This window comes from Kroppenstedtia sanguinis (assembly GCF_050433445.1).
Classification (GTDB): domain Bacteria; phylum Bacillota; class Bacilli; order Thermoactinomycetales; family DSM-45169; genus Kroppenstedtia; species Kroppenstedtia sanguinis.
This window is the reverse complement of the sequence record NZ_JBNPXF010000006.1, coordinates 1-57,671: the sequence shown is the minus strand read 5'-3', so window position 1 is coordinate 57,671 and position 57,671 is coordinate 1. Positions and strand designations below refer to the sequence as shown.

The 57,671-nt window shown below is 49.7% G+C and carries 58 protein-coding genes, 2 pseudogenes and 1 riboswitch (1 of these 61 running past the window's edge); of the genes and pseudogenes, 28 read left to right on the top strand and 32 right to left on the bottom strand.

Annotated features, from left to right (window positions below):
* A protein-coding gene (gene metE, locus JOD24_RS05330; protein ID WP_429246462.1) for a 5-methyltetrahydropteroyltriglutamate--homocysteine S-methyltransferase crosses the window boundary here: on the bottom strand, positions 1-180 show its start. Its footprint begins 2,133 nt before the window's first position; the window shows 180 of its 2,313 coding nt (coding positions 1-180); it begins with the start codon at positions 178-180; its stop codon lies off the left edge, out of view.
* 118 nt (positions 181-298) lie between these two features.
* A riboswitch (cobalamin riboswitch) is annotated at positions 299-491 on the bottom strand.
* A 428-nt stretch (positions 492-919) separates the two neighbouring features.
* Positions 920-1,930: a stage II sporulation protein M gene (locus JOD24_RS05325; RefSeq protein ID WP_380163162.1), complete on the bottom strand. Its 1,011-nt coding sequence runs from the start codon at positions 1,928-1,930 to the stop codon at positions 920-922.
* 63 nt (positions 1,931-1,993) lie between these two features.
* Between JOD24_RS05325 and JOD24_RS05320 the strand changes: the two genes are divergently transcribed.
* The 8 genes from JOD24_RS05320 (at position 1,994) to JOD24_RS05285 (ending at position 10,279) form a co-directional block, all read left to right on the top strand.
* Positions 1,994-2,767, top strand: a complete 774-nt coding sequence (locus JOD24_RS05320) for an RDD family protein (RefSeq protein ID WP_380163161.1) — start codon at positions 1,994-1,996, stop codon at positions 2,765-2,767.
* 190 nt (positions 2,768-2,957) lie between these two features.
* The gene (locus JOD24_RS05315; RefSeq protein ID WP_429246461.1) at positions 2,958-3,119 is read left to right on the top strand and encodes a hypothetical protein; all 162 of its coding nucleotides are present in this window, start codon (positions 2,958-2,960) and stop codon (positions 3,117-3,119) included.
* A gap of 482 nt (positions 3,120-3,601) precedes the next feature.
* Positions 3,602-4,594 carry a zinc-binding dehydrogenase gene (locus JOD24_RS05310; protein ID WP_429246460.1) on the top strand — a complete coding sequence of 331 codons (993 nt, stop codon included), beginning with the start codon at positions 3,602-3,604 and terminating at the stop codon, positions 4,592-4,594.
* A gap of 154 nt (positions 4,595-4,748) precedes the next feature.
* Complete coding sequence (locus JOD24_RS05305) at positions 4,749-5,669, top strand: NAD-dependent epimerase/dehydratase family protein (protein ID WP_380163158.1); 921 nt, start codon at positions 4,749-4,751, stop codon at positions 5,667-5,669.
* 117 nt (positions 5,670-5,786) lie between these two features.
* Positions 5,787-6,335, top strand: coding sequence for a carbonic anhydrase (locus JOD24_RS05300; RefSeq protein WP_429246459.1), 549 nt, complete (start codon positions 5,787-5,789; stop codon positions 6,333-6,335).
* A gap of 1,015 nt (positions 6,336-7,350) precedes the next feature.
* Positions 7,351-8,037 carry an IspD/TarI family cytidylyltransferase gene (locus JOD24_RS05295; RefSeq protein WP_380163156.1) on the top strand — a complete coding sequence of 229 codons (687 nt, stop codon included), beginning with the start codon at positions 7,351-7,353 and terminating at the stop codon, positions 8,035-8,037.
* Between the two features lie 2 nt (positions 8,038-8,039).
* A complete protein-coding gene (locus JOD24_RS05290) occupies positions 8,040-8,795 on the top strand; it encodes an SDR family oxidoreductase (RefSeq protein WP_380163155.1) in 756 nt (251 codons plus the stop codon).
* A gap of 137 nt (positions 8,796-8,932) precedes the next feature.
* A complete protein-coding gene (locus JOD24_RS05285) occupies positions 8,933-10,279 on the top strand; it encodes a CDP-glycerol glycerophosphotransferase family protein (RefSeq protein ID WP_380163154.1) in 1,347 nt (448 codons plus the stop codon).
* A gap of 43 nt (positions 10,280-10,322) precedes the next feature.
* On the opposite strand, the gene JOD24_RS05280 is transcribed toward JOD24_RS05285, so the two are convergent.
* A complete protein-coding gene (locus JOD24_RS05280) occupies positions 10,323-11,177 on the bottom strand; it encodes a MurR/RpiR family transcriptional regulator (protein ID WP_380163153.1) in 855 nt (284 codons plus the stop codon).
* Between the two features lie 143 nt (positions 11,178-11,320).
* Between JOD24_RS05280 and gnd the strand changes: the two genes are divergently transcribed.
* Genes gnd through gntK form a run of 3 tightly spaced genes read left to right on the top strand, consistent with a single transcriptional unit; the run spans position 11,321 to position 15,146 of the window.
* Positions 11,321-12,223: a phosphogluconate dehydrogenase (NAD(+)-dependent, decarboxylating) gene (gene gnd / locus JOD24_RS05275; RefSeq protein WP_380163152.1), complete on the top strand. Its 903-nt coding sequence runs from the start codon at positions 11,321-11,323 to the stop codon at positions 12,221-12,223.
* Between the two features lie 24 nt (positions 12,224-12,247).
* On the top strand, positions 12,248-13,591 hold the full coding sequence (locus JOD24_RS05270; protein WP_429246458.1) for a GntT/GntP/DsdX family permease: 1,344 nt from the start codon (positions 12,248-12,250) through the stop codon (positions 13,589-13,591).
* A gap of 19 nt (positions 13,592-13,610) precedes the next feature.
* The gene (gene gntK, locus JOD24_RS05265) at positions 13,611-15,146 is read left to right on the top strand and encodes a gluconokinase (protein ID WP_380163150.1); all 1,536 of its coding nucleotides are present in this window, start codon (positions 13,611-13,613) and stop codon (positions 15,144-15,146) included.
* 210 nt (positions 15,147-15,356) lie between these two features.
* Here gntK and JOD24_RS05260 read toward each other — a convergent pair whose 3' ends face one another.
* The 3 genes from JOD24_RS05260 to JOD24_RS05250 all read right to left on the bottom strand — a co-directional run bounded on the left by JOD24_RS05260 (position 15,357) and on the right by JOD24_RS05250 (position 18,903).
* Positions 15,357-16,316 (bottom strand): site-specific integrase, encoded by a 960-nt coding sequence (locus JOD24_RS05260; protein ID WP_380163149.1) that lies wholly within the window; start codon positions 16,314-16,316, stop codon positions 15,357-15,359.
* Positions 16,317-16,781: 465 nt separating this feature from the next.
* A complete protein-coding gene (locus tag JOD24_RS05255) occupies positions 16,782-17,162 on the bottom strand; it encodes a VOC family protein (protein ID WP_380163148.1) in 381 nt (126 codons plus the stop codon).
* 109 nt (positions 17,163-17,271) lie between these two features.
* Complete coding sequence (locus tag JOD24_RS05250) at positions 17,272-18,903, bottom strand: FAD-dependent monooxygenase (protein WP_429246457.1); 1,632 nt, start codon at positions 18,901-18,903, stop codon at positions 17,272-17,274.
* A 334-nt stretch (positions 18,904-19,237) separates the two neighbouring features.
* On the opposite strand from JOD24_RS05250, the gene JOD24_RS05245 reads away from it, so the two are divergent.
* The 7 genes from JOD24_RS05245 (at position 19,238) to JOD24_RS05215 (ending at position 25,367) form a co-directional block, all read left to right on the top strand.
* Entirely contained in the window at positions 19,238-19,372 is a 135-nt protein-coding gene (locus JOD24_RS05245) for a hypothetical protein (protein ID WP_380163146.1), read from the top strand.
* 560 nt (positions 19,373-19,932) lie between these two features.
* Positions 19,933-20,925, top strand: coding sequence for a tyrosine-type recombinase/integrase (locus JOD24_RS05240; protein WP_488168468.1), 993 nt, complete (start codon positions 19,933-19,935; stop codon positions 20,923-20,925).
* Between the two features lie 32 nt (positions 20,926-20,957).
* Positions 20,958-21,230, top strand: coding sequence for an acylphosphatase (locus tag JOD24_RS05235; protein ID WP_380163144.1), 273 nt, complete (start codon positions 20,958-20,960; stop codon positions 21,228-21,230).
* Positions 21,231-21,393: 163 nt separating this feature from the next.
* Complete coding sequence (gene hemE, locus JOD24_RS05230) at positions 21,394-22,434, top strand: uroporphyrinogen decarboxylase (RefSeq protein ID WP_380163143.1); 1,041 nt, start codon at positions 21,394-21,396, stop codon at positions 22,432-22,434.
* A 10-nt stretch (positions 22,435-22,444) separates the two neighbouring features.
* Complete coding sequence (hemH, locus tag JOD24_RS05225; protein ID WP_429246456.1) at positions 22,445-23,395, top strand: ferrochelatase; 951 nt, start codon at positions 22,445-22,447, stop codon at positions 23,393-23,395.
* Positions 23,392-24,798 carry a protoporphyrinogen oxidase gene (gene hemY, locus JOD24_RS05220; protein ID WP_380163141.1) on the top strand — a complete coding sequence of 469 codons (1,407 nt, stop codon included), beginning with the start codon at positions 23,392-23,394 and terminating at the stop codon, positions 24,796-24,798. Before hemH ends, hemY begins: the two co-directional genes overlap by 4 nt.
* A 107-nt stretch (positions 24,799-24,905) precedes the next feature.
* The gene (locus JOD24_RS05215; RefSeq protein ID WP_380163140.1) at positions 24,906-25,367 is read left to right on the top strand and encodes a hypothetical protein; all 462 of its coding nucleotides are present in this window, start codon (positions 24,906-24,908) and stop codon (positions 25,365-25,367) included.
* A 21-nt stretch (positions 25,368-25,388) separates the two neighbouring features.
* On the opposite strand, the gene JOD24_RS05210 is transcribed toward JOD24_RS05215, so the two are convergent.
* Entirely contained in the window at positions 25,389-25,685 is a 297-nt protein-coding gene (locus JOD24_RS05210) for a LysM peptidoglycan-binding domain-containing protein (RefSeq protein WP_429246455.1), read from the bottom strand.
* Between the two features lie 178 nt (positions 25,686-25,863).
* Between JOD24_RS05210 and lexA the strand changes: the two genes are divergently transcribed.
* A complete protein-coding gene (gene lexA / locus JOD24_RS05205; protein ID WP_380163138.1) occupies positions 25,864-26,487 on the top strand; it encodes a transcriptional repressor LexA in 624 nt (207 codons plus the stop codon).
* A gap of 60 nt (positions 26,488-26,547) precedes the next feature.
* Here the strand turns inward: lexA and JOD24_RS05200 are convergent, their stop codons facing one another.
* Positions 26,548-27,786 (bottom strand): dicarboxylate/amino acid:cation symporter, encoded by a 1,239-nt coding sequence (locus tag JOD24_RS05200; RefSeq protein WP_429246454.1) that lies wholly within the window; start codon positions 27,784-27,786, stop codon positions 26,548-26,550.
* A gap of 199 nt (positions 27,787-27,985) precedes the next feature.
* On the opposite strand from JOD24_RS05200, the gene JOD24_RS05195 reads away from it, so the two are divergent.
* Positions 27,986-28,864: a polysaccharide deacetylase family protein gene (locus tag JOD24_RS05195; RefSeq protein ID WP_380163136.1), complete on the top strand. Its 879-nt coding sequence runs from the start codon at positions 27,986-27,988 to the stop codon at positions 28,862-28,864.
* 42 nt (positions 28,865-28,906) lie between these two features.
* On the opposite strand, the gene wrbA is transcribed toward JOD24_RS05195, so the two are convergent.
* From wrbA to JOD24_RS05170, 5 genes are all read right to left on the bottom strand, one after another.
* A complete protein-coding gene (gene wrbA / locus JOD24_RS05190; RefSeq protein ID WP_380163135.1) occupies positions 28,907-29,521 on the bottom strand; it encodes an NAD(P)H:quinone oxidoreductase in 615 nt (204 codons plus the stop codon).
* A gap of 336 nt (positions 29,522-29,857) precedes the next feature.
* Positions 29,858-31,036, bottom strand: coding sequence for a pyridoxal phosphate-dependent aminotransferase (locus tag JOD24_RS05185; RefSeq protein WP_380163134.1), 1,179 nt, complete (start codon positions 31,034-31,036; stop codon positions 29,858-29,860).
* A gap of 322 nt (positions 31,037-31,358) precedes the next feature.
* Entirely contained in the window at positions 31,359-32,873 is a 1,515-nt protein-coding gene (locus tag JOD24_RS05180; RefSeq protein WP_429246453.1) for an AAA family ATPase, read from the bottom strand.
* The gene (locus tag JOD24_RS05175; protein ID WP_429246452.1) at positions 32,866-33,396 is read right to left on the bottom strand and encodes a hypothetical protein; all 531 of its coding nucleotides are present in this window, start codon (positions 33,394-33,396) and stop codon (positions 32,866-32,868) included. The genes JOD24_RS05180 and JOD24_RS05175 overlap by 8 nt, the downstream gene beginning before the upstream one ends.
* A gap of 121 nt (positions 33,397-33,517) precedes the next feature.
* A complete protein-coding gene (locus JOD24_RS05170; protein ID WP_380163131.1) occupies positions 33,518-34,162 on the bottom strand; it encodes a hypothetical protein in 645 nt (214 codons plus the stop codon).
* A gap of 253 nt (positions 34,163-34,415) precedes the next feature.
* Here JOD24_RS05170 and JOD24_RS05165 point away from each other — a divergent pair, with 253 nt between their 5' ends.
* Positions 34,416-34,613 (top strand): hypothetical protein, encoded by a 198-nt coding sequence (locus JOD24_RS05165; protein WP_429246451.1) that lies wholly within the window; start codon positions 34,416-34,418, stop codon positions 34,611-34,613.
* 79 nt (positions 34,614-34,692) lie between these two features.
* Here JOD24_RS05165 and JOD24_RS05160 read toward each other — a convergent pair whose 3' ends face one another.
* Both JOD24_RS05160 and ligD (JOD24_RS05155) read right to left on the bottom strand, forming a co-directional pair.
* Positions 34,693-35,988, bottom strand: a complete 1,296-nt coding sequence (locus JOD24_RS05160; RefSeq protein ID WP_429246450.1) for an amidohydrolase — start codon at positions 35,986-35,988, stop codon at positions 34,693-34,695.
* A gap of 125 nt (positions 35,989-36,113) precedes the next feature.
* Positions 36,114-37,016: a non-homologous end-joining DNA ligase gene (gene ligD / locus JOD24_RS05155; RefSeq protein WP_429246449.1), complete on the bottom strand. Its 903-nt coding sequence runs from the start codon at positions 37,014-37,016 to the stop codon at positions 36,114-36,116.
* A 111-nt stretch (positions 37,017-37,127) separates the two neighbouring features.
* Between ligD (JOD24_RS05155) and JOD24_RS05150 the strand changes: the two genes are divergently transcribed.
* Entirely contained in the window at positions 37,128-37,397 is a 270-nt protein-coding gene (locus JOD24_RS05150; protein ID WP_380163127.1) for a hypothetical protein, read from the top strand.
* Between the two features lie 34 nt (positions 37,398-37,431).
* Here JOD24_RS05150 and ligD (JOD24_RS05145) read toward each other — a convergent pair whose 3' ends face one another.
* On the bottom strand, positions 37,432-38,343 hold the full coding sequence (gene ligD, locus JOD24_RS05145) for a non-homologous end-joining DNA ligase (protein ID WP_429246448.1): 912 nt from the start codon (positions 38,341-38,343) through the stop codon (positions 37,432-37,434).
* Positions 38,344-38,432: 89 nt separating this feature from the next.
* On the opposite strand from ligD (JOD24_RS05145), the gene JOD24_RS05140 reads away from it, so the two are divergent.
* Positions 38,433-38,594 (top strand): hypothetical protein, encoded by a 162-nt coding sequence (locus tag JOD24_RS05140; RefSeq protein ID WP_429246447.1) that lies wholly within the window; start codon positions 38,433-38,435, stop codon positions 38,592-38,594.
* Between the two features lie 86 nt (positions 38,595-38,680).
* Complete coding sequence (locus JOD24_RS05135) at positions 38,681-39,001, top strand: hypothetical protein (protein ID WP_429246446.1); 321 nt, start codon at positions 38,681-38,683, stop codon at positions 38,999-39,001.
* Between the two features lie 9 nt (positions 39,002-39,010).
* On the opposite strand, the gene ku is transcribed toward JOD24_RS05135, so the two are convergent.
* Entirely contained in the window at positions 39,011-39,820 is an 810-nt protein-coding gene (gene ku / locus JOD24_RS05130) for a non-homologous end joining protein Ku (protein WP_429246445.1), read from the bottom strand.
* 14 nt (positions 39,821-39,834) lie between these two features.
* Positions 39,835-41,229: a tetratricopeptide repeat protein gene (locus tag JOD24_RS05125; RefSeq protein WP_429246444.1), complete on the bottom strand. Its 1,395-nt coding sequence runs from the start codon at positions 41,227-41,229 to the stop codon at positions 39,835-39,837.
* A gap of 182 nt (positions 41,230-41,411) precedes the next feature.
* On the opposite strand from JOD24_RS05125, the gene JOD24_RS05120 reads away from it, so the two are divergent.
* The gene (locus JOD24_RS05120; RefSeq protein ID WP_429246443.1) at positions 41,412-41,768 is read left to right on the top strand and encodes a hypothetical protein; all 357 of its coding nucleotides are present in this window, start codon (positions 41,412-41,414) and stop codon (positions 41,766-41,768) included.
* A gap of 105 nt (positions 41,769-41,873) precedes the next feature.
* On the opposite strand, the gene panD is transcribed toward JOD24_RS05120, so the two are convergent.
* The 8 genes from panD to mgsA form a co-directional block, all read right to left on the bottom strand.
* Positions 41,874-42,257, bottom strand: a complete 384-nt coding sequence (gene panD, locus JOD24_RS05115) for an aspartate 1-decarboxylase (RefSeq protein WP_429246442.1) — start codon at positions 42,255-42,257, stop codon at positions 41,874-41,876.
* On the bottom strand, positions 42,208-43,113 hold the full coding sequence (gene panC, locus JOD24_RS05110; RefSeq protein WP_380163119.1) for a pantoate--beta-alanine ligase: 906 nt from the start codon (positions 43,111-43,113) through the stop codon (positions 42,208-42,210). Before panC ends, panD begins: the two co-directional genes overlap by 50 nt.
* Entirely contained in the window at positions 43,101-43,970 is an 870-nt protein-coding gene (gene panB / locus JOD24_RS05105) for a 3-methyl-2-oxobutanoate hydroxymethyltransferase (protein ID WP_380163118.1), read from the bottom strand. Before panB ends, panC begins: the two co-directional genes overlap by 13 nt.
* Positions 43,971-44,210: 240 nt before the next feature.
* Positions 44,211-45,185, bottom strand: coding sequence for a biotin--[acetyl-CoA-carboxylase] ligase (locus tag JOD24_RS05100; protein WP_380163117.1), 975 nt, complete (start codon positions 45,183-45,185; stop codon positions 44,211-44,213).
* Entirely contained in the window at positions 45,166-46,401 is a 1,236-nt protein-coding gene (locus JOD24_RS05095) for a CCA tRNA nucleotidyltransferase (RefSeq protein WP_380163116.1), read from the bottom strand. The genes JOD24_RS05100 and JOD24_RS05095 overlap by 20 nt, the downstream gene beginning before the upstream one ends.
* Positions 46,398-47,516, bottom strand: a complete 1,119-nt coding sequence (gene bshA / locus JOD24_RS05090) for an N-acetyl-alpha-D-glucosaminyl L-malate synthase BshA (RefSeq protein WP_380163115.1) — start codon at positions 47,514-47,516, stop codon at positions 46,398-46,400. The genes JOD24_RS05095 and bshA overlap by 4 nt, the downstream gene beginning before the upstream one ends.
* 15 nt (positions 47,517-47,531) lie before the next feature.
* Positions 47,532-48,242 (bottom strand): bacillithiol biosynthesis deacetylase BshB1, encoded by a 711-nt coding sequence (bshB1, locus tag JOD24_RS05085; protein WP_380163114.1) that lies wholly within the window; start codon positions 48,240-48,242, stop codon positions 47,532-47,534.
* Positions 48,229-48,666 carry a methylglyoxal synthase gene (gene mgsA / locus JOD24_RS05080; protein WP_380163113.1) on the bottom strand — a complete coding sequence of 146 codons (438 nt, stop codon included), beginning with the start codon at positions 48,664-48,666 and terminating at the stop codon, positions 48,229-48,231. Before mgsA ends, bshB1 begins: the two co-directional genes overlap by 14 nt.
* Before the next feature lie 576 nt (positions 48,667-49,242).
* On the opposite strand from mgsA, the gene JOD24_RS05075 reads away from it, so the two are divergent.
* Positions 49,243-50,328, top strand: coding sequence for an L-dopachrome tautomerase-related protein (locus JOD24_RS05075; protein ID WP_429246441.1), 1,086 nt, complete (start codon positions 49,243-49,245; stop codon positions 50,326-50,328).
* Positions 50,329-50,518: 190 nt separating this feature from the next.
* Entirely contained in the window at positions 50,519-51,289 is a 771-nt protein-coding gene (locus JOD24_RS05070) for an SDR family NAD(P)-dependent oxidoreductase (protein ID WP_380163111.1), read from the top strand.
* A gap of 82 nt (positions 51,290-51,371) precedes the next feature.
* On the opposite strand, the pseudogene JOD24_RS05065 reads toward JOD24_RS05070, so the two are convergent.
* The 4 genes and pseudogenes from JOD24_RS05065 to JOD24_RS05050 form a co-directional block, all read right to left on the bottom strand.
* Positions 51,372-51,830: pseudogene (locus JOD24_RS05065) on the bottom strand (NUDIX domain-containing protein).
* Between the two features lie 38 nt (positions 51,831-51,868).
* Positions 51,869-52,340, bottom strand: a pseudogene (locus JOD24_RS05060) (HIT family protein).
* 45 nt (positions 52,341-52,385) lie between these two features.
* Positions 52,386-53,189 carry a 4-hydroxy-tetrahydrodipicolinate reductase gene (dapB, locus tag JOD24_RS05055; protein WP_380163109.1) on the bottom strand — a complete coding sequence of 268 codons (804 nt, stop codon included), beginning with the start codon at positions 53,187-53,189 and terminating at the stop codon, positions 52,386-52,388.
* A 57-nt stretch (positions 53,190-53,246) separates the two neighbouring features.
* Positions 53,247-53,576 carry a nucleotide pyrophosphohydrolase gene (locus tag JOD24_RS05050; protein ID WP_380163108.1) on the bottom strand — a complete coding sequence of 110 codons (330 nt, stop codon included), beginning with the start codon at positions 53,574-53,576 and terminating at the stop codon, positions 53,247-53,249.
* A gap of 456 nt (positions 53,577-54,032) precedes the next feature.
* On the opposite strand from JOD24_RS05050, the gene JOD24_RS05045 reads away from it, so the two are divergent.
* On the top strand, positions 54,033-54,842 hold the full coding sequence (locus JOD24_RS05045; protein ID WP_380163329.1) for a YitT family protein: 810 nt from the start codon (positions 54,033-54,035) through the stop codon (positions 54,840-54,842).
* Here the strand turns inward: JOD24_RS05045 and JOD24_RS05040 are convergent.
* Positions 54,823-55,629, bottom strand: a complete 807-nt coding sequence (locus JOD24_RS05040; RefSeq protein WP_380163107.1) for a sporulation protein YpjB — start codon at positions 55,627-55,629, stop codon at positions 54,823-54,825. The genes JOD24_RS05045 and JOD24_RS05040 overlap by 20 nt on opposite strands.
* 1,106 nt (positions 55,630-56,735) lie before the next feature.
* Positions 56,736-57,227: a lactoylglutathione lyase family protein gene (locus JOD24_RS05035; protein WP_380163328.1), complete on the bottom strand. Its 492-nt coding sequence runs from the start codon at positions 57,225-57,227 to the stop codon at positions 56,736-56,738.
* Between the last annotated feature and the right edge of the window lie 444 nt (positions 57,228-57,671).

Here is a 57,671-nt window from a genome sequence, read left to right as displayed (position 1 = left end):
TGAAAGTCCAGCTTCTTGTTGTTGGCGCCAGCTTTCTAAACGGAGCTGTTTCATCTCTGCGATCAGATCGTTTTCTTCCAATTTTCCTGCCCAGTGGTTCTCCAAAGCTTTTTTCCATTCCCGCTGGGCTCCGATGCGAGGGAAACCTAAATTGCTGCTCTCGATGTTCAATGCGGCCACGCCTCCTTATAGCAATAAAAAAAGCATTCCACGACATCCAGACAAGTGGAAATGCTTAGCCAGGCCGCATGTTTCTCCGGCGGTACATTCCAACACCTCCCTATCTCCCGTAGGTCGAACAGTGTTTTCGGAACAGGCAGGTCTCCTGGCTCCGGGATCCATGCCCCATCTGCCTTCCCGATCGCCAATGGATCAGTGGCTTGTCAGATGGGACTCTTCCGTTACAGTGGCGGGACCGCGCCGGATTTTCACCGGCTTCCCTTTTCAACCCTCTCCCTTCGGAAAAGGGTACCTGTTCCCATGTAATTCATTTTGGTGAAAGAGTCCATGCTTTCAGACTTGGGGATACATTCTCATGAATAAGTATGAAAGTCAAGATCAAAAATCCGTGGGTCGAAGGGAATCATGCATCGTTTCGACACTTCTAAATAAACCCTTGCGACAAGCGGAAGCTTATGGATACATAAAGCTTAATCTCCAATAAGAAAAACCAGTTTGTAATACAAACTAACATAACATCCATTATTAGATAAAAATCACTTCCGAAGAATAGAGAAAGGAAAACAATAGAGGGTCATCAAAGTATAAACCCACCATACTTTAGCAGCGTTGAAGAGGGACGACAATCGGTTTTTTTATGCAAAAACGGAGACGTATTGAATATGACTGTCACAAAGAAAAACAACCGGATTTCAACACCGGTTGTTTTTCTTTGTTTTCACTGTTTTCCCCCTGGATTTCAGGTACAATTGAAAGGAGCTGCTTCATTGGTGGCGGAAGCCTGCGGTTGCTGACGGTGCAAAAGCCAGGCGGGACGGCCAAAGTAAATGAACAGAATTAGCAAGGTGATGAGAGCCACCAGGTACTTACTCCAATGTGGCCACGGAGCAGGGGTGATAAACCCTTCGATCAGGGCAGCCACGATAAACATCGGGATCACACCCAGGATCAGTTGGACCGTCACTTTCCCCTCTCCTTTGAAAGCCTCCATACGGGTTCGTTCCCCAGGGACCCAGAAGGCATAGGCGAGAGACATTCCCGCAGCACCAGCGATGAAAATAGCGGTCAGCTCAATCACCCCGTGGGGCCAGATAAAAGCCCAAAAGGCGTAGGCTTCCCCGGCCCGATGGAAGAGGGCGGCGATCGCTCCGATCAGGAGTCCGTTTGAAAACAACACCCATAGAGTACCCACACCCAAAAGGGCTCCCAATGCAAAGCAAAGGAAAGCCACTTGAATGTTATTGGTCATAATCGTGCTGGAGGCGATGGCATGATTCCATTGTTCGCTGGATTGCAAGGCATGGGGGTTGATATCCACCCCCTGCGGGAGAAAAGCCGCCGCATACGCGGGATTTAGCCAGGTAAAGCCAAAGGCGAGCCCAGCGCCTGCCACAAACAGCAGGAGTGCGACCAAGAAAAAGGGGATCCGCTCATGAAACAATGCTGGAAAGCGACGGGTGAAAAAACGAAGCCCCTCTCTTAAATCCCCTTTTCCTTGGGTGGCATAGATCGCTTCGTGAGCTTGTGCCGCCAATCCATTCAGATAATCTGTCACAGTATGGTCGGGGAAATAGGTCTGCGCATAAGCGAGATGTGAGGTGACTCGGCGGTATGTATGTCCCAATTCATTCAATTCTTTGCGACGAGCCTGACGGGAGCGAAATATTCGGATCAGTTCTTCCAAACGATCCCAGTCTGGCTGATGTTTACGTATAAAATAGGGCAGACGGTAAGCGGATGACCTTGACATTGCGATGTAATCACCTCCATGAATGAATTGTATCACGAAGTTTGTTGGAAAGGAGAGAGGTCGATGGAAAACCGGGTCACCGTGACAACTCCTGAACATGTGAAGCTGGAGTTTACAACAGCGGGGCTGGGGAGTCGGGCACTCTCCCTATTGCTGGACTGGCTGATCCTTGGGTTTGTTCAATCCATCCTCGCTTTCTTTGGAGTCTTGTTTTTTGTCGCCTCGGCCAATCTGAATAGTCCCTTTTGGGCTTCGGTGATGATGGCAATTTTTCTGTTTCTGCTCTTTTTCATTCCCTTGTGTTACTATGTCCTCACGGAATATTTCATGAATGGACAAACAGTAGGGAAACGGGTTGTCGGATTACGGGTGGTGACAGATCGCGGGGTGGCTCCGGGGTTCTTGGCAATATTTCTGCGGAATCTGTTGCGAGTGGTGGACAGTCTGCCCTTTTCCTACTTGGCCGGTGGAATCAGCATCTTTATTAACCGTCGGGAAAAACGGATAGGAGATTTGGTTGCCGGGACGATGGTCGTACAGATGGAAAAGCGAGAGGCTCCTCGTGTCCAACCGTTGTTTTCCCACCAGGAGCCGGTCCTGACCCTGGCGGAATTGACGGGGGTATCGGATCGGCAGTGGATCCTATTGGGTCGTTTCTTGACCCGACGAGAGGCGATATTCCCCGAGGCGAGGAAGAATTTGGCGCAAAGACTGGCTTGCTTACTGTTACCCCCTGCAAAGGCGATCCCCGGTCAGGAGGAATTTTATCTGGAAGCGGCCTATTTTCAGTTGCGCAATCAACAGATGAACTGGGAGGGGGATTTCCGTGGAAGGTGACATCGCTTGGGGCTCCGAAGCAGGATGCTGATTGGGGATCGAGCTTGCCCTTTACCGAGCACTGGCCGGGAGGGAAATCACGTCTGGTTTACCTGTCTTCCCGGAATGGATGGAGATGAGGCCGGAAGGCTGGCAGAGGAGTTACAGTCTTTCGGTATACAAGCGCGCTTTTTAGTCATCAATCTGGGAGATGGCGCATCAACATTTGAAGGGGGAAGTGGAGCGGGGGCTACCCCGGATTCTGATCAACAATGTCGCCCATTTCGAATGGGATCTCACCTTTGAGGAACTGGACGTAGCCCGCCTGGTTGCCTTAAAAGAAGCAGGCCGGATCACGAGACAGGTGATCTGATTTTCACAGTAAAACATCCCGGAAGTCTTGATAAATCAAGGTTTCCGGGATGTTTTACGGCAATTGAACCGAAAATTCAGATCTGGGTGAACGAAGGATAAGGCAAAAAACCGGATCGTCAATGTCGGTCGCCCGGAGAGTCTGTTTGAATTATCCTGATTCCGCAGGCGAAATGGTGGATGTGAGAGTATTCCTCTTGGCTATGGTGTTCTCTCCCCTGAAAAAGACGCTTTTCACTCCGGCCATTGCTTAAAGGTTCCAGGCTTTTTTTGCAATTTGCATGATCCTGTTCACGCTTATAACAGGCCATGTTCAGGCCGACTGAATTTTCAGCGGGAAGTGGGTCTGCTATGATAAGGGGTACAGTTTGGTCGAAAGGAAGGAGATGTCGAGAGGTTGAGAGAGAAAAGCTTCTTTATCGGATGAGATCCCCCCGTAGAGATCAAGAGGGATTGAACAGGGATATGAAGGAGGTATGTTTCGTGAAGGCTGTCGTCCACCATACACCCTCGGGGTTTGAGGGTCTGAAAGTGACGGAGATGAAGGAAGCGGTCCCCGGAAGAGGAGAAGTGAAGATTCGTTTGAAAACTGCGGGCCTCAATCGTCGGGATCTCCGGGTTTTGCAGTTGGAACGAGATACTGATGATCCAGTGATTCTCGGTTCCGACGGAGCAGGGGTTGTAGAAAGGGTCGGAGATGGGGTGTCTGGAGTTAAAGAAGGGGACGAAGTGGTGGTCAATCCCAGTCTGAATTGGCCTCACCGAAGCGTTGCCCCCCCTGAAGGTTTTGATATTCTGGGAGTGCCAACTCGAGGTACCTTCGCCCGTAGCATTGTCATTTCTGCTGACAATGTGGAACCCAAACCCGCACACCTTACCTGGGAGGAAGCGGGAGTCTTTCCTCTGGCATCTCTGACCGGTTATCGGGCCTTGTTTAGTCGTGGCGATCTGAAGGCTGGAGAGCATGTGCTAATTGTCGGGATCGGTAGCGGGGTGTCCACCTTTATGTTGCGGATGGCTAAGGCGGCGGGAGCACAGGTGACTGTCACTTCCCGCAGCGAAGAAAAACGGAGTCGCGCTCTGGAGTTGGGAGCGGATGCTGCCATCGACAGCAATGGAGACTGGCAAGAACAGATGAAGGGAGAGAAAGTCCAGCTGGTAATCGACAGTGTTGGTCCGGCCACCTTCGAAAAATCTCTGGGACAACTCCAGCCCGGTGGCCGTCTGGTCACATTTGGGGAGACCAGTGGTCCCCGTGTAGAGATTCCCTTGCGTCCTTTTTTCTTTGGCCAATTCACCCTGATGGGTTCGACGATGGGGAGTTCAGAAGAGTTTCGGGAGATGCTTGATTTTGTATCCGCTCATCAAATCCACCCCGTTTTGGATCGGACTTACCCCCTGTCAGAAGCCCCGGCTGCTTTCCTCCGGATGAAGGAAGGAAAGCAATTTGGGAAAATCGGATTTACGATTTCATAAGAAAGAGCCTGCCGAAAAAGGCAGGCTCTTTTCCGTTCCCTTAATGGCAGGGACTTTTTATTCACGTCGAATGCGGTATTGATAATTGACTGTAACATATATGAAATGGTATTGTAATTCTATCGTAATAATCAAGTGGAGGAGGGAGAATGGATTGAAAATATTAGTTACCGGTGGTGCGGGATTTATCGGTTCTCATATCGTGGATGCCTATATCCGAGAGGGTCACGAAGTAGTCGTGGTGGATCACCTGGGTTCAGGACAACGGGAGAATCTCAATGGTCAGGCGGTCTTTTATGAGATGGACATTTTGTCAGAGAAGTTTGCGCAGGTGGTGGAGAGGGAACAACCGGATGTGATCAACCACCATGTGGCGCAAAAGTCTGTGCCGGATTCGGTACGGAATCCACGATATGATGCAAAGATCAATATCCTGGGGTTGCTCCAAGTACTTGAAGCGTCTGTTACATATGGGGTGAAGAAGATCATCTATGCATCCACAGGAGCCTTGGCCAGCGAGCAAATTCCTGCCCGAGAGGATCAGGAGCCCCAACTTCTCTCGCCCTATGCCATTTCCAAATACACAGGGGAGAAGTATCTTCGCTTTTATGCCAGCCATTATGGACTGAAGTTTGTTGCGTTGCGTTATGCCAATGTCTACGGAACGCGCCAGGTTGCTGACGGAGAGTGCGGTGTGATTCCGATTTTTTTCAATAACTTTTTGGCTCATCAACCTTCGGTTTTGATGGCTTATCCGGATCAACCTCAGGGAACTACCCGAGATTATGTCCATGTACGTGATGTGGCCATGGCCAACCAGCTTGCACTGGAACAGGGGCAAAATGAAATTCTTCATATCTCCTCGGGAACGGAGGTCCATATTGCAGAAGTGTATCAGCTGATGAAAGAGATTTTGGGACACGATCTTCCTCTGATCCGAAAGGGACCGCGCCCTGGGGATTTAAAACGGTGTTGTCTGGATCCGACTCGGGCCAAGGAAGTTCTGGGGTGGGAACCTCGAATTTCCTTGCGGGAAGGGATCGAGGAGCTATGTTCTCAGATCATGCATGTATAAAAAAAGAGCCTCGCATAGGCTCTTTTTTTATAGGGAACTAACTCATTTTCAATGGATATTGACGGATGAAGGATGAAAATGAATAATGAATATCGAACAACGGGAAGGAGTCTGACCATGACAGAAAAATTGATCCGTGGAAATCAAGAATTTGTCGAGAGAATGCTCCAGGAAGATCCCGATTACTTCAATCATCTGAAGCAGGGTCAGAGTCCAGAAATCTTTCTGCTGGCTTGTTGTGATTCCCGAGTCAGTCCGTCGATCATTACCGGGATGCCCCCGGGAAATCTATTTGTTCATCGGAATATTGCCAATCAGGCGCTGGAGACGGATTCCTCCTTTACCGCCAGTCTTTATTTCGCCTTGAAGAATCTGCAAGTGAAGCAGATTCTTGTGAAGGGTCACACTGGATGTGGCGGGATCGCCGCTGCCCGACAAGAGCGGGTGGATCCGGAGATGGAAAGGTGGATTCAGGAAGTCCGCAGCAGTTTGCCGGATCCCGAAGAGCAATCGGATCTGACTCTAGATGAACTTTCCAGACTCAATGTGCTACATCAAGTGAAGCGATTGAAAAATCATCCAGTGTATCGAGAACACGGTTTAGGTGTAAAAGTTGACGGCATTCTATTTCATTTAGAAACAGGACGGCTGGAATTGCTTACTTGAGGTAATCGTATAAAACCGTTAACCGCAATCCGGCTAACAGCTACACACAAAAACGCCCTTTGGTATGGCAACGATTCTTGTTTCCTGGTCCATAAAGCAATAAAGCATGTTTTGAGTCCGATATCGGGAATTTGCTTATAGCCTTTAAACACAGGAATCGTTGCCTAACACCTAAGGACGTGTTGATTACTATTTCAGGTGGGAAAGTTCGTGTTCACACACGGTCCGGTGCCATCGCAGAAGAAAGTGGAGACGAGCCGCCCCGAATCAGACCATCGGGCAGGGGTAAAACCGGGACGGAAGCAACAAAGATGTTGCCCCTAAAATTCTATGCCGTGCATGGCTATCACTCGGATTTACGTCTTTCATATCGTTTGCTTATTGAATCATTTACTTTTTTCACTTTCATGTCTTTTATGAGCTCACTTTAAACAAATCAACTATTTTTTATACTGTTCATTTTCTGTCAAACACAAACAAATCAGTCGAAATATACTTTTCGTAATTTTCTTTGATTCATCTCGCTGAGGATTTATTTAATGGCAGTAATGGCAAAAACTCGGACTCCAAAACAGGGGATAAAAAGGCTTTGAAAGGAGATCAGATAGTAAGTTATCCAATTAGAATTTTTTGTTCCATTTCTATCTCAAAACCCTAACTGTTTATTGATACTGAGAAATAAATCGCCGAAAAAGATCTGATTTGACTCTCCGCCCTTCGTTTCACCCTATACCGTTACAAAATCATTCTTTTGTAACGGTATAGGGTGGTATTCGGCCCTGCAAAGTCCAATTTATAACAGATATGAGTCTGATTCGAAGCATCCGACCTTTTGATAATCCCTCTATCTTTCTTTCTATTTTCACCTATCCTTTATCCTAACTATCCCAAAAAGGATTCCCTTTTTATTGCTTCCTTCGCGATCTCCCTATAGAATGTAATTGTGGATTTCGCAGGTTTCCACGATCTCGGGCTTCGCAAATAATGGGACCCAATGGAAATGGAGCGGTTTAAAATGAATAGAATCAGTATGATTCTACTATCTGGTGGAATCGGCACACGAATGAAAGTAAGCACGCCCAAACAATTTCTACAAATCGGCGGGAAACCGATGATTGTACATGTATTGGAAAAAGTGGAACAAATCGAAGCGATCGAAGAAATCATCATTCCCTCTCCACGGGGTTTCATAGAAAAGACGGAAGAAATCATTCAGCGAAATCAATTTACAAAACCGATCCGCTTGATCGAGGGCGGTCAAACCCGGCAGGAGTCCACTTACAAAGCATTGCAACGGGTCACCCTCCCCTCTGTGATCATTCATGAAGCGGTACGTCCCTTTGTATTGAAAGAAGAGATCGAACAGTTGGTTGCGAACGAATCAGACCACGCCACCTACGGTTTTGACATCCCCTTCACTGTGTTACAAGGGAAAGAATACATTGAAAAGAATCTGGATCGCGATCATCTCATCAATATCCAGTTACCGCAGAAGTTTGCTACAGATAAGTTGCTGACCTCCCATGAGCAAGCTGCTGCAGATGGAAAAGTATTTACTGAAGACGTCAGTCTTTTTTTCCATTACCAGCATGAACAGGTCAAAGTACTTCCGGGAACGGAATATAATATCAAGATCACTCGGCCGATCGACCAAAAAATTGGTGAAATCATTTACAAAGATTACATCCTAGGGGGAGAATAAATATGAAAACATGTGTAATCACTGGAGCCAGTCGCGGAATCGGCCGTGCCATCGCAGTCCAGTTAAGCAAGCGGGAGGATATCGACAACTTCCTTCTGTTGGCTCGTAGCAAACAAGGGCTGGAAGAAACCAAAAAATTGATGAATCCGCATAAACAGATTGAAATTTACGATGTGGATCTGACACACTCGGAAGAGATCCAACAGATCATCGGCAAAGCCGGGAAAGAATTCGGTTCCATCGACTTTCTACTCAATGTCGCTGGATATGCAGAGCCCAAGTCTCTGATGGAAACTACCTTTGACAATTGGGAAACCACCTATCGCGTCAATGTCCATTCCCTCTTTATCGTCACTCGGGAAGTGGTCAAATGGATGAAGAAAACCGGTGGAAAGATTCTTAATGTGGCTTCCACGGCAGGAACCAGCTCTCGTCCAGGGTGGCTCGCCTACGCCTCCTCTAAGGCAGCGGTCATCAGCATGTCTCAGACGCTTTCAGATGAATTGGCTGAATACGGAATCAAGGTATACTGCGTCTCCCCTGGACGCTGTGCCACGGACCTTCGTCGAACCTTGGCCCCTGATGAAGATCAATCCAAAATCATGCAACCCGAACATGTGGCTGACGTCGTAAACAATCTACTCTCTGAAAGTGGAGTCTGCCTGGACGGCCAAAACATCGTGATCCGTCAGCAACCACAAATTCAGAACCCGAAAGCGACACCTGCGGAAACGGAAGCGGAAGTCACGACCTCTTGAAGGTAAAATACGGGTTGACAGGGCCACCCAGGTTGTCGGGCGGCCCATCTTTCAATCTATATCCAGTCGGGGAATCGATAAAGTCTTGAAAAGTTCCCCTTCATTTATCTTACTGATCGAGAAAAGAGGGAAATCATGTGGAAAAACTGACGCTGACCCAACAGCTGTTGGCAGCGAATACGGTACTGTTACTCATCATCCTAATCGGAGTTTACCGGGGGATTCTCGTCAAGCTTTTCAAGCTATCCAAGTTGTTCACCCGTCGCCTGATCGGAGTCATCATCTATAATGTCGCCCGCATTTTCCCCCGAAATTCTCATCTCGTGGTATTCGGGGCCGAAGGGGGCAACGGATTTCGTGGAAATCCAAAGTATCTATTCCTTCAGATTCAACAAGATCCGCGACTTCGCTGTGTCTGGGTCTTAAAAAATCCCCAAGCGGTAAAACAGGTACGGGATTTAGGTTATGAAGCTTATACCTGCCATTCGCGGAAAGGAATTCGCTATCAGCTTCGCGCGAAATATTTTATCCACTCCCACTCAATCCATGATGACTTTAATCGCTATTTTCTCGGAGGAGCTGTCTCCGTCAATACATGGCATGGCGTGGGGCTGAAAAAGGTTTGGGGTGCAAACAAGAACACATTCACCTACAAGGCGCTTCACGATCCCAACCCGATTATGCGTTTTCTAAAGAGCTTTGTAGTCACCACGCAAAATGCGGGTGAGAGCTATATGATCTCCACCAGCCCAAAAGTTTCTTCCTACTATCCGGAAACCTTTCTTGTTCCGAAGGAAAACATTCTGGAGCTGGGTCAGGCGAGAAATGATGTCTTCTTTCAACAGACAGACGCAGATGAAACCATCCCTGAGTGGATCCGGAATCATAAGATTATCACTTATATGCCCACCCACCGAAACTTTGGCAAGATGGACAAAAATATCAACCGCGTGATGAATTTGGATCGGATCAACTCATTTTGCGAAAAGACCGGATACAAATTTGTGATCAAACGACATATGTTTAGTACTGGTGAGGTTTCTCGCTCGCTGAATCATGTCATCGATATTAGCCAGGAATCCATCGATCCTCAGCTTCTGTTGAAGTACACCGATATTTTGGTGACCGATTATTCCAGTTGCTATACAGATTATTTGTTGCTGGACCGGCCAGTAATTTTCTACAGTTACGATCTAGACGAGTATTTGAGCAAATCCAATGAGATGTACCATAACTACTGGGATGTGACCCCTGGTCCCAAGACAGAAGACTTCTCTTCTTTCATGCAGGCGTTGGAGAATGCCGTGAAGGCCCCGGAACAGTATAGGCAGGAACGAAAACGGGTCTTGGACCTCTTCTATTCCAAGGAAAATCAGCAGCCTGTGACTGAAAAACAAGTGGATTACATCATCCGTAATATTTTCAAAATGAAACCCGTCCCCCGTGAAGGGGAATCCCCCGCACCACAGAGAAATGCAAGTTGAAACAGAAGAAGTCGGCCTCGAATCGAGGCCGACTTCTTCTGTTTCATAAGCGCTTATTTGAAATCGCTTTTCTCATATTCTGCAATGCCCGCTGTCCTTCCTCTTTCCTCTGGATCATCAGATTTACATATATGGCATCAAACAATGTCAGTTGGGCGATCCGGGAGGACAATGCTTCCGAACGGTAATCCGTCTCTTCGGAAAGAGTGAACAATGGAATATCGACTCCTTGACTGAGAGGAGACTTGGCCAAATTGGTGATTCCAATCGTGGTCGCCCCTGCCTCCTTGGCAGTCTGCAAAATTTGCAGAATATCTTTCGTGGTTCCGGAATGAGAGATGAGAACAGCACAATCCCGATCCTCCAATTGGGAAGCGGACATCAGTTGTAGATGGGTATCTGTCGTTGCGCCCACTTGCAATCCTGAACGAATCAACTTGTGATAGGCATCCAAAGCGATTATACCGGATCCTCCACTGCCGAAAAATTCGATTTTCCTCGCTGTCAGCATGGCATCTATGGTTTTTTGCAAGTTTTTGTGATCCACCATGCGAAGAGTCTCCTCCAGGGTCTTCATATTGGAACAGAACACTTTTTCCGTCACGACCTCTGTGGAATCGTGTTCTGATATTTGTTCATGAATGTTTTCTATAGGAGTGACGACTTCCGAGGCAAGGGCAATTTTCATCGCTTGATAGCCCTTAAAACCGATCCGCTTACAAAAGCGAAAAATAGTAGATTCCGCAACACCCAACCGATCAGCTAATTGGTTGATCGTGCTGTGAATCAACTCCTGAGGGGAATTCAAAACAAAATCGGCCACCTTCTTTTCCGTTTCACTCAGATAAACATAATGGGCCCGAATACTGGCTAAAGCCCGACCTCTCTCTTGATCCATCTTCGTCTACTCCTCTCCCCTTAACACCTATTCCCTTCTGTATTGTACAATAAAAAAATATTTTCTGATCTAAGTCATTGCCACGGAATTATTTTTCATTATAATGGAGTTGAGTCGAAAAAATTTCGAAAAGGGGTTCTCTCATGAAAGTCGGCATAGTCGGATTAGGAAAAATGGGTTATCAACTCTCTTTGAATCTGCTCGAACATAGCTACCAATTGGTCGCACACGATGTCGACAAGGATGTGGTTGAAAAAATTTCCGCTCAAGGGGCACACGGAGCGGAGACGTTGCAGGAATTGGTAGACCATTTGCCCTCGCCCCGAATCATCTGGTTGATGGTTCCCGCCGGAGAAATTACAGAAAAGGTGCTCCATTCCCTGCTCCCCTTGTTAGATCCGGGAGATATTGTCATCGATGGCGGGAACGCGCATTACAAAGATACCATACGCCGCTGTCAACTTTTCGAGGAAAAAGGGATTTCCTACTTGGATTGCGGTACGAGCGGTGGCGTGGATGGCGCCCGCCATGGAGTTTGTGCGATGATCGGCGGAGACGCCCAAGCCTTTTCAAAAGTTGAACAGATCTTCGAAGATGTATCCCTTGAAAACGGTTACTTGTACACGGGGGAGTCTGGAAGCGGCCATTTCCTCAAAATGATTCATAACGGGATTGAGTACGGAATGATGCAAGCGATTGCGGAAGGGTTCGATCTTTTGGAGAAAAGCCCCTATGAATATGACTATGAACGAGTCGCTTCCCTCTGGAACCATGGGTCTGTGATTCGTTCTTGGCTGATGGAATTGACGGAGTCAGCTTTCTCCAAGGACCGAACATTAAGCGGAATCAAGGGAGTCATGCATTCCTCGGGAGAAGGAAAATGGACGGTGGAAACAGCGTTGGATCTGGAAGCGGCAGCTCCCGTGATTGCGATGTCTTTGATGATGCGGTATCGCTCCCTTGAGCCGGACACTTTTTCCGGTAAAGTGGTGGCTGCCTTACGCAACGAATTCGGAGGACACGAAGTGGAAAAATCAGATTCGTGAGAATCCATGACTGGAGAGATGAAAATGTCCGGATCCACCTTGATTATCATTGCGATGGCAAGCATTTTTGTATTGTTGTTTCTGGTGATCCGCACTAAATTACACGCCTTTGTCTCATTGCTCCTCGTCAGCCTGCTGGTCGGGATTGCGGCGGGAATGCCTTTCGGGAAAGTATTGGAGTCGATCGAAAGTGGTATGGGCGGTACACTGGGCTTTATCGCTGTGGTGGTCGGTTTGGGTGCCATGTTCGGGAGGATGCTTGAAGTATCCGGGGGCGCAGAACGGCTGGCACAAACGATGATCCAAAAATTTGGCGAGGACCGAGCACAATGGGCCTTAGGGATTACCGGTTTTATCGTGGCCATCCCCGTATTCTTTGACGTCGGTTTCATCATTTTGGTACCGATCATTTACGGCTTGGCCAAAAAGACCGGTAAATCGCTCCTCTATTATGGAATTCCATTGTTGGCCGGACTGGCGGTAACACACAGTTTTATCCCCCCTACACCCGGACCCATTGCCGTCGCAAAATTAATCGATGCTGAATTGGGGTGGGTGATCCTGTTCGGGACGATTGCCGGCATCCCGGCTATGATTTTAGGAGGCCCTTTGTTTGGGAAGTACATTGCGAAGAAGATCGACGCAGCTGTTCCCGAATACATGAACGTGGAAGAAAAGAAATACAACCGCGCTTTGCCAAGTTTCGGCTTAATCGCGACTTTAATCCTTATCCCGCTCATTTTGATTCTTTTGAATACAGTCTCCGGTGTGATTCTCCCTGATTCAAGCATCTTGAAATCGTTTTTTACTTTTTTGGGGCACCCCTTCGTCGCGTTGACCATCGCTACATTACTGGCGTTTATTTTTCTGGGTATCCGTCGAGGATACACTCGACAGGAAGTACAGGAGATTGCAACGAAGTCCTTGGAACCCGCAGGCATTATTATTTTGGTCACAGGTGCGGGCGGGGTTTTCAAACAAGTGTTGATGGATTCTGGTGTAGGAGATGTATTGGGGGAGATGATGGCTGGCTCCAATCTTCCACCAGTTTTATTGGCCTTCTTGATTGCCACAGTCGTCCGGGTCTCCCAAGGTTCAGCCACTGTAGCCATGGTTACGGCTGCAGGCTTGCTCTCCCCTCTCATTGACACATTGGGGTTGGAAGGTCCGGTGCTTGGACTGATCGTGATCGCGATCGCGGCGGGATCCACTGTCTTCTCCCATGTCAATGATTCGGGATTCTGGCTGGTCAACCGGTATTTCGGCCTCGATGTGAAAGATACGCTGAAGTCCTGGACAATGATGGAGACGATTGTCGGGTTTGTTGGGTTTGCTGTCGTCTTTCTGCTCAGTTTGATCATCACTTAAAAACAGAGGGATTTCTCAAATGAACTATATGATGGGTGTCGACATAGGCACCACCAGTACAAAAGCCGTCCTCTTCTCAAAAAAAGGGGATGTGGTCAATCGGATGGCCGTTGATTATCCGCTCCACACCCCAACGCCAGTCGTAGCTGAACAAGATCCCGATGAAATTTTCGGGGCTGTGATTTGTGCAATCCGAAGTTGTTTGGCCGAAAGCGGAATCCCTAAAGTTGATTTTGTCTCTTTCAGTTCCGCGATGCATAGCTTGATCCTGGTGGATGTGGAGGGAAAGCCGCTGACGCCTTCGATCACTTGGGCGGATCAACGAAGCGCTCACTGGGCAGACCGAATAAAAGAGGAATGGCAAGGACATGAGATTTATCTGCGAACAGGTACCCCTATTCACCCCATGTCCCCTCTCGCCAAACTGGTATGGCTGAAAAATGAACACCCGGCTTTGTTCAGCAAGGCGGCAAAGTTTATCTCTATCAAAGAGTATGTATTCCACCGTTTATTCGGGGAATATGTCATCGATTATTCCATCGCTTCAGCCACGGGTTTGTTCCATTTAGAAAAATTGGATTGGGATGAGGGGGCGCTCCGGCTCGCAGGTGTGACCAAGGAACAACTTTCCCAACCGGTTGCAACCACAGCCACATTTAAAGGTCTGACGCCTAAGTATGCCGAGAAACTAGGACTTCCCTCGAATACATCTTTTGTGATCGGAGCCGGTGATGGTGTTCTTTCCAATCTGGGGGTGAACGCCATCGACCCTGGAGTCGCAGCTGTGACGATCGGCACCAGCGGTGCCATTCGGACAGTCACCGATCAGCCGGTCACCGATCCCAAAGGGAGAATTTTTTGTTATGCGTTAACCGATCACCACTGGGTCATCGGGGGGCCGGTGAATAACGGCGGCATGATATTCCGCTGGGCGCGGGACGAATTGGCACCCATGGAAGCGCAAATGGCCAAAGAGATAGGAAAGGATCCTTATGATCTGTTGACGGAGATGGCATCCAAGGTATCCCCGGGATCAGAAGGTTTGATCTTCCATCCCTATATGTCAGGGGAACGCGCTCCCCTGTGGAATGCACATGCACGGGGTTCTTTTTTCGGGCTAGCCATGCACCATAAAAAAGGGCATATGATCCGTGCGGTCTTGGAAGGAATCACGATGAACCTGTACAGTGTTCTACTCGCTTTGACTGAATTGACCGGGGAACCGACAAAGATCCTGGCCACAGGCGGCTTCGCTCGTTCCGAGCTGTGGAGGCAGATGTTGGCAGATGTGTTTAATAAAGAAGTTGTCATTCCAAAGAGCTTTGAAAGCTCATGTTTGGGAGCGGCCGTCCTCGGATTATACGGATCCGGACAAATCGATTCTCTTTCTGCAGTGAAGGATATGGTGGGTGAAGTTCACGCTCATCAGCCGAACCCCCAAGCGGTGGCAGTCTATGAGCAAATCATGCCGATCTTTATCAGGGTCTCCAGGCTGTTAGAAGAAGAGTATTCATCCATTTCGGCATTGCAACGATCTCTTACAGACACGGGTTGAATCCAGTCTCTTTTTGGATTTTCTGAGAAGTGAATCAATACCAGCCGACACCTAGCGAGTATCAACATCTCCGCTCCGAACCATCGGAAGGATTTCAGTCAAGAACAGGGGCCACCGTTTATAGGTGGCCCCTGTAATATTTATTCCAAGGAAACTGTCAGATCCAAAACAAACGATCTGCAATAAGTTCAAATCATAGACATCTTCGCTTCACAACCCGATATCCGAAGCGGCGTTTTCGTTAAACAATTCTCCGTCACGGATATAGCGGCGGACCATGCTCGTCGATTTGTGTCGGGTCTGTTTCATGATAGCCCGTTCATCTTTTCCAGCCATCGCAGCTGAAGTGGCAATCCCGGAACGCAAGCTGTGGCCGGAAAATCGGTTTGGATCCAAGCCGATCGCTTCTACGTTTTTCTTTACAATCAGCGCCACCGATCGGTCACTCAGCCGCCGGGGCCGCACTTGACCATGTCGGTTAATCGGTCGAAAAATTGGACCCTCGGTGATCCCGGATGCAGACAGCCAGGCTTCCAAAGCCCGAATCGGACAAGTTTCCGGACGGGACCCCCTGGGAATCCCTACCTTCTCCCCTCTTCCCTCTTGGTCGGTTTTGGAGCGACGCAGGTGGATGACCCATCCCCTGGGGACCGTTTGCAGGTCTTCACGGTTGATGGATACCAACTCCGAACGCCGAAAGCCGCCGGCAAATCCAACCAACAGTAACGCTCGATCCCTCTTGCCTGTCAGGGTATCCGGGAGTTGGCTAACCATCAGTCTGAGATCCTCTACCAGGATCGGATCCTTCCCTTCCTGATAGGTCCCTTTGGCTCTGCGGATCCCCGCCCAGACGGTTCGCACCACATAACCCGTCGTCGGAGAATCATAACCCGCCGCTTGGTGAGCCTGACTGATGGCAGCCAGACGTCGCTGCAGCGTAGAAGTTCTTCTGGAGTCTGCCAAGTCCGTCAGATACAAAGCGACGGTCTGCGGTTCTGCGGGTAAAGCAGATAAAGATCGCTTTTGACACCAGTCGGTGAAGTCTACCCAGTCCGCCCGATAACTCCGTGTCGTGTTGACCGCTTTAGACTGTCGGGTATAATCCTTGGCTTTCTGTAATATTTCCTGAACTTCTACAGAAACTTCATGATTGACTCTAGTGATTTCCATTCTCTCACCTCCCACTCCCTACTCATATTTAATCACAACCTTCCCTTCGAACCAACGTTCTTCTTTCCTTACGGCATAGTGAATTTAGGTGATCACTAACCAATCAAAATTGAAAATATATCAGGGATATTTACCTTCGACGCCAAATAACCCCCTCTTAAAACGAAGATTTGAGATCCTAATAAATTGAATTAAAATAAAAAAATAAGGAGGATAGATAGGCCGATCTTGACTTTTCCGAATTCCGAAATGAAGCGGAGGATTTGATCTGCTTTCTACATCTGAATTCAGGTATTACTACTCAAATCCCGATCCAAGAGCAGATCAGGATAACTACACTATGCGCAAAGTGTTTTATAAATGCGGATTCGTCAAAGAGACCTAATCTCAAACCAACACTTAATCAAGAAAAAGGCGCTTCTCTATTTTGAAGCGCCTTTTTTTCTGAAAGAACTACGGAATTGATTACGACTCATCGGTCATGACTTCAACAAGGCAACCATCCAAATTGGTCCAGAACAATCCACGAGCAGCAAATGGGTGATCCGTGCGTTGATTGTCCGGTTTACGCGGGCTGTTCCCAAAAGTGACATTCCTTTCACGAAGTCGGTCAAGAATTTGGTCAAAAGTAGATCCATCAACACTGAAAGCCAAATGCTGCTGTGGGGTATCTTCCTTGATTGTCATAAAAAATACAGAGAGATCCTCATTGACGCGAACCGCTGCGAACTTATTGTCAATCCCTTCATAACCCGCAAGGTTAAGACCCATATTCTCGCCAAATTCGCGTGCAGCTTTTTCATTATCTTTCGCAAATACTACGGTGTGGTTAAGAGTAATTGTCAATTTTAAGTCTCCTTTCATGATTTCAAGCTTGTCCATCGGTGTTTTTTGGTTTGCGATATATCGTTATTAAATAATAAACGATATATCGCAAACTGTCAAGAGTGCCCTATCATTTACTTTTTGTTCGGAGTGCGAGCGATGACACGTACCCCAGGACATGGGTCAGCTCATCACTTGGGTCATCTGGCATATCAACGGTACGCCAGGCTACGTATCCATCGGGTCGAATCAGGGAGGCACCGGTAGACCTCAAACCAAACGCTTGATGGAACATTTCTGAATTGGACGGCACCACATCAATGCCGATGCGAAAGCACTCTACCTGAACTCCTGTCTTTTCGCTGGCATCTATTGCGACGGCAGACCAACGACCATCTTCTGTTAGCAACACCCAGCCGTGTCCGAACAGGTCGAGTGTGGATAGCTGCTCACTATCCTTGATTACCCAAAAGTGTGGAGCCCGTGTCCCAGGCTGGCCCCGCCACTGTTCGGTACGCAAAGCAAGAGGCATTTCGGTGTTAGTGCCGATCACCGCTGTGGATCTGTACAGTTGCCCAAACTCTATTGCATCGTCGTCGATGATTTGCACGTTGTCTTCCGCTTTGGACGCATAGGACTTATAATCAGGCCGAGCGAAGGTCTGGTTGTGCCGAAGCCATGCTACCGGGCGCCTTTCGGAATCATAAGTATCAAGCAGTTGCGTTTTCGATTCACCCAAAAGGACCGAGGACAGTTTCCATGCTAGATTATGGGCATCCTCGATGCCAGTGTTCGCCCCGTAGCCACCTCGGGTGGGTGGTAGGGTATGCGCCGCGTCGCCAACGAGGAAGACTCTACCTGAGGAGAAGCTGTCCGCAATGAGCGCGGTTTGCTCCCAACGCCCTGTTGTGATGATTTCGATATCGAGATCCGAGCGGCCGATTGCTTTCTGGATCTCATTAAGGAGTTCGTCTCGATCGCGTTCCTTATCGTCGGTAAACATCAGAACCCAGCGACCATCATCATAGGTGGTGAGAAATGCACTCAATTCCGGCTGGTCAATTTCGAACTGTTTGACTCCCTCCTCAAGGTACTCTTCAAGTGGGGCGCGGAACAAAACACTACGCACCGTTCTCATGTAGCCGCGTCCATCACGACCGATTCCTACCTTCTCGCGAACAGGACTGTGCGATCCGTCTGCTGCGACAAGGTAGTCCGCCCGGATCGTATACTCACTTCCATCGTCGCGGTTGCGAATTGAGGCTGTTATACAGTTAGCGTTCTGTTCGAAATTGATTAGTTCATTATTAAACATTACATCGGCGCCAAGTTCTACTGCCTTATCACGAAGAATAGGCTCCAGATTATCCTGCGCGATAGCGGCACCTCTGTATGGAGAATACTCGATACGGGGCAGCTTTTGCTTCTCAGGTGTCCATTCGGATTCTTCGAACCATTCCCCGGTAATGCTTTCGACTCGCACCCGGCGCAATCGAAAGTTCGCGGGAACCTGGGCAATTTTCTTGTCGATATCGATACCGACCGAACGAAAGAGCTCCAGCGTCCGTGGCGTGAAGCCTGTAGCACGCGGATGAGATGAACTTCCCGAGTGTCGCTCGACGACCACAGTCGATACACCTTTCGAAGCTAAGAACATTGCCATCGATAAGCCGACCAAACTCCCTCCAACCACAAGTACGGATGTCGTATAGGTTTCGTTTGTTTCCGTGGACTGTTGCATCATATCGTTTTTTTTAATCATTTCATAAACCTCCTGTACATTTTTTGCCGCGGTAACGATATATCGCAATACAGATAGTAAGCGATATATCGTAATTTGTCAAATTCAATAAAACAAATTTTTATCTTTGAATTACATTGCGAGGAACTTTCCTACAAACGGACTCTTCGTGATTACTGCAAAACGCAAAATAGAAGTCCTATATATTTCCTTTCGGAGCCGCAAAAAACACAAGTTATCTTCACATCCCCATGACAATTCCATATCTCTCCGATGAATCAAAAGTGTGATCAAAATCACAGAAAGTCTTCCTTTGATTATTTAAGCTAAAGATGGATCTAAAGGAGGGACAAAAATGGATCAGACCGAAAAACAGGAGCGACTTCAGGCAATGTTAGAAAAAGCACTTCATCCATTAGTCGATCGGATGGAATCGATGGAAAATGAAATCAGAGACATAAAAAACATACTGGAAAAGACGAATCAGTAAATCTAGTAAGCCCTCGGATTGAAAATCCGAGGGCTTACAATTACCCTTAAGTCAAAATAAACACCCCTTAAAACGCGAAATTGAAAGCCTATAAATTCCCATCACAGAGAAAAAAACAACCATATTCAGGAATCAAAAGGCTACCATTTTCCTGATACCCGATTTTAAGAGATGGATCGATCCCATCGAGGAAAAAACAAAATATGCTTCTTCGATCGATGATCCTATCCCCTCACTTAAAACGAGACTTTTTCTCACGCGATCTCCAAATTCCCTCTCGACCAGCAAAAGGGGCGTTTTCAGGAGCGATGCTTCCTCCCTCTTGGCTCTAAATCACCTACTTCCCTAACTTCCGGTAAGCTACTATTATCGGAAGTTAGGGGGATTCTCGGATCTGATCGGTTGTCATACCAGCAAATCATGTGATATACCTTTAACTGATGTAACTAATAAAGGGGTGAAATCAGCTGTCCTCCCATCCCTTCTCTCGGCGACTGCCGGAGAATATCAATCGGATCATCATCCAGTTTCCCGATGATGTACAGGAGTTTTTTCTGGAGATGATCAGCGCCGAGCGCTCCCGACAGACCATTGCCAATTACGCCTATGATTTTTCCCTCTTCTTTGACTTTCTGAAGGAAAAAGAAGTGAATCTGGAATCTGTCACACCACGGATATTGCGCCGTTTTTTTCGTCACATCGAAAACGGTTATGAACGCACCGTGTGGGTGCCCGTCAAAAAGCGAGATCCTTCCACCGGGGAAATCACGGAAAATCTAGTGCCAAGAAAACACTTCCGAGAAAATACCCGAGCGGGAAAAGAAAGAAAGCGTTCTTCTTTACGGTCTTTGTTTCGTTACCTGGTGAAAAATGACGTCCTAGATAAGGACCCGATGCAAGAGTATGAGGATGCCACTTTAAAAGCCCGCAACCGAAAGAAAGTCCCGGTGTTCCTCACCCGGGAAGAAGCTCTACGGCTGATCGAAGCCATCGGATCATACCACCAAAACAAAAAAAGACGTCGTTTCCTCTGGTATGAAGCCCGAGATCGGGCCATGATCCTGATCCTACTCAACACTGGAATGCGAGTCTCCGAACTCGTCAGTCTCAATCTGAACAATATCCAATCCGATGCCACCTCCGCCCGGGTGATCGTACTGGGCAAGGGCGGCAAGGAACGAATGCTGAAACTGAACCCGGCGGCTTATACGGGACTCCGCAGGTATATGGAATTGCGGCCCGAAGTGGGGATTCCCCCTGAGCATCAACAAGCCCTCTTCCTCAATAAAAATCGCACCCGCATGAGCCGTAAAGGGGTTTCGGAAGCATTGCAAAAATACGTCCGGGAGGCTAACCTTCCGCCAAAAGCTGCCAACATCTCCCCTCATAAATTGCGCCACACCTTGGCTACGCTACTCCTTTCCAACGGAGAGAATCTGAGGGTGGTGCAGGAGATCTTGGGTCACTCCAGCATCCAAACCACCCAGATCTACACCCATGTGATCGACTCGGAGAAGGATGATGCCCTCGATCGGTTGGGTGAATGGGTATGAATGAGGGAGATTTCGGAAAGGATGATATCCCATTGAAACGAATGCATCTCATTGTTCATGGACGGGTCCAAGGGGTCGGATTTCGCTATTACACCCAGAAAGTTGCACAGGAGCACGGTATTCTGGGCTGGGTGAAAAACCGGTCTGATGCAACCGTGGAGATCGATGCCCAAGGGCCTGCCGAAATGTTGGAACCATTTTTGAAAGCAGTCCAAAAAGGAAGTCCCGCCTCCAAAGTGAGTCGAATCCAAAGGGAACAGAGGAATCCGACTCACTTCCATACCTTTGAAATACGGTATGATTAAACCGGCGCGAGTCCCCGCCGGTTTTTCTGTTTCCTCCCCTCCGGGTGAAACCGGGGAGATTTCATGACACTTTGCCTTTGGATCTGTATAGTATCGTAGGGAAACGTTATGGTATTACTGAAGGTAGTTTATAATAGTTATTAATAGGGGAAGGTGTGGTCTTATGATAAGAAAATCATTTAATGATACGTTCCTCAAAGCCTGTCGCGGAGAATCTGTTCCTTACACCCCCGTCTGGTATATGCGCCAAGCCGGGAGATACCAACCGGAGTACCGGGAAATTCGAAAACGGTACTCCTTCTTTGAGATGAACGAAAAACCGGAAGTATGTGCCGAAGTTACTCGCCTCCCCGTGGAACAGCTGGGAGTGGATGCTGCCATCCTCTTTGCCGATATCATGACTCCCTTAAAGCCCGTCGGAGCAGATGTACAGATCAAGTCCGGAGTGGGACCGGTCATCTCCAATCCCGTGAGAAATTCTGCCGATGCGAATCAGATCCGAAGCCTGAATCCCCAACGGGATGTTCCCTTCGTGCTGGAATCCATCCATATGTTAACCTCCGAGCAATTAGATGTCCCTTTGATTGGATTTGCTGGAGCCCCTTTCACTCTCGCCAGCTACCTGATCGAAGGAGGTCCGTCCAAAAATTATCATCAAACCAAGGGATTGATGTACTCCCAGCCTGAAACTTGGGCAATCCTGATGGAGAAACTGGAAGACCTTACTGTGACTTACCTGGAAGCTCAAATATCCGCTGGCGCTCACGCAGTCCAAATCTTTGATTCCTGGGTGGGAGCCTTGAACATCGCTGATTACCACACCTATGTAGCTCCGGTGATGCATCGGATTTTTTCCCGCTTGAAAGCGACCACCGACGTTCCCTTCATCTATTTTGGGGTCGGAGCTGGGCATCTGTTGCAGGAATGGAATGAACTCCCTGTGGATGTGATCGGCCTGGACTGGCGAACATCCATCCGGCAAGCACGGCAACTAGGAATAGAAAAGACTCTCCAGGGAAATCTGGATCCCTCCCTTTTGTTGGCTCCTTGGGAGCTAATCGAAAAAAAAGCTCGGGAAATTCTGGATGAGGGCATGGAAACTCCCGGACACATATTCAATCTCGGTCACGGAACCTATCCTGAGGTCCCCGTGGAAACCTTACAACGCTTAACCCAATTCACCCATGAATATACACAGAAATGAGGTGTCGTCCATGTCGAAACCGACAATCGGACTCCTGATGATGGCCTATGGTACGCCCCATAACACAGATGAGATTGAACCTTATTACACACACATACGACACGGCAGAAAACCCACCCCGGAACTCCTTGAGGATTTGAAAAATCGGTATCAAGCGATCGGCGGGATCTCCCCCTTGGCCCAAATCACCGATCAACAAGTGGCAGCTGTAGAGAAACGGCTGAACGAGATTCATGACGATGTGGAATTCCGCAGCTACCTGGGTCTAAAACATATCGATCCCTTTATTGAAGATACAGTGCAAAAAATGAAAGATGACGGTATCCAAGAGGCCATCAGCCTGGTACTCGCTCCCCATTACTCCACCTTCAGCATCAAGTCTTACAATAGCAGAGCGCAGGAGCAAGCGGATCAACTGAAGGGCCCTAAGATCCACACTGTGGACAGCTGGTACGATCATCCTTTATTCATCGACTACTGGGTAAAACAAATTCAAGACACCTATGCTGGCATCCCGGAAGAAAAACATGACCAAACCGTTGTGATTTTTTCCGCTCATTCCCTGCCCGAAAAAATATTGCAAGCCGGCGACCCCTACCCGCAACAGCTGGAAGAGACCGCCCGGCTAGTCACTGAAGGAGCCGGGATTTCCAACTATGCTATCGGTTGGCAAAGCGAAGGAAACACGCCAGAACCTTGGCTAGGGCCGGATGTCCAGGATCTTACTCGGGATCTCCACCAGGAAAAGGGATACACCTCTTTTATCTATTGTCCCCTCGGATTTGTGGCAGAACATCTAGAAGTCCTTTATGATAATGACTATGAGTGCAAAGTCGTCTGCGATGAAATCGGAGCAGACTACCATCGACCGCCGATGCCCAATGCCAAGCCGGAGTTTATCCAGTGCCTGGCTGATATTGTCACTCAGAGGTGGAACGAAATTCGAAGGGGTTGCTTATGAAACGATCGCGAATTGCTGTAGTTGGCGGTGGTATCACCGGGCTGTCCGCAACCTTTTATCTGCAAAGAGAAGCTGAAAAACACTCCCTCCCCATCGATCTCGCATTAATTGAGGGGGAAGAACGTCTGGGCGGGAAGGTGAAAACCGAACGAAACAACGGATTTACCATGGAGATGGGACCGGATTCCTTTCTGGAACGAAAATCTTCCGCCAAACAACTGGCCATCGATCTCGGTCTGAAAGAAGAACTGGTCCGTAACCGAACCGGCCAATCCTTTATACTTCATCAAGGCCAGTTGCTACCGATGCCGGAGGGGGCCGTTATGGGAATCCCCACCCGGCTCACTCCTTTTGTAAGATCTGAACTCTTTTCCGTCTCCGGAAAATTTCGCGCTGCACAGGACTTGGTACTGCCCAAGAAAAAAGGGAAAGAGGATGTCTCTGTCGGTGCCTTCTTTCGTCGACGCTTCGGAGATGAATTGGTGGATCATCTCATCGAACCTCTATTGTCCGGGATCTACGCCGGAGATCTCGATCAATTAAGTTTGAAGGCTACCTTTCCCAATTTCGCGCAAATGGAACAGGAACATCGCAGTCTGATCCTAGCCACCATGAAGAATCGGTCCCGGCGCAAAACTGAGAACCGAAAACCCCAGGGGCAATTTCTTACCTTAAAACGGGGATTGGAAAGTCTGGTGGAAGCAATCCAAGACCAACTCCCTGAAGAAACGGTGATCACAGGAAACCCGGTGCAACGGATCATCAAGGAAGGCGACCGATATCTGTTGGTTCTTCGCTCCGGGCGGGTGATCCAGGCTGATGCTGTGATCATGGCCGTTCCTTTTCCGGTGATGAAGCATCTTCTCCCGACGACAGGAGAACTTCCGGAACATCCCCATCCGGTCACCTCCACTTCAGTGGCTACGGTGATCCTGGGATATGACCGCGAAGCATTGCCCGAAGATGTTGATGGGACAGGCTTTGTTATCCCGCGCAAGGAGGATACCACCATCACCGCATGCACCTGGACCCACAAAAAGTGGCCCCACACCACACCAGAAGGTAAAGCACTCATCCGTTGTTATGTTGGACGTTTTGGAAATGATTCGATTGTGGAAGAAACAGATCAATACATCCTGGATCGGGTTCGCACGGATTTGCAAAAGATCCAAGGAATCGAAGCGGATCCGACATTCACTCATATCACCCGCTGGCGGGAAGCGATGCCCCAATATACGGTGGGTCATGCCGACTGGTTGAAACGTATGGAGGAGACTTGTCGTCAGCAGTTGCCCGGATTTTTCCCCGTGGGAGCCTCTTATAGTGGGATTGGGATCCCCGATTGCATCGATCAAGGTAAGCAGTCGATTCAGGACACTCTCCATTATCTCGGATATCGCTAAATGACAAGCCCCTTAAAGGGGCTTGTTTTATAATCCGATTGTTGTGCTAACCTTCTCCCCCTGTCCATATACATAGGGACAAAGCAGTGGAAGCGGGAGGGGACCCAGTGAACGAAAAGTGGAGGTCAATTTTACGCACAGGACTGATCTATCTGTTCGTCATCGTCGCCACGCTGGTAGTCCACTCGGGATACCAGCAGATGCGGACACAAAACTACATCGATCGCTTTGAAGAAGAAAAAGGGATGAAGATCCTGGACGAGATTTCGGACACATACAAGATCACCGTGGAGAACTACTCTAACTACAAACTGAGTCGGGAGATGAAACAACGCTTGATCGGCAAATTGAATAAGCTGAGTCATGATCTACGCCGGGTGGAAGAATCCATTCATTCAGAAGACGTCGTCCATCGAATCGATTTTTCCTTTATCTATCATGATATCAAGCTGGTGAAGCTGGCCCTCTCCGACTCCACCAAAGATGATATCGTACCCGTTATTGTCCTTCATGCTATAGAAGGATTGGGAGATTTAAAAAAAGAGATCACCTATATCCGATACCGTTAGCCTTGCCCAAGAAGAGGCCCTTCAGTCGTTAGGGGCCTCTTCTTTGACGCTCATCGGAACCTTCAGTTTCTGACCGGGTAGGAGATCGCTTTCCTTCAATCCATTCACATCCCGAATCACTGTGATGGTCTCTCGCACATCCCGTCTCGGATCCCCGTGTTTTCTCGCCAGCCCCCACAAAGTATCCCCGGATTGGACTTGGATCACGCGATATGGAGTCTGCCCTTCCGCATTTCCCATCCCTTGAAACCAACAGCCGATGACGACTACGAGGGCAAGAGTTTCAACCACAAGAACGATTCGTCGGGTCCTGAACATGAGATCTCTCCCTCCGGAGGATGATGGTACAAGCTATGTGGATCCGGGTCCATTTATGATGGAAATGTATGTTCTGGCACGATTCGAACTGATGTTTGTTCTTTTGCCAAACATCATGTATACTTGTAGAAAATAACTCATCAGCGAAACCGGGAGCCAAGGAAAGGGGATGAGCCATTTGAGTCAATTGTCGTCACGCCAACAGGCCATCTTAGATTACATAAAACAGGAAGTGCGAGAAAAGGGATACCCCCCCTCCGTCCGCGAAATTGGGGAAGCGGTTGGACTAGCCTCCAGCTCCACCGTCCACGGACACCTCAATCGACTGGAAAAAAAAGGGCTGATTCGACGGGACCCCACTAAACCCCGGGCCATCGAAGTACTGGATCCAAATGATCTGATTCCCGATCTTTCCTCCCAGACGATGATGGTCCCTTTCGTTGGAAAAGTGACCGCTGGGGAGCCGATCACTGCCGTGGAAAATGTGGAAGAGTATTTTCCCGTTCCCCGTCGGATGGTCGGTCCGGATCATTCGGCATTTATCCTGTCTGTTCGTGGAGATAGTATGATCAACGCCGGAGTGATGGACGGGGATTATGTCGTAGTCCGTCAACAAAAAACGGCGAACAACGGAGACATGATTGTAGCTATGACCCCCGAGAACGAAGCAACCGTGAAGCGTTTCTACAAAGAGAAAGACAACATCCGACTACAACCTGAGAACGATACCATGGAACCGATCCGGCTACCGGAGGTGACCATCCTCGGCAAAGTGATCGGGGTGTTCCGGGAGCTGGAATGAAAAGACTCATCTAAGGGTACAAAAAAGACTCGGCCTGTAGGCCGAGTCTTTTTTGTTACTTCACACAAGAACGTTCTCCCATTTTTTCTGGATCCACTCTTTCCCCTCCACAAATCGCGCGACTAGCATCCCGGCGACAGTATCTCCCGCGCTGTTGACCATCGTCGCCACCGGATCCACTAAGGTCCCCAGGACAGCCAAGACGGGAAGGGCTTCCGGGGGAAATCCATACAGACTGACAATGAGGAGTTCACCTGTGAATCCCCCACCGGGAACTCCCGACATCACCATTCCGGAAAAGATGGCTACCAGGATCGCTGTCAAATAATCCTGGATATCATGGAAAGGCATCTGGAACAATCCGAACAAAAATGAGATCTTCAGAATGGCGCTCAAGCAAGAGCCATCCATATGGAGGGTGGCTCCCATCGGAATCACCATCTCCCGGATATCCGGGGGAACTCCGATTTTTCGTGACACTTCCAAGTTGATTGGGATCGATGCCACGCTACTACCGGTGGCCAATGAGGTGACTGCGGAGGGAAAAATGTTAGACCAAAATTTCCGGAAACCAATTTTTCCAGCTGCCACCCAAGCATACAAGCTGAAAAAAACTAAGAAATAAAGAACAGCTACAGGATAATAGACCGCGACTGCCTTTAAATAGGAACCCACCAGACTGGGGCCAAATTCCCCTACTAGAGAAGCGAAGTAAGATCCCAACCCCACCGGGGCAAACCACATAATCACCCCAACCAACTTGACCAGAACTTCAGACAAGGCTGCCAGTCCCCGAGCGACGGTTTTTCCGTTCTCTCCCGACATACTGACCGCCGTACCAAATAGTATCGCAAACAGAATCAAGGCGAGCATATTTTCCTTGGACAAAAGATCTTTGAAATCTGGAGCAGTCAGTGCCTGGACGATCTGCTCCGATAAAGTCAAGGAGTTTTCAGGACTCTCTTCTTTCCCCAGGGATACCGATACACCTTCCCCTGGATTGAACCATTGAACACTAAATAGCATCACCACGGACGCGATAATTCCGGTCAAGACAAAAACCAACAATAAAGTACCCATAATCCGTCCCAATCGTTTCAATGTTCCCATGTTGGCAATGGAACTGCTGATCGTAACAAACACCAGCGGCACCACTACCGTGAACAACAGATTGAGAAAAATATCTCCCAAGGGTTTCAACACCACGGATTTCGGCCCCAAAAACCATCCCGCCACACTGCCTGCGACCACGGAAGCCAACAATAGCAATGGAAAGCGGTAGGCTTTTAATCGCTTCATCGATCTCCCTCATTTACGTAATCTACCGAGGGATGCAGTCTCTAGGCATCCCTCGGTATTGATGTCCTATACTTGTTTAGATTTAATATACAGGAGAAGTCCACTGGTTGTAAATCACCCCCGGGTTCCCTGCTTGCCCGCTTGGATTTGAGCCGGTATGATATCCATGTCCAATCGTCATTTAGATGGGGTGAAAAAGATGAAACTATGGATCCGGGCTGGACTCGTTTGGACCGTCCTGGTCATAAGCGTCTGTGCCTGCACTCTGCCACAAGCACAGACGCCAGAGGATTCCAAAACCGAAACTAAAGAGAGTCCATCCCTGGATAAGCCAAAAAGTGAGGAGCTATCCAGGGATCCCTTGTCCAAAGAAGAAATTCGGCAGGTGCTTTCCACCTACCAACACCAACATCCGAAACACTGGGGCGAGAAAACCCCTGGTGTGAAACAGAGGTTAGACACCGAGGAGAAGGTGATCGCCCTCACCTTTGATGCTTGCGGCGGCATCCAGGGAAACGGAGTAGACCAAGAGCTGATCCGCTATCTGGAACGGGAAGAGATTCCCGCCACGCTCTTTATCAACGGGCGCTGGATCGATGCTCACCCTTCTCTATTCCGCAAACTGGCGGCCCACCCTTTGTTTGAAATCGCCAATCACGGCACCGAGCATCGTCCGCTATCCGTCGACGGCCGTTCGGTTTATGGTATCCGGGGAACAGCCAATCTAGAGGAAGTACTGGATGAGATTCTGGTGAACCATCGCAAAATCAGCGTGATGACCGGCAAGCCGCCGAAATTTTTCCGTTCCGGCACCGCCTACTATGATGACATAGCGGTAAAGGCAGCTGCCGAGTTGGGAATCCAAGCGGTCAATTTTGATATCTTGGGTGACGCCGGGGGCACTTATAATTCCCATCAAGTGAAACAGGCACTCCTTCATTCCCGTCCCGGCTCAATCGCCCTTCTCCATATGAACCGCCCCGGAAGCGGAACTTCTGCAGGGGTGCAAGAAGCCATCCCCATCTTGCGCAAACAGGGCTATCAGTTTGTCAAACTGGGGGATTACAGCCTCAGATGAAGAAAACCCGGAAACGCCGCAACGCGTTTCCGGGTTTTTGATTTACTCTTGCAGTCCTTGTTTGATCCAACCGGCAACTGTGACCGTCCGTTTGGCCTGATGTATCACCGCATCTTTGGCATCTTCCACTATGTTTCCTTCTGAATCCACCGTGACACTGGTTCCATAGGGATTGCCGCCGCCCTTGTAAGCCGAATCATCTGTGTACCCTGGCGCTACTACGATCGCTCCCCAATGATACATGGTGGTATACAGGGACAAGACCGTCTGTTCCTGTCCACCGTTGGCGTTGCCAGCTGAGACCATGGCACTGACCGCCTTGTTGGCCAGTTTTCCTTGGGCCCAAAGACCTCCGGCCGTATCAATAAATTGCTTCATCTGAGAAGGAAGGTTTCCAAATCGAGTCGGGATACTGAACAGGATCGCATCCGCCCACTCCAAGTCTCCCAAGGTGGCCTCTGGCACATCTTGTGTTGCTTCATAGTGAGCTTTCCATGCAGGGTTGCCTTCAATGGCAGCCATCGGTGCCAATTCAGGAACCTTGACTATTTTCACTTCAGCGCCGACCTGCTTAGCACCTTCTTCTGCCCATTGGGCCAGCTGATAGTTGGTTCCAGTAGAGCTGTAATAAATAATCGCCAATTTCACGTTCGCCATGTGAGATTCCCCTTTTCCTATTTGGTTGCTCCGGTTGTTTTACATATCGATGAAGGTCAAGGTGTACCCGGATAGCCCATGTATCATTGCTGGAGGGTTTTTCACCCACCTCAACCCCAGGATTAAGTACAAAAATCCAGGCTAGCGCAGTGAATGTAGGGCGTGGTAATCACGTTCACTGCAACCACTTCACCTCCTTATTAAGATTGCCCATTCTTGAAACCTAGATTCAATAGCACTTCCCTACCTAACTATAATAATTAAATTGGCTTACTTTTGTCAAGTAACTATAGAAAAATATACCCCCCTGTCTCACTAGACAAGGGGTGAATGCATTTAAGAGTGGATCACAAAGTTTTCGATCCGGTCCATCGCTTGTTGCAGTTGCTCCAGAGAAGTGGCATAAGAAAGACGCACATGAGAGGGGGAACCGAAGGCTGCTCCCGGAATCAACGCCACTTTTTCCTGCTCCAGAAGAGCCTTTCCCCATGCATCAGTATCTTCGTAGCCACCGCTTTGCGTCGCTTCTTCCACGTTGGCGAACACATAAAAGGCACCTTGAGGGACATCACAGTGTATACCGGGGATTCTTTGCAAACGGTCCACTACATAATCCCGTCGCTCCTTGAATGCAGATAACATTTTCTGCACCGGCTCTTGGGTTCCGGTCAAGGCCTCCAGGGCAGCATATTGGGCCACTGACGTTGGATTGGAGGTACTGTGACTGGACAATCCAGACATCGCCTGGATGATTTGCGTGCTCCCTGCCGCATAACCGATTCGCCAACCGGTCATGGAGTAGGTTTTGGACACTCCGTTAATCACCACCGTCCGGGCTTTTAGTTCAGGGCTCAGGGTGGCGATGCTAACGTGTTTTTCATCTCCGTAGATCAGGTGTTCATAGATTTCATCAGAAATCACCGTCAGCTCATGCTCTACACAGAGGTCACCCAACGCTTGAAGCTCTTGTCGAGTATAGATTGCACCGGTGGGATTAGAGGGGCTGTTGATCAAAAAGGCGACGGTGTGTTCCGTAACAGCAGCCTCTAATTGTTCCGGTGTCACCTTAAACCCTCTCTCCTCTTTGCCTTCGATAATCACTGGAGTTCCGCCGGCCAGCTTCACTTGCTCAATGTAGCTGACCCAATAAGGGGAAGGAATAATCACTTCATCACCAGGATCGAGAATGACCTGAAACAGATTATACAGGGCGTGTTTCGCCCCGACAGTCACCACGATCTCCTCCCGCTTGTATTCTAGACCCTGATCCTGTTGGAATTTGGCCCGGATGGCATCCTTTAATTCCACCACCCCGCCGGCAGGGGTATATTTGGTCAATCCTTGCTTCATCGCATCTGCAGCAGCATCCAGGATATGCTCAGGCGTATTGAAATCCGGCTCCCCGGCTCCCAGCACGATCACATCGTGCCCCTGCTTTTTCAATTCATTGGCCATACTTGTGATTTCGATCGTTTTTGAGGGTGTTAACTGTTGAACTCGATGGGATAGTTTCATCCTGGTCGTTACTCCTCTCCTTCTCCCGGTCCATTCTTATTTTAACACAGCCTTCATCGTATTGTTTACATGGAAGTCCATCTGTACCCGCTGATAACGAATAGACGATTAACCGTTTTTTCCAAAATGAAAGGGAAAACCGTTACGCTCCACAGCCGCCGTCACTCAGATGATTCCTCGAATGAAACCCTTTACAGAGGAACACGTCTGGCACTGTCGCATCATTGACTGAGGACCACAAAATGATGCATCCTTTTCTTATAGTCAATAGAAAACAGTCATAAAAAAACAGCCGGCCCAAAGCCAGCTGTTTTTTTTATATTCAACCTCTGATGTGTACCGGATCCGATGATGGGACCGCACATTGGAGAAGTTCACGGAACTGATCTCCCGACAAGATCTCTTCTTTCAATAACACATGCAAAGCTGTTTCAAATACACCCGCGTATTGTTGCAGAAGATTCTCAGTCCGTTCATAAAGATCTTTCAAGATTTGATCCGATTCCGCATGTAACATCTCCTTGCCCACCAAATCTTTGTCGATGATCCCCAGATCGGACAGTCCCGCTTCCATCAGGGTCCGGATATAGCGGGTGGCCTGTTCGAAATCATTTTGTGCACCGGTGGAGCGGTTTTGGTAAATCATCTGTTCTGCCGCAGCCCCGCCCAAACAGATCATCACCTGATCCTCCAGCTGTTTCCGGGTGTACAGATAACGATCCGGTCCCGGATGGTGCCGCACATATCCCAAGGCTTTCCCTCTGGGGGACAGAGAGACTTGGGAGACAGAGCCTGAGTGGACCCATTCGGAAACCACCGCATGGCCCAGTTCATGAATCGCCACCCGTTCTCTCTCTTCCCGAGTGGTCTCCCGATCCGTTTTCTCCCCCATCATCACCTTATCGATTGCTCGGGACAAGTGTTTGTGGCGGATCAGAGGGCTGTCCTCCCGCAAAGCATAGATCGCCCCTTCGTTGGTCAGGCTTTCCAATTGCGCTCCGGTGAATCCGAAAGTCTCCAAGGCGATTTGTTCAATATCGGCATCTTCAGCTAAAGGTTTGTTTCGGGTATGCATCTGGAGTATGGAGATTCGTGCCTGTTTATCCGGCAAATCCACCGAAATTTGACGATCGAAACGCCCTGGACGTAGCAAAGCGGAATCCAGCATATCCTTTCGGTTGGTGGCCGCAACTACCAACACCTGAACCTCCTGGTCCGTCGTAATTCCGTCCATCTCCGTCAACAATTGGTTGAGGGTCTGATCATACTCCCGATGCTGGGCGCCTTCCCGTTGACCGCCAATCACATCGATTTCATCGATGAAGATAATGGCGCTGTTCTTTTGATTCTTCCGTGCCTGGGTGCGCGCTTTTCGGAATAATTCCCGGATTCGCTGTGCTCCCACTCCCACATACATCTCCACAAATTCGCTACCACTGGTAGCCGCAAACACGGAATCAGTGTAGTGAGCCGCCGCCTTCGCCATCAAAGTTTTCCCGGTCCCGGGAGGTCCGGACAAAAGAATACCCTTGATCGGGCGAATTCCGTACTGATCGATCTGATCCCGGTGAATCAGAAAATCCAAAGCCTCTTTCAGTTCTTTTTTGGAATGGGCGTGCCCTCCGATGTCCTCGAAGGAAATATCGGGAACCGAACCCTTGTGTTGCACCCCTCTGTTACGCCCCACCCCGATCTGTGCACCTGAACGGGACTGAAAGAAATACCAGGCCATCCCGATAATCGCTGCTAACACCAACAATGGCAACGGGCTTAATCCTAGATAGAGAAGGAAGACGAGAATCGCTGAGGCTGCACCGAGTGCGATTCCTTTACCCACGATCCTTCACCTCTCTTTCTGGTTGATGCAAGGGCAACACTTGATACAGATAATGTCCGCCCCGATGAAGTTCCACATAAACAAATTTTTTATCCATTCCGAGACGGTATTGAATCCCTTCCTTTTCGGCTACCTGCTTCACCGCTTGAGGAATCAGAGTATATTGTCCGTGAGACATTCCTTCCCTCACGCCGAAGACCATCTGATTCCATGCTTCTGTCAAGGTGGAATCCGGTCGGTCAGAAAACTGGATCTCCAGCTTTCGGTCGCCCCCATGAGTCTGGATCTCTTCACGCAATGGAATAAAGTCTGAAGCCAGTAAAAATCGATCATCCGGCCGAAGTTGGATGACAATGCGCTCCGGAGACACTTGTATCTTCTCCAATTTCACATGATCCGTCTGTTGAACGGTATCACGAATCGGTTTTTCCACCTGAAACCATTGAAAACCAAAATATCCACCGAATAATATTAAAAGACTAATGAATAATACCGAAACCGCGATGGGCCAACGAATCTGCATCCTTCGCCAACCCCCTTTCTAACCGTTTTCTGTTCTTCCGTAATGATCACAGTATATCATAATATATATATTAATGATGTTAAGGATATAAATGGTAATAAAAAAGAAAACCATGATGAGTTTATGGTTTTCCGAAGCGATAAACCATCTTTTCATGGGGTTGATCCTTCGCTTGTGGGTGAATCTCCAATTTCAGAATGGAGATCCCTTCTTGATGGGGCGGATACCACAATTGATAACGGATTCGGAACTTTCGACTGGCTTGGTTAGCCGACCCCTGTTCAAAGGTGCTTCCCATCCACTTTCCCAATCGATCTCCGATCTCCTCGCTGGATAAAACCACGCGCACCCCAATCAATCCCCTTTTGTTCTTCGACAAGGGTTCAATCTGGAGCCCTGAGGATTTGACCAGCAACAGATGATCCCGTGGGGATAAAAGACCGAATTGACGTGCTGTCAATTTTTCCTTTTGCTTTCCCCGAACCAGAAAGATGTCGCTCCCTTCTTTCCGTACACGAATCCTTTCTTTCCCATCTGAATCCTGGCTTTCCAGGAGCCAATCTTTCCCCTGTTGCTGTCCCTCCAATCGCATGGGGGGAACAGACAAGGTAAAAGGATAGTGCGATTGCTGCACTTGAGCATCGATGTGCCGGAACAAATGGGAGCGGAGCTTTTTTTCATCTGGTGTTCCATCATCTTTGTGAATGCACCCGGAAAGCATCACCAGGATCGCGATCAACAGACACCTCTCGGTCCGGTTGCGCAAAACCCTTCCTCCTCCACCCTTTTTGTCATTTTACTTGCCCCTGATGTGGATTATCACCTGAAAGTGAAAACCCTCACTGATAAGCCCAGGGAGACAAAAAAATGCCGTATGTTTGCAAAGGAATTGCAAACATACGGCCGGGAAGCGAAATCCCTTGTTCCACTGGACAGGGGACGTTGAATACGTGAAAAAAAGTGCTAACATAACCGATTTCACCGAGGTGATACTATGCTTACGCAAGGAGGTGAGCCAATTGGAGGCTTTCCTTCCGTCCGGATGGATCTGCGATTGCTTGCAACACCAAGTGTCCGGTGAAGAGCTGGAGAAGATCCAGGCTTATATGCAAGCGGAGTCCTGGGCCTCTCCTGCCTTTAGGAGAAGGAACGGTTCCGTTGAAGAGGAGTCCAGGATTCCTTTGCGTTTCCATCTGGAAATCGATTTGAAAATGTAACCTATCCAGTATTTTAACGAATTTTCTCCTGCCTATACCCCCTTCCATGATTTCCCTACCGCCGATTGGCGGTTTTTTTCTATTGGGCGATTTCAGCAAAAGCCCGGTTGGTTTCAAACCGGATTTTTTCCTCATCCAAAGTGAGAAGCTCACGGTTGCGCATCAAAGGACGGCCCGCCACGAAGACATCCTGCACATCTTCCCGGCTAGCGGCATAAACGAGATGAGAAACCGGGTCATGCACGGGTTGCAAATGGGCACCCTTCAGGTCGATCGAGATCAGATCCGCCTGTTTGCCCACCTCCAAGGAACCGATTTGGTCCTCCAAAAACAGAGCTTCCGCTCCATACGAAGTCCCCATGCGCAATGCGATCTCAGCAGGGACTGCCTCCGGGTCCCGTCGCGCCCCTTTATGGATCAGTGCGGCTAGATGAACTTCCTCCATCAGATCCAAATTATTATTGCTGGCCGCTCCATCCGTTCCCAGGGAAGGACGAATCCCCGCATTCAGCATCTCGGGGATGGGAGCAATTCCACTCCCCAATTTCAGGTTGCTCCCCGGATTATGGGATACTTTCACATCCTTCTCGGCCAAGATCTCAATCTCCTCGGATGTCAGATGCACCGCGTGAGCCACCAAGCAAGGGCGGTCAAACACCCCCAATCGGAGAAGATGATCCACCGGTCGAGCGTGATAATCCCGCTGGTTTTGTTCCACTTCCGCTTCCGTTTCAGACATATGGATATGAATAGGAACCCCCAGTTCGGCAGAATCGGCAACCAACTCTTCGATATATTCCGGCGGACAGGTGTAGGGAGCATGGGGGGCGATCATCACTGAAATACGCCCTTCAGCTCCTCCTTTCCACTCCCGGGCAAAACGAACTGCTTCCTGTCGCTTTGCCTTGCGCTCCTCCTGGGAGCCCAATCCAATCACGCCCCGGCATAGGCTGGCCCGGATGCCGGACTCTTCTACTACCGCGGCCACTTCATCCATATGGTCATACATATCGGTAAAACAGGTGGTGCCACCGCGAATCATCTCCACAACCGCCAAAGACGTCCCCCATCGGATCTGTCGCGGAGCGAATCTCGCTTCCATGGGCCACACCTTTTCTTCCAACCAGACTTGTAAGGGCAGATCATCGGCAAAGCCTCTGAGGAGAGTCATCGCTGCATGTCCATGGGTATTGATCCATCCCGGGAGAATCAATTTCCCTTGCATAGAAATCACTTCGTCCGCGTCTATCTTTGGATTTCCTGTCCCCACCTGAGCAATCCTTTCTCCGTCGATGAGCAACCAGGCATCCTCTAGAGTCCGGGTCTCTCCTTCTTTCATGGTCAGCATGCGAGCTTGGGTTATGAGCCGTTTCATGAGTTTCCTCCTCTATTTTCTATCCTCACCCTCCAACATACCCCACTTCTTTTCTTCGGACAATGGCAACTCCATTCATTTTTGAGACGCAGCCCCCTAGCGAAGATGCCCACCCACTAAATGAATCAGACAGGCTCTGGCTCGTGGCGGGAGATAAAGTTTAAGATCTCTGATAAGTCATAGGCTCCAACAGGGCGGGCGATCGGTGCAAACAGATCTCCCGCCTCCTTCAGGCGACGGTGGACTGTATTCAATGTAAATTGTGTCGGCGTCAATCCCGGTTTTAACTCTTCCCACCGCAGAGGAACCGATAGGGTGGCCTCCCGCCGAGCTCGGGGGGAATAGACGGTGATCAAAGACTTCCCCTGCCAATGTTGCAGATAATCAAAGTAGACCCGACTGCCTCGCCTTTTCACCTGGCGCTCCAAGGTGATCAAGCGCGGGTTTTTTTCCTGCAGATAACGAGCGACAAAATGACTGATCCTACGGGTCTCTGCAAAAGGATACTTGGGCTGGATCGGAACATACAGCTGTAGTCCCGTCGCCCCCGAGGTTTTGACAACACCATCCAGACCCAGAGAGTTCAGCACCTCCCGGGTGAGATGTGCTGTCTCCATCACGGCCTCAAACCCCTCCACCGAGGGGTCCAGGTCAAAGACGAGTTCGGTGGGATATCCAGGGCGCTCCACCCGATCGAAGGAGACATGAAACTCCAGACAGGCCAGATTGCCCAGCCAGATCAGAGTCGGGGCATCCTGGAGCAGGATGTGATCCACTTCCCTCCAGCGAGCAGTCTGAATCCAGTCAGGGGTATGCGCCGGCGCGTTTTTTTGGTAAAAGTAATCCCCTTCTACGCCGTCCGGATAGCGAATCGTCGTCAGATACCTTCCTCGGGCATAGGAGAGGATCCAAGGTGCCAAACGACTCAAATGCAAAATCCAATCCCATTTAGTGACTCCGGGAAATAACTTTTTATCTGGATTAGAGATCGAAATCTCCTTTCCTTCGACTTGCACAATCCGGTTCATGGTACCACTCCTCATCGCGATCCGCCCAAATCCACCGGGACAAATGACCCAAAATCGACTTCGGACATATAGTGTTTGCAGAGAAGAAAAATCAATCAAGGAGGAAACATCATGATGTCCGAAGAACAACAGCCTCAATTTGAAGGTCCTTCACCCTTAATGCCTTATGTTCCTAACGGGGATCCCAGCGACTTTTATGGCCCCTACGGCATTCCCGCAGATGCCTATAGTTATTCCCCCACAGTCTCGGCATACAATGGAGGGGATTCGCAGACCAGTCAGTTTCCCTTTTTCGGATTCCCCTTTGGTGGATTCGGCCCTTTCCCTTTCTACCGCCCGTTCTTTCCCTTCTATCGTCCCTTTCCCCCTTTCTTTTGGTGAATCCTTGAAAAAACCCGGTTGTCGCCGGGTTTTTTCATGATGCGGGCAGGCGGAAACCGATCACCGTGGGGGAACGCAAGGTCCCGTGGGGAGTCCATTCCAAGTATCGGACTTCCACCCGTAGCACCGGCTCCACCCAAAGGGTGTGGAGCCGAGCAGATGGCGGATTGACCACCACCGGAGATTCTCGCTTTAAGCTGGGGAGAACTTCCGTCAACAAATTCCGTTCCCGCTCACTCAACCCAGAGCCCGCACGGCCGATATAGGTCCACCCCTCCTCCTCTTTCCTTCCCAACAGAATCGACTGTACCTGATGGTCACGAGTAAATACCCCCACCGCTGTGGCGGTCAGAGTTTGAAAGTGCTTGACTTTTTGCCAAGAAGGGTGTTTCTGCCCTGGATGGTAGGGGCTTTTTCGTTCTTTCATCACGATCCCTTCCAACTGTTGCTGGCGGGTGGCTTCCCATAAACCTGGACCGTCATCAAAACTGTCACAAAGATGCAAGGTGGATGAACTCGGGGGGATCAACTGAGCCAAGATCTCCAATCGACTGGTTAACGGCTCCTCCATCAGGTTGCGTCCCTCCAGGGATAATAGATCAAAAACCATGTATTGCACGGGAATCTTGCCTAGAATGGCTGGAAGTCTGTGGGGGTCCGACAAGAGTTCTCGCTTTAACACCCGGAAAAAATCCGGTCGTCCCTCACGAAGGACGATCACCTCCCCGTCCAAGACCGTAGAGGTGCAATCCAGTTCGGCCACGGCCTCGGTCAGTTCGGGATACCAGGGAGTACGGCGCCGTTGCTTGCGGTTGAAAAGTTCAACCTGACCTGGTTGCAAAAAAGCGAGCATGCGGATCCCATCCCATTTCACCTGATACAGCCAGTCTTCAGATGCGAAAATTTCTGTTCGAGGAACCGGTTCCATGGGAGGGATAAACTTCATCTGGGGTTCACCCGCCTTTAGGATCTTCAATATGTCTCATGGTATGGAAAAACCCCCTCACCGAATAACATGGAGTGGGAGGGATAAGGATGCCAACACTTCTGGTTCAGATTGCCCTGATTTTCATTTTGGTCCGGTCAGTATACCGGGTGATCCGTTACTTTCAAGCTTCCAAGCCCGATTGGTTTGAAGTGGCATTTTTATTGTCAGTGGCTGTCGTCTCTTTGTGGTGGTTGATCGATTTCTTTTAGGATGTGCCTCCCCGATCTTCCTCCTGTACTCCGCATGAAGCGGCGAGAGGGACCATAGACATGTATTATTCGGGAGGCGGGCAAATATGGAAGCATCATGGAAACAAACCTGGATCCAGTCGCTATTGGTGACGGTGATTGCAGTCAACCTGATGTGGATCGGCTTGTTGGTGGCCCGTAGCCAAATGCAACCGACGGGGTCGGCACCTGCCATGGGCCAACCTGCTACTCCGGCATCATCCCAAGAGGTGCGTCAGAAGTATGAAGGAGTTACCCGGGAGGGAAAGTGGGAAGTGGAGCACTATCGGACGATTGAGATTCTCCGGGATGCAAAGGGACAGGAGATCCGGTCTCGTCCCACCGGGGAAGAAACCCACCTTCGCTATTGGAAAGGAGATCGCTCCTGACAGTCGCAGTCATCTTGCGGCTGTTTTCTTTTTTCGCGGTTTCTTCTTCTGTCCCCCGGATTCTGCCAGACTCGCCTTTAGGGCCTCCATCAGATCCACTACTCGCTCCGGTTGACGCTCGGGAGCTTCCACGACTTCCTCGCCTTTAACCTTTTTCCCTATGGCCTCTTCCAGCGCCTGCCGATACTCATTCTGGTACTTCTCAGGTTGAAAGGCGGTGGTTAACTGATTAATCAGCTGTTTGGCCATCTCCATCTCCTTTTCCGGCAACTCCACCTTGGCGGGAACCTCCGGGACCTGGCCTGCATCCCGGACCTCATCAGGGTAGAAGATTGTCTCCATTACCAAACAACTCTGATGTACACGTACCACCGCCAGGGACTGTTTGGATCGGATCGTGATTTTGGCCACTCCGATCTTGCCTGTTTCGGCCATCGCATCCCGTAGCAGGGAATACGCGTGATCCCCATGTTCTCCGGGGCCGAGATAATAAGATTTGTCATAATAGATGGGATCGATCTCCTCCAGCTTGACAAAATCCAAGATCTCAATCGCCTTCCGGTTTTCAGGAAGGATCGCATCCAATTCCTCTTTTTTCATCAATACAAACTGGTGATCTGCATATTCATATCCCTTGACCACCTCTTCCCAGGGAACCTCCGTGTCACAAGTGGGACAATACCGGGAATACTTGATCGGGGTTTTGCATTTCTCATGAAGATTGCGGAAGGAAATGCTGTGATCCTGGGTAGCCGAAAACATGCGGATTGGAATATGAACCAGACCAAAACTGATCGATCCTTTCCAGATGGTATGCATGAATGAATCCCTCCTTACGGGCCAATAGCATCCGCCTTCGATAAAATTCCTTCCCAACATTGACGGGATTGCTCTCTCCGCCCAGTCAACAGATGACAAAGACCCTCATAAAAAACAGGTTCTTCCCACTGGGGAGAAAGCTCCTGTGCATTTTGAAAGGAGATCGCGGCTTGCTCGGGATCCTGTTTTTCCAGGAGCACCCGTCCCAATTGGTAATATCCCAGGGAACGAGCTAGGGTATCCTCAGTTTCAATCCCTTGGCGGGCGATGGTTTCCGCTTCATCTAAATCCCCACAATGGACAGACAGTCGGGAACGGAGAGCCAGCCACAAGGGATGTTCAATCAGCCCTTGTGGAAGAGCGGAGAACACCTTTCTCACCTGGTTCGCGTCACCGGTCTGCAGAAGATACCAAACGTAAGTAAACAGGAGATCTTGATTCTCCCGATCCAAAGTCAGTCCCTTTTTCAGGATCGCGAGGGCCTCTTCACTCTCTCCTGACACCCACAGATTCCAGCTTAACCCGTGATAGGCTCCCACCCTTTGGGAATCCGCATAGATCAATTTTCGGTACCATTGAATCGCTTGCTGGGTTTTTCCTTGCTCTTCAAAATGATGAGCGATCGACTCCACGACAGCCGGATGGCGAGTTTTTTGATACGTGGCCATTCTCCAGTAGGATACACTGTCATGATGCCCCAATTTTTCATAACAACAGGAAAGATAATACATCGCCTCCCAATCTTCCTCATCCACTCTCAAGGCATGAAAAAAAACCGGGATCGCCTCATGATAATCACCCAAACGATAATAACAGGCTCCTAGGTTGAACCAGGTGTCCCCGCTCTCTTGATCCAGAGTCAACGCCTGCTTAAATTGACGAATCGCCGTTTCATCCTCCTGCTGCCGCACATGGATACAGCCCAGCATATGGTGGGCAAAGGCATTTAACTGGGAGACCTCGGAAGTTTGGAGCACCAGTTGAAATTGGCGCCGGGCTTCATCCAATTTCTCCTGTTGAAAATCGCTTAGACCCAGGTACAACCGTCCCAACAGAAACTCAGGCTCTTGTTCCACCACCTCATGAAAGTAAGGACGGGCCTCTCCAAACATCTTCAGTTGGTAATACCCCTGCCCTTGGCGAAAGGTTTGTACCACCTGACTATCGAGGAAAAACTCCCCGCTAACTTCCTCTTCCTCCTCAGCCAATTCTGGATGTTGCTTAAGAATCGAGGCTACTTGTTCCTCCAACACCGCCCAACCTTCCAATAAAGAATGGGTATGTTGATGGATTTTTTGAAACTCCGACCGCAACTGACTGCGCTCTTCCAAGGTAACAGTACCGTTTTCATAAGTTTTGGCAATCTGGGACAGATGGGTTTGCATTTGTTGCAACCAGGGTTGTAACATCGTTTCACCTCCTGTCAGTCTTTGTCGGTTTCAAAGTAGTCTCCCCACAGGATGTAAAAAAATGATCTGTTGTTTTCTTCCGGGATCCGGTGGCGGTATCATAAATCGCAGAAAAAGGAGGAGAATGGTTGGATCTAGATTAAAGTATGCAGAGGAGACAAATCTCAAGGGAGGACCAAAAGATGATCGTACTGACCACCCTGGAAGAGGATCAACTGCCATATATTCAGAGGTGGGCCGAAGGAAAATCGACTCCATGGCCCTGGAAGCGAGAGGTAAAGGAAAAAACTCTATGGGTATTAAAAACCCCCGGAACGTGGGCGTTTGTTGTCGCTTTTGTTGAACAGAATCCTGGTAGTCCTTCTGCGACGCCGTTAATTCTCTTGAAAAATGCTTTACCTTTGTACGAATCTCCCTGGCTGACATGGACCGGACCTTTGGAAGCAACAGACTGGTCGCGAATGAAAAGACGAGTCCTCTTTCACAATCCGGGTCTGGCAGGGTGTTTAACCGAGTGGGAATCCCGTTTGGGACCATAGTCTCTTTATCACATAGGCCCTTTGCAGTTTCGCCGCTATCAACTGAACAAGCCCTTTGCCGCCAATCGGCAAAGGGCTTGTTTGTATCGCAAACTAATTTATCATTTAAATAGTCGTACCATGGACCTCTTCCCCAATCATCTCCTGCACTTGATTCCCCTCACCCAAGATGGCTACTCGAGGGCGGTGGTGTGCCGCCTCTTCTGAGGTCATCATGGCATAGGAGATGATAATCACCGTATCGCCGGGTTGGACCAGCCGGGCAGCAGCCCCGTTGAGGCAGATGGTTCCGCTACCCCGGGGACCAGGGATCACATAGGTCTCCAGCCGGGCCCCGTTATGATTGTTCACCACTTGCACTTTTTCATTGGGCAGGATCTCCACTTGGTCCAATAGATCCTCGTCGATGGTGATACTGCCCACATAGTTGAGATGGGCCTCAGTTACGGTAGCTCGGTGGATTTTGGATTTCATCAGGGTGCGGTACATCTTCTTCCCTCCTCTTGGGCCAGATCACATTGTCAATCAGGCGGGTCGATCCCAGATAGACGGCTACCGCCGCGATCGATGGGCTATCGTCCAGTCTCTCTAGAGGTTCTAGCCCAGGGTAGCTGAGGACTTCCACGTAATCAATCGAGAGACCTGCGGTCTGCTCCAACCTTTCCCGTATAAACTGGACCGCCTCCTCAGCTTGGCACAGCCGCCCCGCCTCCCGTTCCCGAGTCGCCTCCCGGAGGGTTTGATACAGGGTGGTGGCCTGCCTCTTCTCTTCTGGGGTCAGATAGACATTTCGGGAACTCAGCGCCAGACCATTCTCTTCCCGCACCGTCGGACAGGTGATGATCTGGACGGGGAGGTTGAGATCACGCACCATCTGTTGGATCACCGCCGCCTGTTGCGCATCCTTTTGTCCAAAGTAAGCCCGGTCTGGCTCCACGATATGGAACAACTTCGAGACCACGGTAGCGACACCGTCGAAATGGCCCGGGCGGGAGGCTCCACATAATCGATCCGTCAGACCTGCGACCCGAACCGTGGTCTTCCCTTCGCCGGGATACATCTCTTCCACCCCAGGGGCGAACACTAGATCGGCCCCCGCTTCTTCTGCTAACTGACAGTCCCTCTCCAGGTTCCGGGGATATCGATCCAGGTCCTCATCGGGACCAAACTGCAAGGGATTGACAAAGACAGATACGACGACCTGTTCGCATTCTGCCGCAGCTTGTCGGATCAGACTGAGATGACCCTCATGCAGAGACCCCATCGTTGGCACCAGTCCCAGCTGCCTCTCCCGCTGAGGGCGGAGCAGGTCTCTGAGCTGAGCAATCGTCTTTATTCTCTGCATGAATCGTTCTTCCTTTCACCGGTGAGGTAATCCACCACCGCTGGAGCCCGGAATGTGTGTTTTTCTCCGGGAAAGCTTCCTTCCCGAACCTCTTGTACATAGTTCCGGATGCCCTGGACGGCTATTTCCCCCAACTGTGCGTAGGTTTTGACAAAAGAGGGCTGGATCTCGCTTCCATACTGAAGCAAATCATGATAAACCAGAACCTGTCCGTCACAGTTTACCCCGGCTCCAATCCCGATCGTGGGGATGGAGAGAGAACGGGTGATCCAGGCGGCTACTTCATCAGGCACACACTCCAACACCAGAGCAAACGCTCCTGCCTTTTCCAACTGTCGGGCTTCCTCCAACAGTCGTTGAGCGGTTTCCGCGTCTTTTCCTTGAATCCGGTACCCCCCCAATTGATGAACCGACTGCGGCGTCAAACCGATATGACCCATCACGGGAATTCCCGCAGCGGTACAGGCGCGAATTCCGGGAAGAACAGCTTCACCGCCTTCCACTTTCACCGCCCGGGCCCCTCCTTCTTGCATGAGTCGTCCCGCCGCTTTCAATACTTCCTCCCGATCGAGATGAGCGGTCAGAAAGGGCAGGTCAGCCACGACTAGGGCTCTTTGCGACCCCCGAGTCACCGCTCGGGTATGATGAATCATATCATCCATGGTGACCGGAACGGTGGAATCATATCCGAGCACCACCATCCCCAATGAATCCCCGACCAAGAGGAGATCCGCTCCTCCTGCTTCCGCTAGTTTTGCCGAAGGATAGTCATAGGCAGTAATCATGGCGATTTTGCTGTTTTCAGCCTTCATTCGGCTGAGCGTCCGAAGCGTCACGCTTTTTCCTTGTGCAGACATGGCACAAACCTCCTTGTGTGATGCTCCGGAGTCAGAGGTGGAAACCGTTAAAAAACCACCTTTTCAGCCCAAATAGGAACAGAAAGGTGGTGGCTTTTTCAACCATACCTCTGTCTCCGTCCCATAGGCTCAGAGCAGATTGAGAACAGATGAAACAAACCAAAGAACCCAGGTGACACGTGCGACTCCAGAAGGATGCCGCCGCTGTCCTCTTTAGGGTAAACGAAAACCGATCGCTTCTCAATAGTCGATTTCTGCGGAAAAAACTGGACTCACCTGCCCCCCTCGCTGGATCAAAAGCGCTCCAGATGAGTCCAGTCCCACCGCCGTCCCTTCGACAGGACCGTCAGGAGTCAGGGTTCGAATCTGGCGTCCCAGCATTCCGGCATACTCCTCCCAGAGGATTCGGATGGGATCGAAACCATGAATGAGATAAGCATCATACAACCCTTCCAGCTCTTTGAGGATCTCGGCGATAAGTTGCGCTCTAGGATAAGTCCTCTTTCCTTCGATGGCCAAAGAAGTGGCTGTTTTTTTGACATCTTCGGGCCAACTGGACTCGGTCACGTTGACATTGATCCCCATTCCTACGACCACATATTGGACCTGATCCTGCTCTCCCCGGGTCTCCGTCAGGATCCCGCAGATTTTCTTGCCCTGGATCAGCAGATCATTGGGCCATTTGATCTGAATCTCCAAATCCGTCGCTTTCCGGAGCGCCCGGGTGAGAGCCACCGAAGTGAGCAATGTGAGTTGGGGAGCCTGGATGAGGGGAATCGACGGCTGTAAAATCAGGCTCATCCAGATTCCGCTACGAGGTGGGGAAACCCAGGTGCGACCCAATCGCCCCCGGCCCTGTACCTGTTCCTCGGTGATCACCAGGGCTCCCTCCTCCACTCCTTCACGGGCCCATTCATGGGCCAACAATTGCGTGGAATCCACCTGTTGTCGATAGCGAATCTGTTGCCCGAAACGATTTGTGGACAGATGGAGTTTGACCTCCTCCGGTGCCACCCGGTCCGGACGGTAAAGCAATCGATAACCTTTTTTGGGACGAGCTTCGATCTGATACCCCTCTTTCCTTAACTCTTCTATCTGTTTCCAGATGGCTGTCCGGCTGCATTGCAACCGATCACTAATCTCTTCTCCGGATACAAAATGATCTTGCCTATCCAGGAAAAAAGAGAGCAACTGTTCACGAACTCGACTGGACAAGTCGACGTCCCTCCTCCAGCAGTGCCTCGGTCTCATTGGGAAGTTCTCCGAGAGCCACTTTTTTCAGCAAGATGTCCAGTACTTGCCCGGTCCAAGGTCCCCCCTGGCGTCCCATGGCTTCTATCAGTTTCCCGCCATTGACATTTAGCTCCCCTAGATGGCGCACTGGCATCTCCTCTTGCCACCGAAGCAAGGCCTCCCGGAGTCCCTTCTCTTCCTCTGAAACCCAAGGATGGATGGCAGCCGCGGTCTCCAAGGCAGAGAAAAGTTTTTCTACTCCATGGGAGAGGAGCAACATTTTCCCGTTATAGACATCTTCGCGGGTGAGGCACCAATCCGATCCCAATCGGTAGACAGAAGCGATGTTTTCCACGTCTCGGGCCGGCAGGCGAAAACTTCTCAGACAGGCTCTGGATTTCTTTGTAGAAACTCCACACAAGTGCAGAAATAAAGCCCAGCGGGCCCATCGCCCAATGGGGCGATCGATCTCCTGCAGGGAGCTAGAGGGGGGGCTGACAGGATCCTCCCAGTAAGAAAAGGGAGGCAGGTGCGGAAACAATCCGAATTCCCATAGCGGCCGAACCCCTTGGGATGGCTTGTTTGTCGTCCACATTTTCTCCAGCTCCTGTGTCACTCGTTCCACTGCCAAGTGACACAGGAGGGATTTTTGACGGAGTAGGGCTTTTTTTGTCTGTTCATCTATCCGGAATCCCAACTGGGCGCAAAATCGGAGGGCCCGCACCATCCGCAGGGCATCCTCCTGGAATCGCACTTCGGCTTCCCCCACCGCCCGCACCACTTGGGATTGGAGATCTTTTCTCCCTCCGAAAGGGTCGATCAGATGCCCACGACGGTCCCGAGCCATCGCATTGATCGTAAAATCCCGACGGGCCAAGTCCATTTCCAGAGTCTTTACAAACTGCACTTTCCCTGGATGACGGTGATCTTCATAAGCGGTTTCTTGCCGGAAAGTGGTCACCTCTACCGGCTGTCGATGGATCAGGACGGTCACAGTTCCATGTCCGATGCCTGTAGGCACTGTCTTTGCAAACAGCGACTGAACCTTTTCAGGGGAAGCATCTGTCGCTACATCATAATCCGTCGGTTCCTGCCCGAGTAACTCATCCCGCACGCAACCTCCCACCCAGTAGGCTTGAAATCCGGCCTTTTCCAACCTGCTCAATACCTGAAGGGAAGCAGCCTGGGCTTCCTTCATAGTTGAATCACCCTTTGGTAGAGGGATTCATACTGATCCGCAATTTTTGATGCCCCAAACTCTTCACGAGCTCGTTGGAGACCCCTTTCCGCAAACTGATGATGCAACTGGGGATCCGAAAGTAATTGGATCGCATAGCGGGCCATTGTCTCCACCTCTCCAATCGGGGCCAGGTATCCTGTCTCGCCATGGACCACGACTTCCGGAAGGCCGCCGGCATTGGAACCGACCGTGGGCACACCGCAAGCCATCGCCTCCAGCGCCACCAGTCCGAAGCTTTCCTTGGAGGAGGGGAGTAACAGAAGGTCTGCCAGGGAGATCAATCGAGCCACTTCATTCTGTTTCCCCAAGAAATCGATCCGGGATTCCAGACCCAGCTCTTGAGCCAGATGAACCGCCCCGGAGGAGTCCGGCCCTTCCCCGACCAGGATCAGGCGAGAGGGAACTTCCCGGTTTACCTGTTCGAAGGTCCGGATCACATCGAAGACCCGTTTCACCGGGCGGAAATTGGAGATATGCAATAAGATCTTTTCATGGGGAGCTGCATACTCTTTCCGCAGATCTGACACGTCTGTGGGTTTGTACACCTGCGGATCCACAAAATTATAGATTCGCTTCAGTGGTTTGTCCACACAGAGAAGTTCTCTCGTCTGTTGGATCAGATCCTCGGATACCGCCGTCACCACGTCGCTCTCACGGATTCCGAAACAGATGATATCTTTGAGGGAAGGATCTTCTGCCATCACTGTGATATCCGTCCCGTGTAGAGTGGTAACGACTTTCAGCGAGTCTCCTACCATCTGTTTGGCGAGATAAGCACAGAGAGAATGGGGAACCGCATAATGAACATGAATCAAGTCGAGCTGGTGTATTTTGGCCACTTGGGCCATCTGGTTAGCCAGTGCCAGGTCATAGGGCGGATAACGAAACACCGCATAGCGGTTGGCCTCCACTTCATGATAATGAATATTATGATGAAATCGCCCTAGCCGAAAAGGCATGTCATAGGAGATGAAGTGTACCTGATGACCTCTTTCTGCCATCACCTTCCCAAGCTCGGTCGCTACCACACCCGATCCGCCGTGACTGGGATAACAAGTGATTCCGATACGCATAGCTCTCTCCCTCTCTCAAATCAGCTGATCCATGGGGATCGCACTCGCCGATACCAAGCCCTCAGCATGGATGGTTCCAATCTGGTGTCCCCAGATCTGATCCCGTCCCTCCACCATCCTCAGATAGGTGGGCCGGTTCAAGGGGGTATCCGCCCGGTTTGGACCGGGAACAAACTGACTTTCAAAAGCGAGGATCGCCTCTTTTTTCCGCGGGTAGACATCGCTCACATCGATAATCACATCCGCCTGGCCTGTGTGATTGATGAAATAGAAAAAGAGCTGCTGAACCCGGTGGGGAGCCTGTCCATCCTCTGCGGCTTTCTTGCGGATCCCTGCATCAAACACCGCTTCACGAACCAAACGACTGCAGGCGGTATGATCTGGATGCCGATCCTCCCAGTGAGGCGCCAACACCACCCGCGGTTTTAGACGACGGATCAACTTCACCATTGCAGCCAGTTGCTCCGGGGATCCTACCAGCCCTCGATCCGGGAATCCCAAACGATACCGGGCGGATAACCCCATAATTTCCGAAGCCCGGTCGGCCTCTTTCCGACGAGTGATCACATCCCCGTTGGAAGAAAGCTCGCCATCAGTCAAATCACAGATCGCTACAGAGATGCCCCGGGTGGTATGGCGTAGGACAATCCCAGAGGCCCCGATTTCCACATCATCGGGATGAGCGCCAAAAGCGAGGATCTCCACTTGAGAATCAGATTTTTCCATCGGTTTCATCTTCCCCTCTCTCTTCACGTTGGTGCACCAGATGTCGCCAATCGAAATCTCCATGTGGAATCGAACGGATCAACACCTCAGCCGCCGCCAAATTAGTGGCCACCGGAACATTGTGCACATCTGCCAATCGTAACAATGCCAGAATATCCGGCTCATGGGGTTGCGCAGTCAGCGGATCGCGCAGGAAAATGATACAGTCCAGCTCATTTTCCGCCATTAAGGCCCCGATCTGTTGATCCCCTCCCAAAGGACCTGACAAAAACCGGTGAAGTTCCAGCCCAGTGGCCTCCTGAATCCGCTGCCCTGTAGTTCCCGTTGCATACAGGGTATGCTCCTTCAAAATCTGCTGGTAAGCGATCGTAAACCGAACCATCTGTTCTTTCTTGCGATCGTGAGCAATCAGAGCGATCTTCATAGGCTTCCCTCCAGGACCATATTCGTGAAAAAACCCACCCGGTAGTGAAATCACCTACCGCGCGGGATGTCATCTGGAAATCAGAGCTTAACTCGGGTTGAATCGAGTTCATTATATTCTAATCCAAAAACCGAAATCAAGGAAGTGGAAGTCATGGATTTCTGTAAATCATGACTTGTATAGAAGTGTGATGTCTGTAGTGCAAACCAGTTTATTGATTAGTTATAAGAAATAACCTCATTTCCTCCCTGTTTCGCCGGGTCAGATAGATTAGGTTTTTCTTGGTGCTACCCGACAGCGGATTGAAGTGTAGATTCTCTTCACCCCCAGCGTTGTGAAAAGTGCGCCCTACCTACAGAACATCCATCGGCCTTGGATCACTTTGCTCCCCTCGCACTAGCAGGGGGGTAGATCGGTAACGGAAAAGATCATGTGAGATCCCATCTTGACCGTCTGTAAAATCTTGACCCTATAGAACTGCCCATGAAAATCGCACACCCGGACCTTTCCAACATAATATGGGTGATATCAGACAACCGCTGAGAGAATCGAATAGGTGGAGGAGAACAGCAAACGATGCTACCTATGGAAAGATATTTCGGTGAATTAGAACTGGTTCACCAATTTTATGGAGCCATGCCTACAGGGGTCAGTTTGTCAGAAACCGGTCGCGTTTTTGTTTGCTTTCCAAAATGGGGAGACGATGTTCAAGCTACCGTGGCCGAAATCATTGGAGGTCAATTGTTCCCTTATCCGAGTTTAGAAGCCAATGTGTTTCATCCTGAGAGAATCACCAGCTCGTGGATCAGTGTCCAAAGTATCGTGGCGGACGGTAGAGGAACGCTGTGGATACTCGATACAGGAGCACCTCATTTTTCTGAACCGATTCCAGGGGGGGCTAAATTAGTCGCTGTCGATTTAAAAACGAATACCATCCGAAAAAGTTATACTTTTACAGAGGACGTGGTTCTACCCACCACTTACCTGAATGATGTCCGATTTGATTTTCGTGCGGGAAAAGCAGGTACTGCCTATATCACGGATTCTTCATCTAAAGGACCCGGAGCAATCATCGTCCTGGATTTAGAAAGCGGAACCGCGTTCAGACGGTTAAATGGAGCCCAAGCCACTTCCCCCGATCCCTTGTTTTTACCGAAAGTGGAAGGCACCATTTTGATGAATCGAAACCCGGATGGCTCCACTTCCCCCTATAAAGGGGCGTCGGATGGATTAGCCATTTCTCCCGATGGGTTGACTCTGTTTTTTTGTCCACTAACCAGTCGTCATCTGTTCTCAATCTCTACAAAAGCCTTACGGGACCAAAGGATTCCAGATGTCGATTTACCTGATCTTGTACAGTATTGGGGAGAAAAAGGGGCATCGGATGGAATGATCACCGATGCCCAAGGAAACCTTTATGCCGGGGATTATGAAAACAACAGCATTCGAAGGATCCGTCCCCATGGTGTCATAGAAACCATTGCACATGACCCCAGAATCTTATGGCCAGATACTTTTTCCATCGGTCCAGACCAATACTTGTATTTCATTGTAAACCAATTGCATCGGCAAGCCCGATTCCACTATGGAAAAGACCTCAGACAAAAACCCTACAGTCTACTGCGGATCAAAATCGATGAATTACCGGCCCCTAACTTCTAGTTTCGCTCCGTAACATCGCATCGATTTTGACCATCTACTCCGTCCTCGGGGGCGGTTTTTTTCGTTTGTGAATTTCCAAATTCCCTTCGGCTAAACGTTGATGTACTACAGTCCATCCGAACATCGCATTGAATGATGTGATTCCGTTTGGATCAAGATATAGTTGCACAAAAGAAAGGGAGCGATACAAATGAGATTTTCAGATAAAATCGTCTTGATCACAGGTGCGGCTGGCGGAATTGGGATTGCGGCAGCCAAAGCCTTTGCAAAAGAAGGGGCTAAGTTAGCCCTGGTGGATCTTTCAAAAGAAGCATTAGAAAAAGCTACAAGCTCCATGACTACAGAGGATGTTCTATTACTGACTGCCAATGTTGCCAATGAAGATGAAGTGAAACGATACGTGGAAGAAACCGTGAACCATTACGGACGTATCGATGTGTTTATTAACAATGCTGGGATAAACGGCAAGTTTGCCAACCTGGTCGATCAGACAGCAGAAAATTTTCAGGCGGTATTCAACGTAAACGTCATGGGCGTCTTCTATGGTTTGAAACACGTATTGAAAACCATGAAGGAGCAAAAGAGTGGGGCCATCGTCAATACCGCTTCCAATGGCGGCTTACTCGGCTCCCCGGGGATGGGCCCCTATATTGCATCCAAACATGCGGTGATCGGTCTCAACAAAACCGCGGCTTTGGAAGCCGTTGAGTATGGTATTCGAGTCAATGCAGTGGCTCCTTCAGGTGTCGATACGGCGATGATGAAATCCATCGAGACCAATGCCATGCCTGGTAAAGAACAGGAAGCAAGGGAGCAGTTTGAATCCACAGTACCTATGAAACGCTATGCCACTCCGGAAGAGATTGCCCAATTGATGCTATTCCTCGCATCCGATCAAGCTTCATTCCTTACAGGATCCTACTATCGAATCGATGGGGGACAAGGAGCAAACTCTGTTTAAACAGGATTTCCTCTAGCAGGCTTCTGAAAATCAGGCCATCGCCATTTCAGTGCTTTCGTCCATCTGGTAAGATGGACTTTTTTCACTGTCTACTGTCCGTGCGTTGATAAAATATCTCCTCTGGATAAGGAATTGTCAGCTTAGGCCTGAAAGTAGGATTGATATAGCGCACAGACTCCCCATCCATGGCTTGAAGAGTCCCACTTTCAACCGTGCACTCATACATGATGATCAGATATTCCACTCGGTTTCCATCCGAATAAGTAAATCTGAAATCTTTTCCGCCAAATACATCCATTAATTTTTGCGGAAGCACGAGTAATCCCGTCTCCTCGTAGACTTCACGTTACACCGCCTCCACAGGAGTTTCACCCAGTTCAATCGCCCCCGCTGGCAAACTCCATAAATCATGATCCATCGATGGCCTTTGAAAAAGAATCTCACCTCCTTCATTGCGAATGATGACTGCAACACTTGGACTGAATATCAGTTCCGTCCCAATCCTGTGACGGAGGTTTTTGTAATAATCGGACATTGGCATTGATTTTCCCCCGATCCTGAACGTAGTTGATTTCAGACCTATTCCCCTTCATCCGATAAGGCTTCCCGAAGTTTTTGGATGCAGTCGATGACATAGGTGAGGTTTTCTTCATCATTCATCATCGTTCTTGCATGCAGTAGTGAAGGTCTCAACGACTCCACTGATCTTCCAAAAGGGTTCATCCACTATCCACAGGTGAAAATGATGAGTGGTGTCCTCATTGTAAAAATAATAAACATGGTCAATGCCCACTACTGCGGACTGGGCACTGCGGATTTTCCTTATGAGATGGATATAGCGGATGGCCTCCACCTCCGTCAGTTCATCCAACCGGTAAAAATGCCTTTTGGAAGCTAGGATAACTAACCCCGGAATCGGATAAGCGATATCTTGGTGAACATGAAAATACTCATCCTCGTAGATGGCTCCACCTGTCGGTTCGATCACCCCGCTGGTAATGGCGCAACTTAAACACTCCACTTCAACCACACATTCCACCCTCCCCTTCAAAAAGCCGGAATCCCCTTCCTACGGGGACTCCGGCTTTTTATTTCCTCAGAGATCCATCACCTTCTCTAAACCATAGACCAATCCGGTCTGTTTCATCACTTCTTCCACCGCCAACTTGACACCGGGCATGAAGGATTCCCGGTTCATCGAATCATGACGCAGGGTCAAAAGTTGTCCAGAACCGCCGAACAGAACCTCCTGGTGGGCGACTAAACCTGGCAGACGGACGCTGTGGATGCGAAAGCCATCCCGGTAGCCACCTCGGGCCCCTTCCAGGATCTCTTTTTCTTCAGGGTGTCCCTGTTTTTTCTCTGCCCGTTCTTTAGAGATCAACTCCGCCGTCTTCAGAGCCGTACCTGAGGGGGCATCCAATTTGCGGTCGTGATGCATCTCAATGATCTCCACATCCGAGAGATACTTGGCTGCTTTGCCTGCAAAGACCATCATCAATACTGCCCCGATAGCGAAATTGGGAGCGATGATCCCGCCGAGCCCCCGTTCTCGACATCGATCATCCAACTGTTGCATCTCCGCCTCCGTCAGACCCGTCGTTCCCACTACCGGACGGACACCGGCGTCGATGGCCAATTCCATATGTTCCTTGACCAGGGCAGGGGTTGTCAAATCGATCAGCACCTCCGGCTGCCCCTGTTGCAAAGCCTCCTCCAAGGAATTCGTCAAGGGGACACCCACCCCCCCGATACCGATCACCTCCCCGATGTCCTCTCCTGTATGGGTTCGGGCTACCGCACCGGTCAGCTTGAAATGGTCTTCCCCAGCGATCATCCGGACCGCCTCCCGACCCATGCGGCCTGTGGCTCCCGCCACCACAATATGAATGGGATTCATGATGTTCTGCTCCTGGCGGCTTCCTGTCAGGAGCACTTCCCTCCTTTATATCTAGAGTTATGTATCGATCCGGGTCCAGCGATCCGCATCCCGGCTGTTATATTTTTGCATCACCATTTGGAAGGCATCTTCCAGACGGATCCCCTGGGAGTTCGCAAAACAAATGATGATGAACAGAAGGTCCCCCAGCTCCATCTCCATACTGTTTTCCTCTTCTTCGGCTTTTTTCGGTTTCTCCCCAAAGCGATGATTCACCTCTCGCGCCAGCTCCCCCACTTCTTCCGTCATGCGGGCCAGCATGGATAAAGGTTGGAAATAACCCTCCTTGAACTGGGAGATATAGGCGTCCACTTCCTGTTGCATCTCCTTCATCGTCTTTCCGTCCATCTTCTCCCTCCTCTCCATCCTTTTCTTATGGTAACCCATCAGTTTAGCGAAAACAAACTCCCTCCCGAGAGAAATCGACCGGGAGGGAGAATACTAAAAAAACTCTTGCTGAACTTTCTGCAGACCGGAAAGAACCCTGACCCTTTTATCCTGATTTATATTGCCGGACAGGCCTGTTGATTAGCCCTATTTTAGGCAGGAAATCAGGTCGGGAGGGTGGACGGTAAAGACGTTTTTTGCAAGAGATCGTAGCCGTCCCACCCTCCCTGTCCCCTCAAGCGATGTTTTACGATGGAGGGGCAATGGGAAGAGCGATCGTTTCGTTCCCATCATCCACTTTGTGATTCATCAACAGCCCTGATTGCCGGAGTCGAAGCAGGTCGCTATAATAGACCGAGGGTCTCTAAAAAAAGGAAAGGAGGCAACAATGTGTACAAGCACATCAAGCCTGTGTTAATGATCCTGACCGGTGCGTTTTTATACTCCATCGCCATTAACTATTTCGCCATCCCCAATAAATTGGCTGAGGGTGGTTTCACCGGGATCGCTTTGGTGTTGCACTACTTATTCGGTTACTCCCCGGGAACCGTCATCCTCGTCATGAACATCCCGCTCTTTTTTGTCGGGTATAAGGTGTTTGGAAAACGAGCCTTCTTTTATACCGTCCTAGGTACGGTATCTGCTTCGGTCGCCGTCTGGATCACAGAAGGAGATTATCAACCCATCGGCGATCCACTCCTTGCTGCCCTTTATACCGGTGTCCTCATCGGCGGCGGACTAGGACTGATCTTCCGAGCCGGGGGAACCACCGGGGGAGTCGATATTATCGCCCGTATGGCCCACAAGTATTGGGATTGGAGTATCGGCCGAACGATGTTTCTCTTTGACCTGCTCGTCATCGCCGGCTCCGCTTTCATCATCGGCCGGGAAAAGGCCATGTACACAGTGGTTACCGTATTTGTAGGCTCTCGGGTGATCGACTTTGTCGTAGAAGGATTGAACACTTCCAAAGCAGCCACTATCATCTCCAACAAAGCCGTCTCCATTTCTGAAAAGATCACGCGGGAGATGGACCGTGGGGTCACCCTGTTGAAAGGACGTGGCGGATACACCGGAACCGATAAAGAAGTGCTGTATGTCGTGGTCAGTCGAAACGAACTTCCAAAAATGAAACAGTTGATCCATACCATCGATCCCTATGCCTTTGTCGTCGTCCACGATGTGCGGGACGTACGAGGAGAAGGGTTCACCTACGACCGAGAGTAACCACTTCCTGTTGCTCGCTACGATACTTTCTCCACCCCACGTAACCGAGGGCAAGCAGGAGCACTCCACTGACAGTGAAAGCCGGTAGCCTCCAATCGGGGCTTTCACCACTGACGGCCCATACCCCTTCTTCTTCCCTGAGCATAGACGGTTGAATCATTGGCTCCCATTGTTCCAGAGCAGATTGCAGAGGAACCCAAGTTACTGGACTCTTTCCCGCCTGACTCTTCAGGGAATAAACATAGGATTGAATCCTCCCAGCTGTTTCCGGATGACGGGAGACCCACAAGGCGGGTTCAATCTGACCGAAGTGAACTTTCAATTTTTCTGCCCCAGAAAGGACTGTCTCCGGATGGTCTTTTTTTATTCCCCTTTGGATCTCTCCAATATCATTACCTATCTTGGAAACATAGCCCTGCCACAGAGGCTGATCCGGATGGGCCAGTGCGTCGAAGGCCAACCGCAACCGTTCCGAAGCTTCACGTAATCTTTGAGGTCGTCTCATCACCCGCACCAGCTCCTGATCCAAATCGACCAGTGTGTCCGACAGCGCACCGATCCCTTCTACAGAGAGATGCACCTCGGAAAAATCCCCTTGGGAGAATCTACTCGCCAGCTGGGACAACTCCTCTTGTGCTTTTCCCACCTTCCCTTCCCTTACCAACTGATCCACCCGCTCCGCCTGCTGTGACCAACCCTCCACGGACTCCTTTCCGGACGCCCAGGCCCAGCCACTCCCTCCCAACCAAATCAAAATCCCACCCAACACCCCAACCATCCAACGCATCTACTCATCACTCCCCGGACAGGCTCTTCTACTCCATCCTATGCACAACCTGTCCAAACATGAGAAGTGACATTAAAGGAGCTCTGTTTCCTTACCGGCTCACGAGCCGGTAATTCAGTTGGGTAAAGATGGTCTGCACTGCAAACAGGTTTATTTATATTGAATCAAAATGAAGCCCCTTCACATCCGTATCTGTGATCGGGATAAGATGAATATAAAAAATATTCCGTTTTTTTGAGTTCGAGACCCTATGACCGGCAAGACTCAAAAGAACACAAGCCTCTCCAGATTCGCCTTTCGCTCTCGGCTCTCGGTATTCATTCTTTGCAAGAGAACGTAGCTGTCCCCACAAACCATATCATGATCTTACTTCCTGGTTAACCAACAACTCTAAAAATTTGTCACCTTTACCATTCTGAACAGCTAATTTCCAAGAACAGGCCTTGCCCCTAGCAAAAACGCAATAAACCGTCACCAGATCAGGCCTGTTGATTAGCCCTATTTTAGGCAGGAAAAAGGTCGGGATGGTGGGACGGTGAAGAGCCTTTGCGCTCTTTGCAAGAGATCGTTAGCCGTCCCACCATCCCCTCAAGCCATATTTTACGATGGGGGTAATGGGCAGCGGAAAGGATCGTGTGCTGCCAAAGCGAGACCTGGGAGCGGAAGCGACTCTGGCGAGACTTGTGCCCTGTGGGTGCAAAGCGACCTTTGCGCCATGGGCACTACAATTTGAAGTTAAGGATGCGCCACAGGCACTACAATCTCGATGGGCTGAAGCCCTGGAATAAAGGTAGCACCACAGGCACTACAATTTAAAAGAGCTGAAGCTCTAAATTAAGGAAGCACCATAGGCACTACAATCCAAAGGAGATGAAGCTCTAGATGAAGGAAGCACCATAGGCACTACAATCTCGATAGCAAGGTTGCCATCCTACCCAGCGGAGAATCTGGAGAGAGGACGTTTAGGGGCATTCTTCCTTGTGTTGCTTCCGTAAGGCTTTGCCCCTGCCCGATGGTCAGATTTGGAGCGGCCAGTCATTACTTCCTTCCAAAATACGGATAATCAACACGCCTGAGTTGACCTATATTAATGCTCGATTACTCTCTTAGTAGGCCCCTTGGGAGTATGTCAATTCATAACTATGGCTGTAGATTTCAACTAAATTGCCGAAAGGATCTTCACAATAAACCATACGATAGGGCTTTTCCCCAGGGTAATATTCACGTATTGGCATACGCTGTTTTCCCCCATGAGCTTTTATTTTTTCAACAAAACCCTCCACATCCGGATCTTGAACTGCATAGTGAAAAATACCTGTTTTCCAATACTCGAAATTATTTTCAGGCGTTTCATTGTTTTGGAACTCAAATATTTCAATACCTATTCCGTCAACAGTTGATAAGTGCGCAATACGGAATTGTTCCCATCCGGTGCCGAACACATCTTTGCACATTATCCCAATTGGACTGTCATCTTCTTTTACTTCTGACGGTTCCATGATTACATACCAACCCATCACCTCTGTATAGAATTTGACGGCTTGATCCAGATCAGGAACAGAAAGGCCGATATGTGAAAAAGATCGTGGATACCTCATCTTGATCTCTCCTGTCATGATATGTTTTGTAAACCAAACTATTTTCCGAATTAGTATAACATGATTAGATGTGTCTAATACATCCACCAAATCAAATCCACTGTATTCCTTCATTTGACCAAGGGCACAGGCTATATCTCGACGACTCTGAGAAGCAAGTTTAGCTACCAGTGTTGACTGGGCTGAGCGCAGGAAAACAGTTGCCGCCCCTATCACTGCTGCCAGAGCAAACACTTGCCAAGGTGCAGCTGTCAAAGGAAAAACCATAAAGCCCACTATTAATATCCAGAGCAATCTCCAAGATCCAGCGAGCTCCTAGTCGGTTAATAAGAAAAACGGCCACGGGGGTTGGTCTTGACCCCGTCAAGTAGACAATGAAAAAAGAACGGTTATGCGGCGACTTTTTCCCGATGCTCAACAGGGGAAAAGTCGCCCAATTTTTTC

Coding starts and splice junctions, on each gene's coding strand:
- JOD24_RS05325 (WP_380163162.1), bottom strand. CDS start 1,930: ATGTCAAGGTCATCCGCTTACCGTCTGCCCTATTTTATACGTAAACAT.
- JOD24_RS05320 (WP_380163161.1), top strand. CDS start 1,994: ATGGAAAACCGGGTCACCGTGACAACTCCTGAACATGTGAAGCTGGAG.
- JOD24_RS05315 (WP_429246461.1), top strand. CDS start 2,958: ATGGCGCATCAACATTTGAAGGGGGAAGTGGAGCGGGGGCTACCCCGG.
- JOD24_RS05300 (WP_429246459.1), top strand. CDS start 5,787: ATGACAGAAAAATTGATCCGTGGAAATCAAGAATTTGTCGAGAGAATG.
- JOD24_RS05295 (WP_380163156.1), top strand. CDS start 7,351: ATGAATAGAATCAGTATGATTCTACTATCTGGTGGAATCGGCACACGA.
- JOD24_RS05290 (WP_380163155.1), top strand. CDS start 8,040: ATGAAAACATGTGTAATCACTGGAGCCAGTCGCGGAATCGGCCGTGCC.
- JOD24_RS05280 (WP_380163153.1), bottom strand. CDS start 11,177: ATGGATCAAGAGAGAGGTCGGGCTTTAGCCAGTATTCGGGCCCATTAT.
- gnd (WP_380163152.1), top strand. CDS start 11,321: ATGAAAGTCGGCATAGTCGGATTAGGAAAAATGGGTTATCAACTCTCT.
- JOD24_RS05270 (WP_429246458.1), top strand. CDS start 12,248: ATGTCCGGATCCACCTTGATTATCATTGCGATGGCAAGCATTTTTGTA.
- gntK (WP_380163150.1), top strand. CDS start 13,611: ATGAACTATATGATGGGTGTCGACATAGGCACCACCAGTACAAAAGCC.
- JOD24_RS05260 (WP_380163149.1), bottom strand. CDS start 16,316: ATGGAAATCACTAGAGTCAATCATGAAGTTTCTGTAGAAGTTCAGGAA.
- JOD24_RS05250 (WP_429246457.1), bottom strand. CDS start 18,903: ATGATTAAAAAAAACGATATGATGCAACAGTCCACGGAAACAAACGAA.
- JOD24_RS05245 (WP_380163146.1), top strand. CDS start 19,238: ATGGATCAGACCGAAAAACAGGAGCGACTTCAGGCAATGTTAGAAAAA.
- JOD24_RS05240 (WP_488168468.1), top strand. CDS start 19,933: ATGATCAGCGCCGAGCGCTCCCGACAGACCATTGCCAATTACGCCTAT.
- hemE (WP_380163143.1), top strand. CDS start 21,394: ATGATAAGAAAATCATTTAATGATACGTTCCTCAAAGCCTGTCGCGGA.
- hemH (WP_429246456.1), top strand. CDS start 22,445: ATGTCGAAACCGACAATCGGACTCCTGATGATGGCCTATGGTACGCCC.
- hemY (WP_380163141.1), top strand. CDS start 23,392: ATGAAACGATCGCGAATTGCTGTAGTTGGCGGTGGTATCACCGGGCTG.
- JOD24_RS05210 (WP_429246455.1), bottom strand. CDS start 25,685: ATGTTCAGGACCCGACGAATCGTTCTTGTGGTTGAAACTCTTGCCCTC.
- JOD24_RS05200 (WP_429246454.1), bottom strand. CDS start 27,786: ATGAAGCGATTAAAAGCCTACCGCTTTCCATTGCTATTGTTGGCTTCC.
- JOD24_RS05195 (WP_380163136.1), top strand. CDS start 27,986: ATGAAACTATGGATCCGGGCTGGACTCGTTTGGACCGTCCTGGTCATA.
- wrbA (WP_380163135.1), bottom strand. CDS start 29,521: ATGGCGAACGTGAAATTGGCGATTATTTATTACAGCTCTACTGGAACC.
- JOD24_RS05185 (WP_380163134.1), bottom strand. CDS start 31,036: ATGAAACTATCCCATCGAGTTCAACAGTTAACACCCTCAAAAACGATC.
- JOD24_RS05175 (WP_429246452.1), bottom strand. CDS start 33,396: ATGCAGATTCGTTGGCCCATCGCGGTTTCGGTATTATTCATTAGTCTT.
- JOD24_RS05160 (WP_429246450.1), bottom strand. CDS start 35,988: ATGAAACGGCTCATAACCCAAGCTCGCATGCTGACCATGAAAGAAGGA.
- ligD (WP_429246449.1), bottom strand. CDS start 37,016: ATGAACCGGATTGTGCAAGTCGAAGGAAAGGAGATTTCGATCTCTAAT.
- JOD24_RS05150 (WP_380163127.1), top strand. CDS start 37,128: ATGATGTCCGAAGAACAACAGCCTCAATTTGAAGGTCCTTCACCCTTA.
- ligD (WP_429246448.1), bottom strand. CDS start 38,343: ATGAAGTTTATCCCTCCCATGGAACCGGTTCCTCGAACAGAAATTTTC.
- JOD24_RS05140 (WP_429246447.1), top strand. CDS start 38,433: ATGCCAACACTTCTGGTTCAGATTGCCCTGATTTTCATTTTGGTCCGG.
- JOD24_RS05135 (WP_429246446.1), top strand. CDS start 38,681: ATGGAAGCATCATGGAAACAAACCTGGATCCAGTCGCTATTGGTGACG.
- ku (WP_429246445.1), bottom strand. CDS start 39,820: ATGCATACCATCTGGAAAGGATCGATCAGTTTTGGTCTGGTTCATATT.
- JOD24_RS05125 (WP_429246444.1), bottom strand. CDS start 41,229: ATGTTACAACCCTGGTTGCAACAAATGCAAACCCATCTGTCCCAGATT.
- JOD24_RS05120 (WP_429246443.1), top strand. CDS start 41,412: ATGATCGTACTGACCACCCTGGAAGAGGATCAACTGCCATATATTCAG.
- panD (WP_429246442.1), bottom strand. CDS start 42,257: ATGTACCGCACCCTGATGAAATCCAAAATCCACCGAGCTACCGTAACT.
- panC (WP_380163119.1), bottom strand. CDS start 43,113: ATGCAGAGAATAAAGACGATTGCTCAGCTCAGAGACCTGCTCCGCCCT.
- panB (WP_380163118.1), bottom strand. CDS start 43,970: ATGTCTGCACAAGGAAAAAGCGTGACGCTTCGGACGCTCAGCCGAATG.
- JOD24_RS05095 (WP_380163116.1), bottom strand. CDS start 46,401: ATGAAGGAAGCCCAGGCTGCTTCCCTTCAGGTATTGAGCAGGTTGGAA.
- bshA (WP_380163115.1), bottom strand. CDS start 47,516: ATGCGTATCGGAATCACTTGTTATCCCAGTCACGGCGGATCGGGTGTG.
- bshB1 (WP_380163114.1), bottom strand. CDS start 48,242: ATGGAAAAATCTGATTCTCAAGTGGAGATCCTCGCTTTTGGCGCTCAT.
- mgsA (WP_380163113.1), bottom strand. CDS start 48,666: ATGAAGATCGCTCTGATTGCTCACGATCGCAAGAAAGAACAGATGGTT.
- JOD24_RS05075 (WP_429246441.1), top strand. CDS start 49,243: ATGCTACCTATGGAAAGATATTTCGGTGAATTAGAACTGGTTCACCAA.
- JOD24_RS05070 (WP_380163111.1), top strand. CDS start 50,519: ATGAGATTTTCAGATAAAATCGTCTTGATCACAGGTGCGGCTGGCGGA.
- dapB (WP_380163109.1), bottom strand. CDS start 53,189: ATGAATCCCATTCATATTGTGGTGGCGGGAGCCACAGGCCGCATGGGT.
- JOD24_RS05050 (WP_380163108.1), bottom strand. CDS start 53,576: ATGGACGGAAAGACGATGAAGGAGATGCAACAGGAAGTGGACGCCTAT.
- JOD24_RS05045 (WP_380163329.1), top strand. CDS start 54,033: ATGATCCTGACCGGTGCGTTTTTATACTCCATCGCCATTAACTATTTC.
- JOD24_RS05040 (WP_380163107.1), bottom strand. CDS start 55,629: ATGCGTTGGATGGTTGGGGTGTTGGGTGGGATTTTGATTTGGTTGGGA.
- JOD24_RS05035 (WP_380163328.1), bottom strand. CDS start 57,227: ATGAGGTATCCACGATCTTTTTCACATATCGGCCTTTCTGTTCCTGAT.